Here is a 54,848-nt window from a genome sequence, read left to right on the forward strand (position 1 = left end):
CGGCCGGAGACGCACGCGCTGCTGCACGCCCTGGCCGAGTTGCACGTCCACGGCGTGCCGGTGACCTGGCAGCAGTGGTTCACCGACACCGGCGCACGCCGCGTCGACCTGCCCACGTACGCCTTCCAACACCAGCGGTACTGGCCCGAGGGCGCGCCGGCGGAGCAGGTCGCCCCGGACAGCGGCGACGCCGACTTCTGGGCCGCCGTCGAGCGCGGCGACCTGGCCGCGCTCGCCGCCGAACTCGGCGACGACACCGAGGCCCTGGGTGCCCTCAGCCCGGCCCTGCCGGTCCTCTCGCGCTTGCGGCGGGCCCGGTCCCGGGACACCACGCTGGACGGATGGTCGTACCGGGTCGTGTGGGAACCGGTGCGGCCGGCCCCGGCGGCCGGGCTGTCCGGGCGGTGGCTGGTCGTCACCGTCGACAGCGGCGCCGACGCGGGCGTCGCGAAGACGCTCACCGAGGCGGGCGCGCAGGTCGACACGCTGACCATGCCGCCCACCCTCGCCCGGGCAGACCTGGGCGAGCGGCTGCGCGGGATCAGCGCGGACGGCTGGGCCGGGGTGCTCTGCGTCCTGCCCCGGCAGGACCAGCCCCTGGCCCACACCCCGGCGATTCCCGCCGGCACGGCGGCGCTGCTCACCCTCACCCGGGCGCTCACCGACACCGGCCTGCCGGGACGGGTGTGGGCGCTCAGCCGCACCGCGATGCCGGTCACGGCGGGGGAGCGGGCCGGCGACGTCTGGGCCGCGCTGGCCTGGGGACTGGGCCGGGTCGTCGCCCTGGAACAGCCGGACCGCTGGGGCGGCCTGCTCGACCTGCCGGCCCGCGCCGACCGGAGCACCCGCGCCGGGCTCGTCGCGGTCCTGGCCGACGGCACCCTGGACCAGGTGGCCGTCCGCCGCAACGGCCTCTTCGGCCGGCGGCTGGTGCCGGCCGCGCCGCCCGCCGGTTCGGGCTGGCGGCCCGCCGGCACGGTGCTGGTCACCGGTGGTACGGGTGCGCTGGGCCGGCACGTGGCGCGGTGGTTGCTGGCCAACGGTGCCGGCGAGGTGGTGTTGGCTTCCCGGCGTGGCCCGGGTGCGCCGGGCGCGGTGGAGTTGGTGGCCGAGTTGGGTGCGGTGCGGGTGGTGGCCTGCGACGTGACCGAGCGGGAGGCGGTCGACGCCCTCGTGGCCGGGCTGCCCGAGCTGACCGCCGTCGTGCACACCGCCGGCGCGTCCGGCGGCACCGTGCCGGCGTACGAGGTGACCGACGGCGAGCTGTCGGACACCCTGGCCGGCAAGGTGCTCGGCGCCGTGCACCTCGACGCCGCCTGCCGGGACCGGGACCTCGACGCGTTCGTGGTCTTCTCCTCGGTGGCCGGCGTCTGGGGCGGCGGCGGCCAGGCCGGCTACGCGGCCGGCAACGCCCTGCTCGACGCCCTCGTCGCCGCCCGCCGGGCGGCGGGCCTGCCCGCCACCGCCCTGGCCTACGGACCGTGGGCGGAGGACGGCATGGCCGCCGGGGAGACCGCGGACGGCCTGCGCCGCCGTGGATTCATCCCGCTCGCGCCCGAGGCCGCCGTCGCGGCGCTGGGCCGCTGGGTGAACGCCCCGGAGGCGGCGCCGGTGATCGTCGACGTCGACTGGTCCCGGTTCGTCACGGCGTTCACCGTGGCGCGGCCGAGCCACCTCTTCGACCGGGTCGCCCCCGCCGTCGCCGAGGAGCCGGAGCGGCCGGAGAGCGCCGCCGCCACCGACGGGCTGCGGGCCCGGCTCGCGGCGCTGCCGGCGACCGGCCAGGAGGCGCTGCTGGTCGACCTCGTCCGCGCCGAGGCGGCGGCCGTCCTCGGCCACGCCACCACCGACCAGGTGCCGGCCGGGCGGGCGTTCCGCGAGCTGGGCTTCGACTCCCTCGCCGCCGTGCAGCTGCGGGACCGGCTGGGTCGGGTCACCGGCCTGACCCTGCCGTCGACCGTGGTCTTCGACCACCCGTCGGCGGCGGAACTGGCCCGCTTCCTGCGTACCGAAATCGTGGTCGGCGCGGACGGCGGCCCGGCCGTCGGCGGCGCGACCGTGGTCCGGCCGCCGGTGGACGAGCCGATCGCGATCGTCTCGATGGCCTGCCGGTTCCCCGGCGGGGTGTCGTCGCCGCAGGAGCTGTGGCGGCTGCTGGCCGACGGGGTGGACGCGGTCACGCCGATGCCCACCGACCGGGGTTGGGACCTCGACGCCCTGTTCGACAGCGACCCGGAGCGGGTCGGCACCAGCTACACCCGCAGCGGCGGCTTCCTGCACGACGTGGCCGGCTTCGACGCCGCGTTCTTCGGGATCAACCCGCGCGAGGCCCTGGCGATGGACCCGCAGCAGCGGCTGCTGCTGCACGCCACCTGGGAGGTGTTCGAACGCGCCGGCATCGACCCGCAGCGGGTCCGTGGCTCCGCCACCGGCGTCTTCATGGGCACCAACGGGCAGGACTACGCCACGCTGCTGCTGGGCGCCCGCTCCCAGGTGGAGGGCTACCAGGCCACCGGCAACGGGGCGTCGGTGGTCTCGGGCCGCCTGGCGTACTCGTTCGGGCTGCACGGCCCCGCGGTCACCGTCGACACGGCCTGCTCGTCGTCGCTGGTGGCGCTGCACCTGGCCGCGCAGGCGCTGCGCAGCGGCGAGTGCGACCTCGCCCTGGCCGGCGGCGTGACCGTCATGTCCACCCCGGGCGCGTTCCTGGAGTTCTCCCGGCAGCGCGGCCTCGCCGCCGACGGGCGGGTCAAGGCGTTCGCCGCGGCCGCCGACGGCACCGGCTGGGGCGAGGGCGTCGGCGTCCTGCTGCTCCAGCGGCTCTCCGACGCCCAGCGGGACGGCAACCGGATCCTCGCCGTCGTGCGGGGCAGCGCGGTCAACCAGGACGGCGCGAGCAACGGCCTCACCGCACCGAACGGGCCGGCGCAGCAGCGGGTGATCCGGCAGGCGCTGGACAACGCGGGGCTGACCCCCGACGACGTGGACGCGGTCGAGGCGCACGGCACCGGCACCACGCTCGGCGACCCGATCGAGGCGCAGGCGCTGCTCGCGACGTACGGGCGGGGTCGACCCGCCGACCGGCCGCTGTGGCTCGGGTCGGTGAAGTCGAACATCGGCCACACCCAGGCCGCGGCGGGCGCCGCCAGCCTGATGAAGATGGTGCTGGCCCTGCAGCACGAGGTGCTGCCGGCGACCCTGCACGTCGACGCGCCGACCCCGCACGTCGACTGGACGTCGGGCGCGCTGGCGCTGCTCACCGAGGCGCAGCCGTGGACCGCCGCGGACCGGCCCCGCCGGGCCGGCGTCTCCTCGTTCGGGATCAGCGGCACCAACGCCCACGTGATCCTGGAACAGGCCCTTGAGCGGCCGGAGCCGGTCGCCCCCGACGGGGTACGGCCCGAGGCGACGCTGCCGTGGCCGGTCTCCGCCGCCGACCTCGCCGGGCTGCGCGACCAGGCCGGCCGGCTGGCCGACCGGGTCGCGACGGGCGACGACCCCGCCGACCTGGTCGGCTGGGCGCTCGTCGACGGCCGGGCCCACCTCGGGCGCCGGGCGACCGTGGTCGCCGCCGACCGGGCGACCCGGCTGGCCGCGCTGCGGGCGCTGGCCGGCGGGGAGGACCACGCGGCGCTGGTCACCACCCGGCGGCGTTCGGGCGGCCTCGCCGTCCTCTTCTCCGGCCAGGGCGCCCAGCGCCCCGGCGCCGGCCGGCAGCTGTACGACACGTTTGCCGTGTTCGCGGCGGCCCTCGACGAGGTCTGCGGGGTGCTGGACCACCAGCTGCCGCAGCCGCTGAAGCCGGTGCTGTTCGCGGCCGAGGGCAGCGCCGAGGCCGCGCTGCTCGACGAGACGGTGTTCACCCAGGCCGGGCTGTTCGCGCTGGAGGTGGCCCTGTTCCGGCTGGTCGAGTCGTTCGGGGTGGTGCCCGGGCACGTCGCCGGGCACTCGATCGGCGAGATCACCGCCGCGCACGTCGCCGGGGTGCTGTCCCTCGCGGACGCCGCCACGCTGGTGGCCGCCCGGGGCCGGCTGATGCAGGCCCTGCCCGCCGGCGGCGGGATGCTCGCCGTCGCCGCCGACGAGGCGGCGGTGGTCGGGTCGCTGGCCGGGCTGACCGACCGGGTCGGCGTCGCGGCCGTCAACGGCCCCACCTCCGTGGTGGTCGCCGGTGCGGTCGACGCCCTCGACGAGCTGGAGCGGCTCTGGCGGGAACGGGGGGTGCGCACCCGCCGGCTGCGGGTCAGCCACGCGTTCCACAGCCCGCTGATGGAGCCGATGCTGGCCGGGTTCCGGGCCGTCCTCGCCCGGCTGACGTTCGCCGCACCGCTGCTGCCGATCGTGTCGAACCTGACCGGAAGGGTCGCCGACCCCGACGAGATCCGTACACCCGACTACTGGGTGCGGCACGTCCGCGAGGCCGTCCGGTACGCCGACGGCATCGCCGCGCTGCGCGACGCGGGGGTGGACACGTTCCTGGAGCTCGGCCCGCAGGCGGTGCTGACCGCGATGACCGCCGGCCTGCTGCCCACCGAGGACGACGGGACGGCCGTGGCGGCGCTGCGCGCCGGCGCCGACGAGCCGGCCGCCCTGCTGTCCGCGCTCGCCGTCCTGCACGGCACCGGGCGGGACGTCGACTGGGCGGCGGTGCTCGGCGTGCTGGCCGGCCCCCGCCCGGATCCCCGCCGGCTGCCCGAGCTGCCCACGTACGCGTTCCGGCCGCAGCGCTACTGGCCGACGCTCGACGCGGCCCCGACCCCGGCCGCCGACCCCGTGGACGACGCGTTCTGGCAGGCGGTTACCGACGGCGACCTGGACCGGCTCGGCATCGACCCGGACCAGCCGCTGCGCGACCTGCTGCCGGAACTGGAGTCGTGGCGGCGCCGCCAGCACCTCGACGGCACCCTGGCCGGCTGGCGGTACCGGGTCACCTGGGAGCGCCGGGCGCTGACCGGCGGCGACCCGGGCACCTGGCTGGTGGTGGCCCCGCCGCACCAGGTCACCGACCGGGTGCTGGCCGCGCTCACGGCCGGCGCCGCGACGGCGCACCTGTTGACCGTCGACCCGGCCACGGTCACCCGGGACGGCCTGGCGGCCGACCTCGACCGGCTCACCGCCCTGCACCAGCCGACGGCGCTGCTCTCCCTGCTGGCGCTGGACGAGGCGCCGCACCCGGAGCAGACCGCGTTGCCCACCGGCCTGGCGGCGAACCTGCTGCTCGTGCAGGCGCACACCGGCCGCTCCGGCCCGGCCGCGCCGCTGTGGCTGGCCACCACCGGCGCCGTCGCCGTCGACGACGAACCGGTCGTCCACCCGACGCAGGCCACCACGTGGGGCCTCGGGCTCGTCGCCGCGCTGGAGCACCCCCGGCACGTCGGCGGCGTCGTCGACCTGCCGGCGGGCGCGGGCGAGGCGGCGTACGCGGTGCTGGTCGGCGCCCTGACCAACGGCGACGGGGAGGACCAGCTCGCCGTCCGGGAAGCCGGCGTGCACGCCCGGCGTCTGGTCCGGGACACCGGACGGCCGGCGGCGGGCGGCGGGTACCGCCCGCACGGCACCGTCCTGCTCACCGGCGGGACCGGCGCCCTCGCCCGGCACACCACGGACTGGCTGGGCCGGCAGGGCGCGGAGGTGCTCCCGCTGGCGGAACCGGCGACGGGCAAGCTCGGCGACCTGATGGAGCAGCTCGCCGCCGAGAGCCGGCCGGTCACCGCGCTCGTGCACGTCCCGGCGGAGACCGGCTCGGCGCCGCTGGCCGAGCTGACCCTCGCCGGCCTGGCCGCCGACCTGACCGCCACCGTCGGCGACGTGCCGAGGTACGCGGACGAGCTCGCCCACCGGCCGCTCGACGCGTTCGTGCTGTGCACCTCCACCACGGGGGTGTGGGGCGCGGGCGGGCGGGCCGGCCAGTCCGCCGGCGACGCGCTGCTGCACGCGCTCGCCGCGAACCGGCGGCACGGCGGTCTGGTGGCGACCGCCGTGGCGTGGGGGCCGTGGCGCGACGATCCCGAGTCGGCCGAGCTGGCGCAGCTGCGCCGGCGGGGCCTGCCGGGCCTGCCCCCGGACCTGGCCGTCGAGGCGTTCGGGCAGGCGCTGCGTGAGGAGGCGGCGCTGGTCGTCGCCGACGTGAGCTGGGACCGGTTCGTGCCGACGTTCGCGTCGATGCGGCCGTGCCCGCTGCTGACCGGCATCCCGGAGGCGCGCGCGGCGCTACCCGCCGACGACGACCGCCAGCCGGCGGACGACGAGGCGGCGACCGCGCTGCGGGAGCGGCTGCGCCCGCTGAGCCCCGGCGAACGGGAGGGCGTCCTCGTCGAACTCGTGGGCGGCCTGGCGGCCACCGTGCTCGGCCACACCGGGGGCGGGGGACTGGAGCCCGACCGCGCGTTCCGCGAGGTCGGCTTCGACTCGATGACGGCCGTGGAGCTGCGCAACCGGCTCCGCGCCGCCACCGGCGTGCAACTGCCCGCGAGCGTGGTCTTCGACTACCCGACGCCGGCCGCGCTCGCCCGGCACCTGCGCGACCGGCTCGTCGAGGACGGGGCCGCCGCGGCCGCCCCGCTGCTCGCCGAGCTGGAACGGCTCGACGGCGTCTTCGCGGCCAGCGCGCCGGACCGGCTGACCCGGCAGAAGCTGCTGGTGCAGTTGCAGGCGTTCGTCGCCCGGTGGGGCGACGACCGCGGTCCCGTCGAGGAGAAACCGGTCACCCACGCTCTCGACGACGCGACGGACGCCGAGATCTTCGATTTCATCCACCGCGAGCTGGGCGGGCCCGGCGGCAATTTGCCGGGCCTGTAGAAATGGGGCTTCCCGACCGTTGTCGACGGTCGTGACGCCCTCGGCCGGGCGGGGTCCCGCACCCGCCCGGCCGCACCCCGTGAGGGCGGTGCGCCGGGCCGCTCAGCAGGGCGGGTCGGCCCAGCCTGCACCCGTGCCGCCTAGGGGCACCCGTAGGGGCACGCTAGGGGTTGTGACCGCCGTCCGGCGACAATTACCTTTCCTCCGGCGAGTAAGACCTGGTGTGGACTGAAACGCTTTTGTCTGGCAATTCGTGGTCGGCTGAATGGGCTTAGATCTTCGCGGCTTGTGGCGTCTGTGGACGGTATTGGGTCGCCTGTTTCTTTCCGGCCCGAAGAGGTGGCGCTAATGGCGACTGAAGATACGCTCCGGGAGTACCTGAAATGGGTGACGGCGGACCTTCACCAGACCAGGAGGAAGCTCGGCGAGCTTGAGGCGGCCAGCCGCGAGCCGATCGCCATCGTCGGCATGGCCTGCCGGTTCCCCGGCGGGGTGGGCTCCCCCGAGGAACTGTGGGAGCTGGTCGACTCCGGACGGGACGCCGTCTCCGCGTTCCCCGCCGACCGCGGCTGGGACCTGGCGCGGCTGTTCCACCCGGACCCCGACCACCCCGGCACGTCGTACGTCGCCGAGGGCGGCTTCGTCGACTCGGCCACCGACTTCGACGCCGCGTTCTTCGGCATCTCGCCGCGCGAGGCGATCGCCATGGACCCCCAGCAGCGGCTGCTGCTGGAGGCGTCCTGGGAGGCGTTCGAGCACGCCGGGATCGACCCCTCGGCGCTGCGCGGCCACCAGGTGGGCGTGTTCGCCAGCACCACCGGCCAGGACTACGTGGGGCTGCTCCAGCAGCCGCCGCCCGGCACCGAGGGCTACATCCTCACCGGCACCGCGGCGAGCGTCGTGTCCGGCCGGATCTCGTACGCGCTCGGCATCGAGGGCCCCGCCGTCACCGTGGACACGGCCTGCTCGTCGTCGCTGGTCGCGCTGCACCTGGCCTGCCAGGCGCTGCGGCAGGGGGAGTGCACCCTGGCGCTCGCCGGCGGGGCCACCGTCATGTCCACCCCGTCCGCCTTCATCGGCTTCAGCCGCCAGCGCGGCCTGGCCCTGGACGGCCGGGTCAAGTCGTTCGCCGCCGCCGCCGACGGCACCGCCTGGGGCGAGGGCGTCGGCCTGCTGCTCCTCGAGCGGCTCTCCGACGCGCGGCGCAACGGCCACCCCGTCCTCGCCGTGGTGCGCGGCAGCGCGGTCAACCAGGACGGCGCGAGCAACGGGCTGACCGCCCCCAACGGCCCGTCCCAGCAGCGGGTCGTGCTCCAGGCGCTGGCCAGCGCCCGGCTCGCGCCCGAGCAGGTCGACGTCGTGGAGGCGCACGGCACCGGCACCACCCTCGGCGACCCGATCGAGGCCCAGGCGCTGCTGTCGACGTACGGGCAGGGTCGGCCCGCCGACCGGCCGCTGTGGCTCGGCTCGGTCAAGTCGAACATCGGGCACACCCAGGCCGCCGCCGGCGTGGCCGGGGTGATCAAGATGGTGATGGCGCTGCGGCACGAGACCGTGCCGGCGACGTTGCACGTCGACGAGCCCACCCCCAACGTGGACTGGACGGCCGGCGCGGTGTCGCTGGTGACCGAGCCGCAGCCGTGGCCCGCCGGGGAGCAGCCCCGCCGGGCGGGCATCTCCTCGTTCGGCATGAGCGGCACCAACGCCCACGTGATCATCGAGGAGGCGCCCGCCGCCGAGGCGGCCCCGTCGGAGACCCCGGACGGCCCCGCCGCCGCGACCGACGCCGCCACCGTGCCGGCCGCCGCCACCGGCATCGCCCCGGTCACCGCGGCCGGCCTCGTGCCGGTGCTGGTCTCCGCCCGCGACGCCGACTCCCTGGCCGCCCAGGCGACCCGCTGGGCCGACTGGCTCGACGGCCGTCCCGAGCTGCGGCTGACCGACGTCGGCTGGTCGTCGGTGCGCACCCGGGCCAGCCTGGAACACCGCGCCGTGCTGCTCGCCGCGGACCGCGACGGCCTGCGCGACGGCCTGCGCGCGCTCGCGGCCGGCGGCGACGCCCCGGGCCTGGTCACCGGCGCGGGGTCGCGGGGCGGCAAACTCGCGTTCCTCTTCTCCGGCCAGGGCGCGCAGCGCAGCGGCATGGGCCGTGACCTGGCTGCCGCGTTCCCCGTCTTCGCCGACGCGCTGGCGGAGGTCTGCGCCGAACTGGACCGGCACCTGCCCCGCCCGCTCGCCCCGGTGCTCTTCGCACCCGAGGGCGACGAGGCCGCCGCGCTGCTCAACCAGACCCTCTACACCCAGGCCGGCCTGTTCGCCGTCGAGGTCGCGCTGTTCCGGCTCCTGCGGAGCTGGGGAATCGTCCCGGACGTCCTGCTCGGCCACTCGATCGGTGAACTGTCCGCCGCGCACGCGGCCGGCGTGCTGTCGCTGCCCGACGCCGCCACGCTCGTCGCGGCCCGGGGCCGGCTGATGCAGGCCCTGCCGGCCGGCGGCGCGATGCTCGCCGTCCAGCTCCCCGCCGACGCGGTCCGGGCCGCCCTGGCCGGCATCGAGGACCGGGTCGCCGTGGCCGCCGTCAACGGGCCCACCGCCGTCGTGGTCTCCGGCGCCGCCGACGCCGTCGAGGAACTCGAACGCCGCTGGGCGGACCAGGGCGTACGCACCCGGCCGCTGCGCGTGAGCCACGCCTTCCACAGCCCGCTGATGGAACCCATGCTCGCCGAGTTCGCCGCCGTGGTGCGCCGGCTGGAGCTGCACCCGCCGGCGCTGCCGATCGTGTCGAACCTGACCGGCGCGGTCGCCGACCCCGCCGAGATCCGCACCGCCGACTACTGGGTCCGGCACGTGCGGGAGGCGGTTCGGTTCGCCGACGGCGTCGACCAGCTGCGCGCACTGGGCGTGCGTACCTTCCTGGAGGTCGGCCCCAGCGGGGTGCTCACCGCGCTGGCCCGCGACGTCCTGGCCGCGGCCGGCGCGGACGACGACACGGCCGCGGTGGCGCTGGTGCGCCGGGACCGCCCCGAGCCCGCGTCCGTGCTCACCGCCCTCGCCGAGCTGCACGTCGGCGGGGTCGGGGTGGGCTGGGCCGAGCTGTTCGCCGGCGCCGACACCGCGCGGGTGCCGCTGCCCGGGTACGCCTTCCGCCGGCAGCGGTTCTGGCCCGAGCCGCCGCCCGCCGCCCCCGACGCCGCCGCGCCCGACGGCGGCGACGACGAGTTCTGGACCGCGCTGGAGCAGGCGGACGTCGACACGCTCCGCAGCGAGCTGGGCGACGACGACGAGCAGGTGCGGGCGCTGCTGCCGGCGCTGCCGGTGCTCACCTCCTGGCGCCGGTCCCGGCGGGAACGCTCCACGGTGGACGGCTGGTCGTACCAGGTGACCTGGCAGCCCGTGCCGGTCGAGGACCGGGACGGCCCCGCGGGCCGCTGGCTGGTGGCGCTGCCGGCCGCCGACGCCCCGGCGTGGGCCGACCGCCTGGTCGGCCTCTTCCCCGACGAGCCGCTGGTGCTGCGCGTCGGCGCGGCGGACCTCGACCGCGCGGCGCTCGCCGCCCGGCTGCGGGACCTGGTCGACGGTCGGCCGGTCGACGGCGTGCTCGCCGTGGTCGCCGGCCAGGACCGGCTGCTGCCCGAGCACCCCGGCGTGACCCTCGCCGCGGCCGGCGCCCTCGCCCTGGTCCAGGCGATGACCGATTTGGACCTGGTGGCCCCGCTGTGGTGCGTCACCAGCGGCGCGGTGGCGGCGGCCCCGGGCGACCGGGTCGCGCACCCGCTGCAGACCGAGGTCTGGGGCCTGGGCCGGGCGGCGGCGGTCGAGCAGCCGCACCGCTGGGGCGGCCTGGTCGACCTGCCGGCCACCCTCGACGACACCACCGCCCGGCGACTCGCCGGCGTGCTGGCCGGCGCGGGCGGCGAGGACCAGGTGGCCGTCCGGCCCGGCGGGATCTGGGCCCGGCGGCTCACCCCGGCCCCGCCGGCGGCGGACGAGCCTCCCGCCGGCGACTGGTGGGCCGGCACCGTCCTGGTCACCGGCGGCACCGGCGCCCTCGGTGGCCACGTCACCCGCTGGCTGCTCGACCGCGGCGTCGGGCAGGTGGTCCTGGCCAGCCGCCGGGGCACCGCCGCCCCGGCCGTGGCGGAGCTGCTCGACCGGTACGGCGCCGACGGGCGGGTCACCGTCGCCACCTGCGACGTCACCGACCGGGGTTCCGTGGCGGAGCTGGTGGACACGCTGCCCGGCCTGACCGCGGTCGTGCACGCCGCCGGCACCGACCAGCTCACCCCGCTGACCGACACCACCCTCGACGAGTTCTCCCACGTCGTCGCGGGGAAGGTGCTCGGCGCCCTGCACCTCGACGCCTGCCTCGCCGACCGCGAGCTGGGCGCGTTCGTCATGTTCTCCTCCATCTCCGGCGTGTGGGGCAGCGCCGGCCAGTGCGCCTACGGCGCCGGCAACTCCCTGCTGGACGCCCTGGCTGTCAACCGGCGCGACCGGGGCCTGCCGGCCACCGCCGTCTCCTGGACCGCCTGGGGCGGCGCGCACGGCATGGCCGCCGAGAACGTGGCCACTGAGCAGCTCAACCGGATGGGCCTGCCGCCGATCGACCCGGAGAAGGCACTCGTCGCGTTGGACCGGGCGCTGCGCCGCCCGACGCCCTGCGTGACCGTCGCCGACGTCGACTGGACCCGGTTCCACCCCGCGTTCACCGTGGCCCGGCCCAGCCCGCTGCTCGGCGACCTGCCGCAGGTGCGGGCGCTCGTCGCGCAGGAGGAGGCCGCCGCGCCCGTCGCGGGCGGGGTCGCCGCGCCGCTGCGCCACCTCGCCGCGCTGCCGGCGGCGGAGCAGGAGCGGGAGCTGCTGCGGCTGGTCAACGAGCAGACCGCGGCGGTGCTCGGTCACGCCACCCCCGACGAGCTGCGCGGGCGCCCGTTCAAGGACCTCGGCTTCGACTCGCTGACCGCCGTGGACTTCCGGGGTCGGCTGAACACAGCCACCGGCCTGCGGCTGCCCACCACGCTGGTCTTCGACTACCCCACGCCCGCCGAACTGGCCGTGCACCTGCGTGAGCTGGTGTCCGGCGCCGACCCGGTCGACACCCCCGAGACCGTCGTCGTGGACGCGGACGAGCCCGTCGCGATCGTCGGCATGGCCTGCCGCTACCCCGGCGGCGTCGACGGGCCGGAGGCGTTCTGGCGGCTGGTCGCCGACGGCGTGGACGCGATCTCACCCTTCCCCACCGACCGGGGCTGGGAGATCCCGGAGCCGGCGGAGGGGAAGCCCGCCCCGGCGGGCGGCTTCCTCTACGACGTGGCGGACTTCGACCCCGCCTTCTTCGAGATCTCGCCCCGCGAGGCGGTGGCGATGGACCCGCAGCAGCGGCTCACCCTGGAGGCGTCCTGGGAGGCGCTGGAACGCGCCGGGGTGGACCCCGCGTCGCTGCGCGGCACCCGTACCGGCGTCTTCGTGGGCGCTTCCAGCTCCGGCTACGGCACCGGGCTGACCGAGGTCCCCGAGGGGGTCGAGGGCTACCTGATGACCGGCGCCGCGCACAGCGTGATCTCCGGGCGGGTGGCGTACACGCTGGGGCTGGAGGGGCCGGCCGTCACGGTCGACACCGCCTGCTCCTCCTCGCTGGTGGCGCTGCACCTCGCCGGGGCGGCGCTGCGGCGGGGCGAGTGCGACCTGGCGCTGGCCGGCGGCGTGGCGGTGATGGCCACCCCGACGGCGTTCCAGGAGTTCTCCCGCCAGGGCGGCCTCGCCTCCGACGGGCGGTGCAAGTCCTTCGGCGCGTCGGCGGACGGCACCGGCTGGTCCGAGGGCGTCGGCATGCTGCTCGTGCAGCGGCTCTCGGACGCCCGGCGGCAGGGCCGCCGGATCCTCGCCGTGGTGCGCGGCTCCGCGGTGAACTCCGACGGCGCGTCGAACGGCCTCACCGCGCCCAACGGCCCGTCCCAGCAGCGGGTGATCCGGCAGGCGCTCGCCAGCGCCCGGCTGGCGGTCACCGACGTGGACGTCGTCGAGGCGCACGGCACCGGCACCACCCTCGGCGACCCGATCGAGGCGCAGGCCCTGCTGGCGACGTACGGGCAGGACCGGGGCGACGCGGGCCCGCTGCTGCTCGGGTCGGTGAAGTCGAACATGGGCCACGCCCAGGCCGCCGCCGGCGTCGCCGGCATCATCAAGATGGTCCTGGCGATGCGGGAGGGCATCGTCCCGGCGTCGCTGCACGCGGACACGCCGTCACCGCACATCGACTGGTCGTCCGGCGACGTGGAGCTGGTGACCCGGTCCCGGCCGTGGCCGGCGGTCGACCGGCCCCGCCGGGCGGCGGTCTCCTCGTTCGGGATCTCCGGCACCAACGCCCACGTGGTCGTCGAGCAGCCCGCCGACGCCGACCTGACCGGCGACGCCGAGCCGGCCCCCGCCCCGGCGTCCGGGCTGGTCGCCGCCGACGTGGTGGTGTGGCCGGTGTCGGCCCGCTCCGCCTCCGCCCTCGCCACGCAGGCGTCCCGGCTGGCCCGGCACCTGCGGGAACACCCCGGCCTCGCCCCGGCGGCGGTCGGCTGTTCCCTCGCCGCGACGCGGTCGGCGTTCGACCGGCGCGCCGCCGTGGTCGGCGCCACCCCGGGCGAGCTGCTGGCCGGCCTGGACGCGCTCGCCGCCGGCACGCCCGCCGGCAACGTGGTGACCGGCACCGTCGCCAACCACGGCGCGGGCCCGGTGTTCGTCTTCCCGGGGGCCACCCCGGCGGGCGCGGCGGCCGGACTGGTCGGCCGCTGCCCGGTCTTCGACGACACGCTCGCCGAGTGCCGGCAGGCCCTGGCGCCCTGGCTCGACGTCGACCCGGCCGCCCTGCTGACCGGCGCGGACCCGTCCTGGGCCGAGCGGCCGGAGCTGGCCCGGCCCGTCCTGTTCGCCGTCGGGGTGGCGCTCGCCGCCGTCTGGCGGCACGCCGGGGTGACCCCGGCCGCGGTCGTCGGGGACGGCGACGGCGAGGTCGTGGCCGCCTGCGTGGCGGGCCTGCTGTCCCTGCCCGACGCCGCCCGGACGGTGGCGCTGCGGGCCCGGGCCGCCGCCGGCGAGCTGGACCCCGACGGCGTCCGCGCCGGGTTGGCGGGGATCGTCCCGCAGCCCGGCACCGCCCGGCTGGCCTCCACCGTCACCGGGGACTGGGCCGACCCGGCCGGCCTCGGGGCCGACCACTGGGCCGGCGAGGCGGGACGGCCGGAGCAGTTCGACGCCGCCGTCCGCGCCGCCGTCGCGGCCGGACACGTGACCTTCGTGGAGGTCTCGCCGGAGCCGGCGCTGACCGACCGCGTCGCCGCCGTCCTCGACGGGACCGGCGCCACCGGCCACGTCCTGGACACCCTCGGCGGGCCGGACGACGCCGCCACCCGACTGCTGACCGGCCTCGCCGCCGCGCACACCCTCGGCCTGCCGGTGGACCACCGTCGGCTGCTGCCCGAGGCTGCGCCGGTCGACCTGCCCACGTACGCCTTCGACCGGCAGCGCTACTGGCTGGAGCGCACCGGCGCCCACCGCTCCGTGCTGCCCGCCGTGGGGCTCGACGTGGTCGACCACCCGCTGCTCAGCGCGGTGGCCGACCTGCCCGGCGACGAGGGCCTGCTGTTCACCGGCCGGATCACCCTCGCCACCCACGCCTGGCTGGCCGACCACGCCGTGCTGGGCACGGTGCTGCTGCCCGGGACGGCGCTGGTGGAGTTGGCGTCCTGGACCGGGCGGCACGCCGGCGCCGCGACCGTCGCCGAGCTGAACCTGGAGGCGCCGTTGGCGATCCCCACCGAGGGGGGAGTCGACCTGCGGGTCCGCGTCGGCGCGCCGGACGAGACCGGGCACCGGCCGGTCGCCATCCACTCGCGGCGCGACGACGACACCGACCCCGACGGTTCCCGGGCCTGGCAGCGGCACGCCTCCGGCCAGCTCAGCGGCACCGCCGACCCGGACCCCGCGTCGGCGGCGGTGTGGCCGCCCGCCGACGCCGAGCCGATCGCCCTCGACGGGCTCTACGCCCGGCTCGCCGCCCAGGGCTACCACTACGGCCCGGTCTTCCGCGCGCTGCGCGCCGCGTGGCGGTCGGGCCCGGACATCCTCGCCGAGGTCGCCCTGGACGCCGACGCGTCCACCGACACCACGGCCTTCTCCGTGCACCCGGCCCTGATGGACGCGGCGCTGCACGCCATCGGCGCCAGCGCCACCGAAGCCGCGGCCACCGCCGGCGCCGACCGCGCCCCCGAGGGCGGCCCCGACATCCGCCCGGGCCTGCCGTTCACCTGGTCGGGCGTGACCATCCGGCCCACCCGCGCTCGCGAGCTGCGGATCCGGCTGCGCGCCACCGACGCCGGATCCGTGTCGTTGACGATCACCGACACCGGCGCGACGCCGGTCGCCTCCGTCGACGGTCTGGTCCTGCGGCCCATCTCCGGCGAGCAGCTCAGCGCCGCCCGCCGGTCGGCCAGCCGGTCCCTGCACCGCCTCGACTGGGTCGCCCCCGCCACCGGCCGCGCCGACGGCACGTCCCGGCTGGTCGTCCTCGGCGACGACTGGCCCGGCGCCGACCGGCACCCGGACCTGTCCGCGCTGGTCGCCGAGGTGCGCGCGGGCGGCACCGTGCCCGACTCGGTGCTGGTGACCTGCGTCGGGCCGGCCGCCGACGAGCCGCACCCGGCCCGCCAGGCGCACCGCGTCGCCCACCGCACGCTCGCGCTGGCCCAGCAGTGGCTCGCCGAGGAGTCCCTCGCCGCCGCCCGGCTGGTGGTGGTCACCCGCGGCGCGGTCCGGGTCGACCCGGACGAGCGGATCGCCGACGTGCCGGCCGCCACCGCCTGGGGCCTGCTGCGCTCCGCCCAGTCGGAGAACCCGGACCGGATCGTGCTCCTCGACGTCGACGACGACGCTGCGGCCGCCGCGCTGCTGCCGGCCGCCCTGGCCACGGGCGAACCGCAGCTCGCCGTACGCGCAGGCCAGCTCCGGGTGCCCCGACTGACCCGGCTCGGCCCGCCCCCGGCCGAGGGGCCCGGCCCCGACCTGGCCGCCGGCACCGTCCTGGTGACCGGGGCGACCGGCCTGCTCGGGCGGCTGGTGGCGCGGCGGCTGGTGACCCGGCACGACGTACGCCACCTGCTGCTGGTCAGCCGCAGCGGGGCGGACGCCCCGGGCGTCGCCGGGCTGGTCGACGAGCTCGCCGGCCTGGGCGCCACCGTCCGGGTGGTCGCCTGCGACGTCACCGACCGCGACGCGCTGGCCCTGCTGGTCGACCAGATTCCCGCCGACCGGCCGCTGACCGGCGTGGTGCACGCGGCCGGGGTGCTCGACGACGGCGTGCTGCCGGCGCTCACCCCGGACCGTTTCGACACCGTGCTCCGTCCGAAGGTCGACGCGGCCTGGCACCTGCACGAGCTGACCGAGAAGCTGGACCTGGCCGCGTTCGTGCTCTTCTCCTCGGCGGCCGGCCTCTTCGGCGGCCCCGGGCAGGCCAACCACGCGGCGGCGAACTGCTTCCTCGACGCCCTCGCCCAGCACCGCCGCGACCGGGGACTCCCGGCGCTCTCCCTGGCGTGGGGCCCGTGGGTCAACGACACCGGCGACGGCCAGACCGGGCACGTCGACGAGGCCCGGATGAACCGGGGCGGCTTCGTCCCGCTCGGCGCCGACGAGGGCATGGACCTGTTCAGCGAGGCGCTGCGCTTCGCCGAGCCGGTGGTCGTACCGGTCAACCTGGACCTCGCGCTGATCGGCCGGCACGGGCCGGCGGCGGTGCCGCCGGTGCTGCGGTCGCTGGTCCGGCCGGCGTCGACCGGCGCGGCCCGGGCCGCCGAGCGAGACCCGGCGGAGGCGCTGCGGGAGACCCTGGCTGCCACCGCGGAGGCGGACCGTGACCAGGTCCTCTCCGACCTGGTCCGCACCCACGCCGCCGCGGTCCTCGGCTACGCGTCGATCCGGTCGATCGACGCCGAACGCGGCTTCGTCGAGCTGGGCTTCGACTCGTTGACCGCGGTCGAGTTCCGCAACCGGCTCAACGCGGCCACCGGGCTGCGGCTGCCGTCCACGCTGATCTACGACCGGCCGACCACGGCCGCGCTGGTCGAGTACCTGCGGGGCGCGCTGCTGGCGGAGCGGAGCACGTCCGCGCTGACGGTGCTGGGTGAGCTGAACAAGCTGGAGCACGCCATGCGCGCGGTGGCCTCCGGTGACACCGACCGGGCCGCCGTCGGCGCCCGGCTGCGCGAACTGCTCTCCCTGTGGACCTACACCGAGTCCGACGCGGACTCCGCCGCCGCCGACGGCGCCAGCCTCGAGTCGGCCTCCGCCGAGGAGATCTTCAGCCTGCTGGACGAAGAGCTCGGCTCGGCCTGATCCGGCATGTCGCACACCTCTATTCCTGATACGGAGTGGCCCGATGCCCACTGAGGCAGAGTTCCTCGACTACCTCCGGCGTGCGACTGCCGACCTGCGCGACGCGCGCCGGCGGGTGCGCGAGGTGGAGGCCAAGGACCGCGAGCCGATGGCCGTCATCGGCATGGCGTGCCGGTTCCCGGGCGGGGTGTCCAGCCCGGCGGAGCTGTGGGACCTCGTCGACCGGGGCGGCGACGGGGTGGGCGACTTCCCGACCGACCGGGGCTGGGACCTGGAGCGGCTGTTCCACGCCGACCCGGACAACCCGGGCACGTCGACCAGCAGCCAGGGCGGCTTTCTCTACGACGCGCCGCAGTTCGACCCGGGCTTCTTCGGCATCAGCCCCCGCGAGGCCCTGGCGATGGACCCCCACCAGCGGCTGCTCCTGGAGATTTCCTGGGAGGCGTTCGAGCACGCCGGTCTCGACCCGCAGCGGCTGCGCGGCAGCCGGACCGGCGTGTTCGCCGGGGTGATGTACCACGACTACGCGTCCCGGGTGCTGGACCTGCCCGACGGCGTGGAGGGCTACATCGGCACCGGCAACTCGGGCAGCGTGGTGTCCGGGCGGGTGGCGTACACCTTCGGGCTCGAGGGCCCGGCGGTCTCGGTGGACACCGCGTGCTCGTCGTCGCTGGTCGCCGTGCACCTCGCGACGCAGGCGCTGCGCCAGCGGGACTGCGACTTCGCGCTCGCCGGCGGCGTGACGGTGATGTCCACGCCGGGCACCTTCGCCGACTTCTCCCGCCAGCGGGGCCTGGCCTCAGACGGCCGGTGCAAGTCGTTCGCCGCCGCCGCCGACGGCACCGGTTGGTCCGAGGGCGTCGGTGTGCTGCTGTTGCAGCGGCTGTCGGACGCCCGGCGGGACGGCCGGCGGATCCTCGCCGTCGTCCGGGGCAGCGCCGTCAACCAGGACGGCGCGAGCAGCGGGCTGACCGCGCCCAACGGCCCGTCCCAGGAGCGGGTGATCCGGCAGGCCCTCGCGAACGCCCGGCTCTCGCCGGCCGACGTGGACGTGGTCGAGGCGCACGGCACCGGCACCACCCTCGGCGACCCCATCGAGGCGCAGGCGCTGCTGGCCACCTACGGCCAGGACCGGGGCGACGGCGGGCCGCTCTGGCTGGGCTCGGTCAAGTCGAACCTGGGTCACACCCAGGCCGCCGCGGGCGCCGCCGGCCTGATCAAGATGATCGAGGCGATCCGGCACCGCACCATGCCCGCCACCCTGCACGTCGATGCGCCGTCCCCGCACATCGACTGGTCCGCCGGCCAGGTCTCGCTGCTGACCGAGGCCCGACCCTGGCCGGCCGCCGACCGGCCCCGCCGGGCCGCCGTGTCGTCGTTCGGCATCAGCGGTACGAACGCCCACGTCATCCTGGAGGAGGCGCCCGTCGAGGACGCCCCGCCCGCGGACGACGCCACGCCCGTCGCCGACGCGCCGGCGGCGCTGCCGCTCGCCCCGGTGTTCCTCTCCGCCCGCGCCCCGGAGGCGCTGGCCGGGCAGGCCGAGCGGTGGGCCGCCCACCTCGGCCGCGCCGACTCCCTCCGGCCGGCGGACGTCGCGGCCGCCTCGGTCGCCCGGGCCGGGCTCGACCACCGCGCGGTGGTTCTGGCCGGCGACGCGGACGACCTGCTCGCCGGGCTGCGGGCCCTCGCCGGCGGCGAGCCGCACGGCATGGTCACCACCGGGGTGGCTGCGTCGCGCGGCCGGGTGGCGTTCCTCTTCTCCGGTCAGGGCGCGCAGCGTGCCGGGATGGGTCGTGAGCTGTCCGCCGCGTTCCCGGTGTTCGCCGCCGCGTTGGACGAGGTGTGTGGGCACCTGGATCCGTTGTTGCCGCGTCCGCTGCGTGAGGTGTTGTTCGCGGAGGCGGGCACGGCCGAGGCGGAGTTGCTGGACCAGACGGTGTTCACCCAGGCCGGGTTGTTCGCCGTCGAGGTGGCGCTGTTCCGGTTGGTCGAGTCGTTCGGGGTGGTGCCGGACCTGGTGGCCGGGCACTCCATCGGCGAGATCGCGGCGGCGCACGTCGCCGGGGTGCTCTCCGTCGAGGACGCGTGCGCCCTGGTCGCGGCGCGCGGCCGGCTCATGCAGGCCCTGCCCGCCGGCGGCGGGATGCTCGCCGTGGCGGCGGACGAGGCGGCGGTGGCCGCGTCCCTCGCCGGGCTGACCGACCGGCTGGACGTGGCCGCCGTGAACGGCCCCACCGCCGTCGTGGTCGCCGGGGACGACGAGGCGCTCGACCAGGTGCAGCGCACGTGGTCCGAGCGCGGCGTGCAGACCCGCCGGCTGCGGGTCAGCCACGCCTTCCACAGCGGTCGGATGGACCCGATGCTCGCGGAGTTCGGGGCCGTCGCCGACGGGCTGACCTTCCGGCCGCCGACGATCCCGGTGGTGTCGAACCTGACCGGCCGGGTCGCCGAGGCGGAGCAGCTCTGCGACCCCGGCTACTGGGTGCGGCACGTACGCGGCACCGTCCGCTTCGCCGACGCCGTCGACTGCCTGCGCGCCGAGGAGGTCGACACCTTCCTGGAGGTGGGACCGAACGGCGTGCTGACCGCCATGGCGCAGGGCTGCCTCGCCGAGCGGGCGGAGGACGGGCCCTCGCCCCTGCTGGTCCCGGCCTCGCGCCACGACCGGCCCGAGCCGCAGGCACTCCTCGAGGCCCTCGCCCGGCTGCATGTGCACGGCGTGAGCGTCGGCTGGGCGGACCACCTCGGCGGTGGCGAGCACGTGGACCTGCCGACGTACGCCTTCCAGCACCAGCGCTTCTGGCTGGAGCCGGCGGGCCGGTGGACCGACGTGTCCGGGGCGGGGCTCGGGGCGGCCGGGCACCCGCTGCTCGGCGCGGCGGTGTCGGTGGCCGGCGAGGACATGGTCGTGCTGACCGGCCGGCTGTCCACGGCGACGCACGCCTGGCTGGCCGACCACGCCGTCTCCGGCGTGGTGGTGGTGCCGGGCGCGGCGCTGGTGGAGCTGGCGGTGCGGGCCGGCGACGAGGTGGGCGCGTCCCGGGTACGCGAGCTGACGATCGCCGCCCCGCTGGTGCTGCCGGAGGCCGGCGCGGTCCGGGTGCAGGTGCGGGTCGGCGCGGCCGACGAGGCGGGCACCCGGTCGGTGACCGTGCACTCCCAGCCGGAGGAGGCCGTCGACCCGGAGTGGGTCCGCCACGCGGAGGGTGTGCTGGAGCCGGCGTCCGTCGACGAGCCGGGCGTGGGGGAGTGGCCGCCCGTCGGCGGTGTCGAGGTGGACCTGGCGGGTTGGTATCCGACGCTGGCGGAGCACGGTCTGGCGTACGGGCCGGTGTTCCAGGGGCTGCGCCGGGCCTGGACCAGCGGCGGTGAGGTGTTCGCCGAGGTGGCGTTGCCCGACGAGGTGGCCGGCGACGCGGCCGGCTTCGGGGTGCACCCGGCGTTGCTGGATGCGGCCCTGCACCCGATCGGGTTGCTGTTGGGCGCGGAGTCGGGTGGGCCGCGGGTGCCGTTCGCGTTCGAGGGTGTGCAGGTGCACGCGTCGGGTGCGCGGGTGCTGCGGGTGCGCCTGACGCGCGCGGGCGCGGCGGTGCGGCTGGTCGCCGGTGACGAGTCGGGTGCCGCCGTGGTGTCGGTGGACTCGCTGGCGTTGCGGGAGCTGACCGCGGTGTCGTCGGCGGGTTCGGCGGCCCGCTCGATGTTCGAGGTGGCGTGGCAGGCCGAGGAGGTCGCCGCGGCCGGGGACGTCTCCGGGTGGGCGTCGGTGGGCTCGTCGGTCTCCGTGGACCTGCCGGCGTTCCCGGACGTCGAGGCGCTCGTCGCGGCGGTCGACGCCGAGCCGTCGGGCGTGCCGCCCCGCCTGCTGCTGGTGCCGGTCGGGTCGGCCGGGGACGCGGCCCGCCCCGAGGACGCCGACCACGGTCCCGACGCGGTGCGCGAGACCGCGTCGGCCGTGCTGGCGACCGTGCGGTCGTGGCTGGCTGCCGACGTGCTGGCGGATGCGCGGCTGGTGGTGGTGACCCGGGGTGCGGTCTCGGTCGGGGTCGAGGACCGGGTGACCGATCTGGCGGGTGCGGCGGTGTGGGGTCTGCTGCGGTCGGCGCAGTCGGAACACCCCGGCCGGATCGTCCTGGCCGACGTCGACGGCGACCTGCACGCCGGGTTGCTGGGCGTCCTGGCCGGGGTGGCGGACGAGCCGGCGGCGACGGGCGGCCAGGTCGCCGTCCGCTCCGACGCGGTGTTCGTGCCGCGTCTGGTGCGGGCGGGCGTCGGCGCGGCGGTGGAGACGCCGAACCTCGGCGACGGCGCGGTGCTGGTGACCGGTGGGACGGGTGCGCTGGGCGCGTTGGTGGCGGAGCACCTGGTCGCCTCGTGGGGTGTGCGGTCGCTGGTGCTGGTGTCGCGGCGTGGCCTGGAGGCCGCGGGCGCGGCGGAGTTGTCGGAGCGGTTGACCGCGTTGGGTGCCGCCGTGTGGGTGGTGGCGTGTGACGTGACGGACCGGGACCAGGTGTTCGGCCTGGTCGGTGAGGTCACCGCCGAGGGCCGGCTGGCGGGTGTGGTGCACACGGCTGGTGTGTTGGACGACGGTGTGGTTGAGGGGTTGACCGCGGAGCGGCTGGCTGGGGTGTTGGCGCCGAAGGTGTCGGCGGGCTGGTGGCTGCACGAGGCGACGGCGTCCCTGGATCTGGATTTGTTCGTGGTGTTCTCGTCGGTGGCGGGGGTGTTGGGTTCGCCGGGTCAGTCGGCGTACGCGGCGGGTAACGCGTTCCTGGACGGGTTGGCGGTGTATCGGCGGCAGCTCGGGTTGCCGGCGGTGAGCCTGGCGTGGGGCATGTGGGACACGGCGGGTATGGCGGCGTCTCTCGACGAGGCGGACCGGGCGCGGTCGACCCGGGGCGGCGTCACCGCGATGAGCGCCGAAACCGGGCTGCGGCTGTTCGACGCCGCCGTGGGCGCCGACCGGCCTGCCCTGGTGCCGGCCGTGATCGACCTGGCCGCCCTCCGCGCCGCCGCCGGCGCCGGCCTGGTGCCGCCCATGCTGCGGGCGCTGCTCGGCACCACCACGACGCGCCGCCAGGCGGGACAGGGCGGCACCTGGGCGACCCGCATCGCCGGCCTGGCGCCCGAGGAGGCGCGCGCCCAGGTCGACGTGCTGGTACGGGGCCTGGTCGCGCAGGTGCTGGGGCACGGCGGCGCCGAGGCGGTGCCGGCGGACCGGGCGTTCCGCGAGCTGGGCTTCGACTCCCTGACGGCGGTGGACCTGCGCAATCGGGTGAACGCGGCCACCGGGCTGCGGCTGCCGTCCACGCTGGTGTTCGACTATCCGACCCCGACCGTGCTCGCCGACCACGTGTGGTCCGAGCTGGCGGGCGTACGGCCATCCGGTGCGGACGCGACCAGCGGCACCGTCGCCGGTGCCGACGAGCCGATCGCGATCGTCGGCATGGCGTGCCGCTACCCCGGCGGCGTCGACGACCCGGACCAGCTGTGGGAACTGCTGGCCACCGGCGGCGACGGCATCTCGGAGTTCCCCGCCGACCGGGGCTGGGACCTGGAGTCGCTGTTCGACCCCGACCCGGACCGCAGCGGCACCTCGTACACCCGCCACGGCGGATTCCTGTACGGGGCAGCGGAGTTCGACCCCGGGTTCTTCGGCATCTCCCCGCGTGAGGCCCTGGCGATGGATCCGCAGCAGCGGCTGCTGCTGGAGACGTCGTGGGAGGCGTTCGAGTCCGCCGGCCTGGACGCGCGGCGGCTGCGGGGCAGCCGGACCGGCGTGTTCGCCGGTGTCATGTACCACGACTACGCCTCCCGGCTGATGGACCAGCCGGGCGAGGTGGAGGGCTACATCGGCACCGGCACCTCCGGCAGCGTGCTGTCCGGGCGGGTGGCGTACACGTTCGGCCTGGAAGGCCCGGCGGTCACCGTCGACACCGCCTGCTCGTCCTCGCTGGTCGCGCTGCACCTGGCGGCGCAGGCGCTGCGGGCCGGGGAGTGCGAGTACGCGCTGGCCGGCGGCGTGACCGTGATGGCCACCCCCGGCACGTTCATCGAGTTCTCCCGGCAGCGCGGCCTGTCGCCCGACGGCCGGTGCAAGTCGTTCGCCGCCGCCGCCGACGGCACCGGCTGGAGCGAGGGCGTCGGCATGCTGCTCGTGCAGCGACTCTCCGACGCCCGGCGCGAGGGCCGGCGCATCCTCGCCGTCATCCGGGGCAGCGCGGTCAACTCCGACGGCGCGTCCAACGGCCTCACCGCGCCCAACGGCCCGTCCCAGCAGCGGGTCATCCGGCAGGCCCTCGCCAGCGCCCGGCTGTCACCCGCCGACGTCGACGCCGTCGAGGCGCACGGCACCGGCACCACCCTCGGCGACCCCATCGAGGCGCAGGCCCTGCTGGCCACCTACGGGCAGGACCGGCCCGCCGACCGGCCGCTGCTGCTCGGGTCGGTCAAGTCGAACCTCGGCCACACCCAGGCCGCCGCCGGCGTCGCCGGGATCATCAAGATGGTCCTGGCGATGCGGCACGGCCTGGTGCCGGCGACCCTGCACGTCGACGAGCCGTCCCCGCACATCGACTGGACCGCCGGGGCGGTGGCCCTCGCGACCGAGCCCACCCCGTGGCCGCAGGTGGACCGGCCCCGCCGGGCGGCGGTGTCCTCGTTCGGCATCTCCGGCACCAACGCGCACGTCGTCATCGAACAGGCCCCCGAGCCGGCCGCCGCGCCGCAGCCCACCGCCGCGACCCCGCCCGGCACCGACACCGCCGTGCCGTTCGTGTTCCCCGCGTCGGAACCCGTCGCGGTGCCGTTCGCGCTCTTCGCGGCGGACCCGGTCGCCCTGCGCGGCCAGGCGGGCCGGCTGCGGTCCCACCTGGCCGCGCACCCCGAGCTGGAGCCGGCCGACGTGGCGTACGCGCTGACCGCCAGCCGCGTGTCGTTCCCGTACCGGGCGGTGGTCCTCGGCGGCAACCGGGACGAGCTGGCCCGCGGCCTCGACGCCCTTGCCGCCGGTGACACCACCGCCGACGTGGTCACCGGCGCCGCCCTGCGCAACGCCGCCCCGATCTTCGTCTTCTCCGGACACGGCTCGCAGTGGCCCGGGATGGCCACCGACCTGCTCGACACGTCCCCCGTCTTCGCCGCCGCCATCGCCGAGTGCGAGGAGGCGCTCGCGCCCTGGGTGGACTGGACGCTCACCGACGTGCTGCGCGGCGCCCCGGACGCGCCGCCGCTGGTCGACTCGGGCGTGGTGCAGCCGGCGCTGTGGGCGGTCATGGTCTCGCTGGCCCGGCTGTGGGGCTCCCTCGGCGTACGGCCGGCGGGCGTGGTCGGCCACTCTCAGGGCGAGATCGCGGCGGCCTGCGTGGCCGGGGCGCTGTCCCTGGCCGACGGCGCGAAGGTCGTCGCGCTGCGCAGCCAGGTGCTGGCCGACATCGCCGGGCGGGGCGGGATGGCCTCCGTCGCGCTGCCCGTCGACCGGGCCCGCGACCTGCTCACCCCGTGGGCCGGCCGGCTGTCGGTCGCCGTCGTCAACGGTCCCGGCTCGGTGGTGGTCGCCGGTGACCAGGACGCCCTCGCCGAACTGCTCGCCGCCTGCCAGGCCGACGGCGTGCGCGCCCAGCGCATCGACGTCGACTACGCCTCCCACTCGCCGCACGTCGAGGCCGTCGCCGACCGGCTGACCGGCAGCCTCGCCGGGATCGTCGGCCGCCCCGCCGAGACGCCGTTCTGGTCCGCCCTGACCGGCCGGCCCCTGGACACCACCGAACTCGACGCCGGCTACTGGTACCGCAACCTGCGCGAGACGGTGGACGTGGAACGCGTCGTGCGCGGCCTGCTCGACGAGGGCCACCAGGTCTTCCTGGAGGTCGGCCCGCACCCCGTGGTCAGCTTCGGGATCCAGGAGACCATCGACGCCGCCGAGCACGAGGCCGTGGTGGTCAACACCCTGCGCCGCAACGCCGGGGGCTGGCCGCGGATGCTCACCGCCCTCGCCACGCTGCACGTCCACGGCGTCGAGGTGGACTGGACCGCCGTGCACGGCACGCGCACCGGTCCGGCCGTGCCGCTGCCCACGTACGCCTTCCACCGCCAGCGGTACTGGCCGGAGGCGCCGGCACTGTCCGGCGCCGCGGCGAGCGCCGAGGAGCCGGCCGACCGGCGATTCTGGGACGCCGTCGAGCGGTCCGACGCCGGGGCGCTCGCCGAGGCGATGCGGCTCGACGACACCGAGGCCCGCCGCCTGGACGACGCGCTGCCGGTGCTCGCCGCCTGGCGGCGGCGCCGCCGCGACGAGTCCACGGTGGACTCCTGGCGCTACCGGGTCGCCTGGAAGCCGGTCACCGTGCCGACGACCGCCGCGCTGACCGGCACCTGGCTGGTGCCGGTGCCCGCCGCGCACGCCGACACCCCGCTGACCGGCGCGGTGGTCCGGGCGCTGGCCGAGGCCGGCGCGGAACCCACCCTGCTCACCGTCACCGACCCCGACCGGGCCGCGCTGGCCGACCTGCTGCGCGCCACCGACCCGGAGTCCGTCGCCGGGGTGTGCTCGCTGCTCGCCCTCGACGGCGCGCCGCACCCGGCGCACCCCGTGGTGCCGGTCGGGCTCGCCGGCACGCTCGCCCTGGTGCAGGCGCTCGGCGACGCCGGGGTGACCGCCCCGCTGTGGTGCGTCAGCAGCGGCGCCGTCAGCACCGGCCGGGCCGACCCCGTGGACCGGCCCGACCAGGCCCTGGTCTGGGGGCTCGGGCGGGTCGCCGCCCTGGAGCACCCCGACCGCTGGGGCGGCCTGGTCGACCTGCCCGCCGACCCGGACCAGCGGGCCCGCGCCCGGCTGGCCGCCGCGCTCGCCGGCATCGGGCACGAGGACCAGATCGCCGTACGCTCCTCCGGGCTGTTCGCCCGGCGCCTGGTCCGGGCCACCGCCGACGACCGCCCGGCCGGCGACGGCTGGCGGCCCGGCGGCACCGTCCTGGTGACCGGCGGCCTGGGCTCGATCGGCGCCCACGTGGCCCGCTGGCTGGCCCGTACGGGCACCGTGCACCTCGTGCTGACCAGCCGGCAGGGCCCCACCGCGCCCGGCGCCGCCGAGCTCGAGGCCGAGCTGACCGGCCACGGCGCCACGGTCACCGTGGCGGCCTGCGACGTGGCCGACCGGGAGTCGCTGCACGCCCTCGTGGACCGGCTGGCCGAACGCGACGTCCGGATCGACGCGGTGTTCCACGCCGCCGGTGTGCCGCACGCGGGCGCGCTGGGCGACACCGACCTCGCCGAACTGGCCGGCGCCCTGCAGGCCAAGGTCGCCGGGGCGGTCAACCTCGACGAGGTCCTCGGCCCGGACCTGACCGCGTTCGTGCTCTTCTCCTCCGGAGCCGGCGTCTGGGGCGGCGGCTACCAGGGCGCGTACGCCGCCGGCAACGCCTTCCTCGACGCGCTCGCCGAGGACCGGCGCCGGCGCGGGCTGCCCGGCACCGCACTGGCCTGGGGCGCCTGGGACGGCGGCGGCATGGTGGAGACCGAGGGCGCCGCCGACCAGATGTTCCGCTCCGGCGTCCGGCCGATGCACCCGGACCTGGCGGTCTCCGTGCTGGCCGGGGCGCTGGAACGGGCCGAGCCCGCCCTCACCGTCGCCGACATCGCCTGGGACCGGTTCCTCCAGACGTTCGCGCTGGCCCGGCCCCGACCGCTGATCGGCGACATCCCCGAGGTGGCCCGCGCCCTCGCCGCCGCCCGCTCCGGCGACGACGACGAGACGCGGGAGGCGTCCCCGCTGCGCGGCCGGCTCGCCGGCCTCGCCGCGGCGGAGCGGCGCCGGCTCCTGCTGGACCTGGTGCGGGTCCACGCGGCGGCGGTGCTGCGACTGCCCTCGCCGCAGGCGTTGGCGGCGGACCGGTCGTTCCGGGAGATCGGCTTCGACTCGCTCAGTGCCGTCGAGATGCGCAACCGGCTCGCCGAGGCGGTCGGCCTGACCCTGCCGGCGACGCTGGTGTTCGACCGGCCGACGCCCACGGCCCTCGCCGACCACCTGGTCACCCGGATCACCGGCGACGAGGCCGCGGCGACCCCGGCGGTGCGGGCCGCCGCCGCGCTGGACGAGCCGATCGCCGTCGTCTCGATGAGCTGCCGGTACCCGGGCGGCGTCGCCGACCCGGAGGACCTGTGGCGACTCGTCAGCGAGGGGCGCGACGGGATCGCGGAGTTCCCGGCCGACCGGGGCTGGGACCTGGACGCCATCTACGACCCGGATCCCGACCGGCCCGGCACCTCGTACGTCCGGGAGGGCGGCTTCCTCGCCGACGCCGCCGGCTTCGACGCCGCCCTGTTCGGCATCTCCCCCCGCGAGGCGATGGTCATGGACCCGCAGCAGCGGGTGCTGCTGGAGAGCGCCTGGGAGCTGTTCGAGCGGGCCGGCACCGCACCGGCCGACATGCGGGAGACCAACACCGGCGTCTTCGTCGGCACCAACGGCCAGGACTACGCGACGCTCCTGCTGGCCGCCCGGGTCGAGACGGAGGGCTACCAGGCCACCGGCAACGTCGCCGCCGTCATCAGCGGCCGGCTGGCGTACCACTTCGGGTTGCAGGGCCCCGCCGTCAGCGTCGACACCGCCTGCTCGTCCTCCCTGGTGGCGCTGCACCTGGCGTGCCAGTCGCTGCGGCAGGGCGAGTGCGACCTCGCGGTCGCCGGCGGCGTGACCGTGATGGCCACTCCCGGCCCGTTCCTGGAGTTCGCCCGGCAGCGGGGGCTCGCCCTCGACGGCCGGTGCAAGTCCTTCGCCGGAGCCGCCGACGGCACCGGCTGGGGCGAGGGTGTCGGCCTGCTGCTGCTCCAGCGGCTCTCCGACGCCCAGCGCGAGGGCCGGCAGATCCTGGCGGTCGTGCGCGGCTCGGCGATGAACCAGGACGGCGCCAGCAACGGCCTGACCGCGCCCAACGGGCCCGCCCAGGAGCGGGTGATCCGCCAGGCGCTCGCCAACGCGCGGCTGTCCGCCGCCGACGTGGACGCGGTCGACGGGCACGGCACCGGCACCCGGCTCGGCGACCCCATCGAGGCGCAGGCGCTGCTCGCCACGTACGGGCAGGACCGGCCCGCCGACCGGCCGCTGCTGCTCGGCTCCGTCAAGTCGAACATCGGCCACACCCAGGCCGCCGCGGGCGTCTCCGGCGTGATCAAGATGGTGATGGCGCTCCAGCACGACCTGCTGCCGCCCACCCTGCACGTGGACGAGCCCTCGCCGCACGTCGACTGGTCGGCGGGCGCGGTCGCGCTGCTGACCGACCCGCGGCCGTGGCCGGACGTGGACCGGCCGCGCCGGGCCGGCGTGTCGTCGTTCGGGGTCAGCGGCACCAACGTGCACGTCATCCTCGAACAGGCGCCGACCGCGCCGCCGGCCGGCACCGGGGCGTCCCGCCCGGCCGACGGGCCACCCGCCCGGCTGCCGGTGCTGCCCTGGGTGGTCTCGGCCGACGCCGCGGACAGCCTGCCGGCCCAGGCGGCCCGGCTGGCCGACTGGCTGCCGCGGACCGCCACCCCCGCCGCCGACGTCGCCCGGGGCCTGGCCACCGGCCGGTCCCCGCTGCGGCACCGCGCCGTGCTGCTCGCCGCCGACGCGGACGCCGCCCTCGCCGGGCTGCGGGCCCTCGCCGCCGGTCAGGAGCACCCGGGCCTCACCCGGGGCGTCGCCGAGCACGGCGGCGCGCTGGCGGTGCTCTTCTCCGGCCAAGGCGCCCAGCACGCCGGGATGGGCCGCCAGCTCTACGAGGCCTTCCCCGTCTTCGCCGAGACCCTCGACGAGGCGTGCCAGCACCTCGACGCGCACCTGCCGCGGCCACTGCGCGAGGTGCTGTTCGCCGAGCCCGGCACCGCCGAGGCCGACCTGCTCGACCAGACCGTCTTCACCCAGGCGGGGCTCTTCGCCGTCGAGGTGGCGCTGTTCCGGCTGCTCGAAGACCTGGGGATCCGGCCCGACCTCGTGGCCGGCCACTCCGTGGGGGAGATCGTCGCCGCCCACGTGGCCGGGGTGCTCTCCCTGCCCGACGCGTGCACGCTCGTCGGCAACCGGGGCCGGCTGATGCAGGCCCTGCCCGCCCGCGGCGGGATGCTCGCCGTCGCCGCGCCCGAGGTCGACGTGCGACGGGCGCTGACCGACGTGGAGGGGCGGGTCGACGTCGCCGCGGTGAACGGGCCGGCGGCCGTCGTCGTCGCCGGGGCGGAGGACGCGCTGACCGGGCTGGCGGAGCACTTCACCGCCCTCGGCGTGCGGACCAAGCGGCTGCGGGTCAGCCACGCCTTCCACAGCCCGCTGATGGAGCCGATGCTCGCCGACTTCGCGGCCGTGGCGGCGACCCTGTCGTACGGCGCGCCGACGGTGCCGCTGGTGTCGAACCTGACCGGCACGGTCGTCGACGCCGACACGCTGTGCACCCCCGACTACTGGGTCCGGCACGTCCGCGAGGCGGTCCGCTTCGCCGACACCGTCACCCACCTGCACGCCAACGGGGTGACCCGGTTCCTGGAGGTCGGGCCGGACACGGTGCTGACCGCCCTGACCGCCGACGCGCTGCCGGCCGACGCCCCGGTCACCGTGACCGGCGTGCAGCGGCCAGGCCAGGACGAGGTGGCCACCCTGCTCGGCGCGGTCGCCCGACTGCACTGCCAGGGCGTGGCCGTCCGCTGGTCGCGGCTGCTGCCCGGCGCCGGACCGGTCGACCTGCCCACGTACGCGTTCGCCCACCAGCGCTTCTGGCCGACCCTCGACGCGGCGGCGGTCGACACCCCCGCCGCCCCGCAGGACGAGGTCGACGCGGCGTTCTGGCAGGCCGTGACGTCGGGCGACGGCGACGCGCTCGCCGGCCGGCTCGGCGTCGACCCCGACCGGCCGCTGCGGGACCTGCTGCCCGAACTCGCCCAGTGGCGACGCCAGCAGCAGGAGGACACCCTCGCCGGCGGCTGGCGGTACCGGATCACCTGGCGCCCCGAGACCCTCGCGGCGGGCGTCGCCGACGGCGCGTGGACCGTCGTCCACACCGGAACGGACCAGCCGGTCGTCGACCGGCTCGCCGAACTCGTCGCCGCGCGCGGCGGCACCGTACGGCTGCTCACCGTCGACCCGGCCACCACCGACCGGGCGGCGCTCGCCGCGCAGCTGGCCGGCGTCCCGCCGACCCGGATCGTGTCGCTGCTCGCGCTCGACGAGCGGCCGCACCCCGACCGGCCCGCCGTGCCCGTCGGCCTGACCGCGAACCTCGCCCTGGTGCAGGCCGTCACGGACACCCTGCCGCCGGTGCCGCTGTGGCTGCTCACCCGACAGGCCGTCAGCACCGCGGCCGACGACCCGGTCGTGCACCCCGCGCAGGCCACCACCTGGGGCCTCGGCCTGGTGACCGCGCTGGAACACCCCCGGCACTGGGGCGGCCTGCTCGACCTGCCCGCCACCCTGGACACCGCCGCCGCCGAGCACGTCCTGGCGGCGCTGACCGCCACCGGACACGAGGACCAGCTCGCGGTGCGGGACTCCGGGACGTACCTGCGGCGGCTGGCCCGCGCGCCCCGGGCCGAGGCCACGGGCGACTGGCAGCCGCCGGGCACCGTCCTGGTCACCGGCGGCACCGGCGCCGTCGGCCGGTACGCCGCCGCCTGGTTCGCCCGGCACGGCGCGCGGCGCCTGCTGCTGGTCAGCCGGCGCGGCGCGGCGGCCCCCGGCGCCGACGAGGCGGTGGCGGAACTGGCCGCCCTCGGCGCCGAGGCCCGGGTGCTGGCCTGCGACCTGGCCGACCGGGACGCGGTCGCGGACCTCGTCCGCGGGCTGCGCGCCGACGGCGAGACCGTGCACGCCCTGGTGCACGCAGCCGGCGTGGGGCGGCTCAACCCGGTCGCCGCGGTGACCGAGGCGGAACTCGCCGACGTGGTGTCCGGCAAGATCGCCGGCGCCCGGCACCTGGCCGAGTTCCTCGACCCCGAGCCGCTCGAGCTGGTCGTCCACTTCTCCTCCATCGCCGCCGTGTGGGGCGTCGGCGACCACGGGGCGTACGCCGCCGGCAACGCCTTCCTGGACGCCTGGGCGCAGTCCCGGCCGGCGGGTCGGACCCGGGTCCTCTCGGTCAACTGGGGACCGTGGGCTGGCGGCGGCATGGTGACCGACGCGCACGCGGCGGCGATGAGCCGGCGCGGCGTGTCCCTGCTCGACCGGGAACCGGCGATGGCCGCCCTGCGCGCCGGCCTCGCCGGCGACGACACCGCCCTCACCGTGGCCGACGTCGACTGGGACCGCTTCGCGCCGGTGTTCGCCTCCGCCCGGCCCCGCCCGCTGATCAGCGAGATCGCCGAGGTGGCCGCCCAGGCGGCGGCGGAGCGGGCGGACGCCGAGGACGGCGACCTGGTCGCCGCGGACCTGCGTAAGCGGCTCGGCGAGCTGACGCAGGCCGAACAGGCCCGGGTGCTGGTGGACCTGATCCGCGCCGCGGCCGGCGAGGTGATCGGGCACGACAGCCCGTACGCAGTGGAGGCCGGCCGGCCCTTCCGGGACCTCGGCTTCGACTCGCTGACCGCGGTGGAGCTGCGGGGCCGGCTCGCCCGGTCGACCGGCCTGAGCCTGCCCAGCTCGGTGGTCTTCGACTACCCGACCCCGCAGGCGCTCGCCGAGCACCTCCGGGCCGAGCTGCTCAGCGAGGCGTCGGTGGAGGCGCTGCCGACCCTGGCGGAGCTGGACCAGTTGGAGAGCGCCCTCGCGCTGCGCGACCCGGACGACATCGGCCGGGTGCGGATCACGATGCGGTTGCACAGCCTGCTCGAACGACTCGGCGCCGCCGAGGAACGCCGGGAGGAGACCGCCGAGGTGGCGGACCGGCTGCGGGTGGCCAGCAACCAGGAGCTGTTCGACCTCATCGACCAGGACCTCGGGCTCTCCTGAGCCGCCCGGGTCCTGTGGTGTCACGAGAAAGCGAGAAGTCATGGCGGACGAAGAGCGGCTGCGCGAATACCTGACGCGGGTCGTCGCCGAGCTGCACCAGACCCGCCAACGGCTCCGCGAGGTCACCGCCGAGGAGTCCGAGCCGGTGGCGATCGTGGCGATGAGCTGCCGCTACCCGGGCGGCATCAACTCGCCCGAGGAACTCTGGCAGTTCGTCTCGTCCGGCGGGGACGCCATCGGCGACTTCCCCACCGACCGGGGTTGGGACCTGGAGCGGCTCTACCACGCCGACCCGGACAACCCCGGCACCTCGTACACCACCGCGGGCGGGTTCCTGCACGACGCGGGGCAGTTCGACGCCGCGCTGTTCGGCATCTCGCCGCGCGAGGCCGTCGCCATGGACCCGCAGCAGCGGCTGTTGCTGGAGGTCACCTGGGAGCTGTTCGAGCGGGCCGGCATCGCCCCGCTGTCGCTGCGCGGCAGCCGCTCCGGCGTCTTCGTCGGCACCTCCGGCCAGGACTACGCCGCCGTGCTACACCGGGCGCCCGGCGTCGAGGGGTACGTGCTGACCGGCACCGCCGCCAGCGTCGTCTCCGGCCGGCTGGCGTACACGTTCGGGCTGGAGGGCCCCACGGTCACCGTGGACACCGCCTGCTCGTCGGCGTCGGTCGCCATCCACCTCGCCTGCCAGGCGCTGCGCCAACGGGAGTGCGGGCTCGCCCTGGCCGGCGGCGCGACGGTGCTGGCCACCCCCGGCCCGTTCGTCGAGTTCTCCCGGCAGCGCGGCCTCGCCGCCGACGGCCGGTGCAAGTCGTTCGCCGCGTCCGCCGACGGCACCGGCTGGTCCGAGGGCGTCGGCATGCTGCTGCTGGAACGGCTCAGCGACGCCCGCCGCAACGGCCACCCCGTGCTCGGGATCATCCGCAGCTCCGCCGTCAACCAGGACGGGGCGTCGAACGGCCTCACCGCCCCCAACGGCCCGTCCCAGCAGCGGGTGATCCGGCAGGCCCTGGCCGGCGCGAAGCTCACCCCCGACCTGGTCGACGTGGTGGAGGCGCACGGCACCGGCACCACCCTCGGCGACCCGATCGAGGCCCAGGCGCTGCTCGCCACCTACGGCCAGGAGCGGGGCGACGCCGCGCCGCTGCTGCTCGGCTCGATCAAGTCGAACATCGGCCACACCCAGGCCGCCGCCGGCATCGCCGGGGTGATCAAGATGGTGCAGGCGATGCGGCACGGGACCGTGCCGGCCACCCTGCACGTCGACGAGCCCACTCCGCACGTGGACTGGACCGCCGGCGCGGTCACCCTGGTCACCGAGGCCACCCCGTGGCCGGCCGTGGACCGGCCGCGCCGCGCCGCCGTGTCCTCGTTCGGGATGAGCGGCACCAACACCCACCTCATCCTCGAACAGCCCGAGCCGACCGCCGCCGAGGTCGACCGGGCGGACCTCCCCGCGCCCGCACCGGTGCTGCTCACCGGCCGCACCCGCGCCGCGCTGCGCGCCCAGGCCGAGCGCTGGTCCCGGTACGTCGCCGACGCCGACCTGCGACCGGCGGACGTCGCCTGGACCTCGGCCGTGTCCCGCTCGCCCCTGGAACACCGGGCGGTCGTCCTCGCCGACGACCGGGACGGCCTGCTCGCCGCCCTGCACGCCCTCGCCGACGACCGGCCCGCCCCCGGCCTGGTCACCGGCGCCGCCGCCGAACGCGGCGGGGTCGCGTTCCTCTTCTCCGGGCAGGGCGCCCAGCGCGCCGGCGCGGGCCGGGGCCTGTACGAGGCGTACCCGGTCTTCGCGGCGGCGCTCGACGAGGTCTGCGCCCATCTCGACCACCGGCTGCCCCGGCCGCTGAAGCCGCTGCTGTTCGCCGAGCCCGGCACCGACGAGGCCGCGCTGCTCGACCAGACCGTCTTCACCCAGGCCGGACTCTTCGCCGTCGAGGTGGCGCTGCACCGGCTGCTCGGCTCCTGGGGCCTGGCCCCCGACCTGGTCGCCGGGCACTCCGTCGGCGAGCTGACCGCTGCCCACGTGGCTGGCGTGCTCACCCTCGACGACGCCTGCGCCCTCGTCGCCGCCCGCGGCCGGCTCATGCAGGCCCTCCCCGCCGGCGGGGCGATGCTCGCCGTCGCCGCCGACGAGGCCCGGGTCGCCGAGTCGATCGCCGAGCTGACCGACCGGGTCGCCGTCGCCGCCGTCAACGGGCCCGCCGCCGTCGTCCTGTCCGGCGACGGCGCGACCATCGACGAGCTGGCGGCGCTCTGGACCGGCCGGGGGGTGAAGGTGCGGCGGCTGCGGGTCAGCCACGCCTTCCACAGCCCGCTGATGGAGCCGATGCTCGCCGAGTTCGCCGCCGTCGCCGCCGGCCTCGACCTGCGCGCCCCCACCCTGCCGGTCGTGTCCAACCTGACCGGCGAGCTGGCCGACCCGGCGCAGCTCACCGACCCCGGCTACTGGGTGCGGCACGTCCGGGAGGCGGTCCGCTTCGCCGACGGCGTACGCACCCTGCGCGCCCACGGCGTCGGCACCTTCGTCGAGGTCGGCCCCGACGCCGTCCTCACCGCCACCGCCCAGGAGACCCTCGCCGAGGCCGAGGCCGAGGGCGCCGACGCCGCCCCCGCCGTGGTCGTGCCGGTGCTGCGCCGGGACCGCCCGGACCGCCGCGCCCTGTTCGCCGCCCTCGCCCAGCTCCACGTCGCCGGCACGCCGGTGCGCTGGGCGGACCTCTTCGGGGACCGGCCCGGCCGGCTCGTCGGGTTGCCCACCTACCCGTTCGAGCGGCAGCACTACTGGGTGCCGGCCGAGGCGCCCGCCGACGCGGCCACCGCCGCCGGGACCGGCGTGCTCGACCAGCGGTTCTGGGCGGCCGTCGAACGGGCCGACCTCGACGCGCTGCGGGACACCCTCGCCGTCGAGGACGAGGCCGCCGCCGAGTCGCTGCGCACCCTGCTGCCCGTCCTCGCCGACTGGCGGCGGCAGCGGCAGGAATACTCCGTGCTCGACGGCTGGCGTTACCGGGCCGACTGGCAGGTGACCCCCGAGCCCGCCCCCGCCCGGCTGACCGGCACGTGGCTGCTGGCGCTGCCCGCCGGCGGCGCCGACGACCCCGCCGCCGAGACCGTCCGGGCCGCACTGACCGGCGCCGGCGCCGACGTGCTGCCGCTGGCCGTCGACGCGGGCGCCGACCGGTCCGGCCTCGCCGCGTCCCTCGCCGGCGCCGACCTCGCCGGGGTGGTCTCCCTGCTCGCCGTCGAACCGCCCGCCGCCGACGGCGCGGTCCTGCCCGGCCTGGCCGCCACCCTCGCGCTCGTGCAGGCGCTCGGCGACGCCGGGGTCGACGCCCCCCTGTGGCTGGTCACCCGGGGCGCGGTCGCCGCCGCCTCCTACGACCGGGTCACCGACCCCGCGCAGGCCGCGATCTGGGGGCTCGGCCGCGTGGTGGGCGTCGAGGCCCCGCACCGCTGGGGCGGCCTCGTCGACCTGCCGCCCCGCCCCGACCACCGCACCGGCGGCCGGCTCGCCGCGATCCTCACCGGATCGACCGGCGAGGACCAGCTCGCCGTACGCGGCCCCGGCGTCTTCGTCCGCCGCCTGGTCCGCGCCGCCGTCGGCGACCGCCCGCCGGCGCGCCGGTTCACGCCCACCGGCGCGGCACTGATCACCGGCGGCACCGGCGGGCTCGGCGCCCGCGCCGCCCGCTGGCTCGCCGGCGCCGGAGCCGAGCACGTCGTGCTGGTCAGCCGCCGCGGACCGGACGCCCCCGGCGCCGCCGAGCTGGAAGCCGAGCTGACCGGCCTCGGCGCCCGGGTCACCGTCGCCGCTTGCGACATCGCCGACCGGGCCGCGCTCGCCGCCCTGCTCGACCACGTCGAGGCCGACGGCCCGCCCGTGCGCACCGTCGTGCACACCGCCGGCCTCGCGCAGAGCACCCCGCTGGCCGAGGTCACCCCCGCCGAGCTGGCCGAGGTGACCGCCGGCAAGACCGCCGGCGCCACCCATCTCGCCGACCTCCTCGCCGACCGGGAGCTGGACGCCTTCGTCGTCTACTCGTCCATCGCCGCCACCTGGGGCAGCGGCGGCCAGGCCGGGTACGCGGCCGGCAACGCGTACCTGGACGCGCTCGTGCAGCAGCGGCGGGCGGACGGCCGGGCCGGCACCGCCATCGCCTGGGGACCGTGGGCCGACGGCGGCATGCACGCGGCCGACGCGGACCAGAACCTGCGCCGCCGGGGCCTGCCCGCCATGGAGCCGACCGTGGCCATGGGCGCGTTGCCGCAGGCCCTCGACCACGACGACGTCACCGTGACCGTGGCCGACGTCGACTGGTCCCGCTTCGCCCCGGCGTACGCCTCCGCCCGCCGCCGGCCACTGCTGGAGGGCGTACCGGAGGCGCGGGCCGCCCTCGACGGCGGCGCCCCGGTGGACGACGGCGACGAGGGCCCGGCGGCGACCCTGCGCCGGCGGCTCGTCGGGCTGACCCCGGCCCGGCGGGAGGAGACCGTCGCCGACCTGGTCCGCGACCTCGCCGCCGACGTGCTCGGCCACGACGGCGGGGCCGCCGCCATCCCGGCGACCACCGCGTTCCGGGACCTCGGCTTCGACTCGCTGACCGCGGTGGAGCTGCGCAACCGGCTCGTCGCCGCCACCGGGCAGGCGCTGCCCACCACTTTGGTCTTCGACCACCCCACCCCGGTCGTGCTGGCCCGCTTCCTGCTCGCCGGCCTCTTCGACGCCGCCGCCGACCCGGCCCCCGCCGCCGCGCCGACCACCGTGGACGAGGACGAGCCGGTCGCCATCGTCGCCATGTCCTGCCGCTACCCCGGTGGCGCCGACGACCCCGAGGGGCTGTGGCGGCTCGTCGCCGACGGCGTCGACGCCATCGGTGACTTCCCCACCGACCGGGGCTGGGACCTTGACCGGCTGTACGACCCCGACCCGGCCAACCCCGGCACCAGCTACACGAACAAGGGCGGATTCCTGCCCGGGGCCGCGGAGTTCGACCCGGCCTTCTTCGGGATCTCGCCGCGTGAGGCGGTGGCGATGGATCCGCAGCAGCGGTTGCTGTTGGAGGCGTCGTGGGAGGCGGTGGAGCGGGCAGGGGTTGACCCGGGGGTGTTGCGGGGTTCGCGAACAGGGGTGTTCGTGGGCACGAATGGTCAGGACTATGGGGCCCTGTTGGCGGTGGCCGCGGACGAGGTGGAGGGATTCGCGGCGACCGGGAACGCCGCGAGTGTGGTGTCGGGTCGGGTGGCGTACGCGTTGGGGTTGGAGGGGCCGGCGGTGTCGGTGGACACGGCGTGTTCGTCGTCGTTGGTGGCGTTGCACCTGGCGGTGCAGGCGCTCCGACGCGGCGAGTGCGACCTCGCCCTCGCCGGCGGCGTCACGGTCATGGCCACCCCCGGCACCTTCTTCGAGTTCTCCCGCCAGCGTGGCCTGGCCGCCGACGGCCGGTGCAAGGCGTTCGCGGCGGGTGCGGACGGCACCGGGTGGGGTGAGGGCGTCGGTGTGCTGCTGGTGGAGCGGCTGTCGGACGCGCGGCGCAACGGTCACCAGGTCCTCGCGGTGGTGCGCGGGTCGGCGGTGAACCAGGACGGCGCGTCGAACGGGCTGACCGCCCCGAACGGTCCGTCGCAGCAGCGGGTGATCCGGCAGGCCCTCGCGTCGGCGCGGCTGTCCACGACCGACGTGGACGTGGTCGAGGCGCACGGCACCGGCACCACGCTCGGTGACCCGATCGAGGCGCAGGCGCTCCTGGCCACCTACGGGCAGGGCCGGGACGGGCACGAGCCGCTGCTGCTCGGCTCAGTGAAGTCGAACATCGGGCACACCCAGGCCGCCTCGGGCGTGGCCGGCGTGATCAAGATGGTGCTGGCGATGCGCGAGGGCGTGGTCCCGGCGACGCTGCACGTGGACGAGCCGTCTCCGCACATCGACTGGACGGCCGGCTCGGTGGAGCTGGCGACCGAGGCGCGGCCGTGGCCCGCCGTGGACCGGCCGAGGCGTGCGGCGGTGTCGTCGTTCGGCATGTCCGGCACGAACGCGCACGTCATCATCGAGCTGGCCGAGGAGCTGCCCGCCGAGAGCGCGGAGCCCGAGGCCGGCCCGGACCGGGGCCCGACGCTGGTCGCCTCCGACGTCCTGGTGTGGCCGGTGTCGGCGCGGTCGAAGGCGGCTCTGGCGGGTCAGGCGGCGCGGCTGGCGGAGTACGTGCGCGAGCGCGGTGACGTGGATCCGGCGGCGGTGGCCTGGTCCCTGGCCACGACGCGGTCGCTGTTCGACCAGCGGGCCGCCGTGGTCGGTGCGGGCGTCGAGGAGTTGCTGTCGGGGCTGGATGCCCTGGTGGCCGGTTCGCCGGCCGGCAACGTCGTCGCCGGTACGGCCTCGTCCCACGGCGCGGGTCCGGTGTTCGTGTTCCCGGGTCAGGGTGCGCAGTCGGCGCGGATGGCGGCCGGTCTGGTGGGCCGGAGTCCGGTGTTCGACGCGAGGCTGGCGGAGTGCCAGCGGGCTCTCGCCCCGTACCTGGACGTCGATCTGGTGTCGGTGCTCACGGGCGAGGATGAGTCGTGGTTGGAGCGGGTGGAGGTGGTGCAGCCGGTCCTGTGGGCTGTGGGCATCGCCCTGGCCGCTGTGTGGCGGCATGCGGGGGTTTCTCCGGCTGCGGTGATCGGTCACTCGCAGGGTGAGATCGGTGCCGCCTGTGTCGCGGGGATCCTGTCGCTGGAGGACGCCGCGAAGGCGGTGGCGTTGCGGTCGCGGGCGCTGACGGTGCTGCGGGGCACGGGGACGATGGCGTCGGTGGACCTGTCCGCCGACGCGATCACCGCCCGCCTGGTGGGCTTCCCGGGCGTCGGGGTGGCCGCTGTCAACGGCCCGTCGACCGTGGTGGTGTCGGGTCCGCCGCAGCCCGTCGCGGACCTGGTGGAGGCGTGTCAGGCCGATGGTGTCCGGGCGCGGCTGATCCCCGTGGACTATGCCTCCCACTCGGCGGCGGTGCAGGAGGTGGCGGAACAACTCCGCGCCGACCTGGCCGACATCGCCCCGCAGCAGGGCCACACCCGTCTGGTGTCGACGTTGACCGGTGACTGGGTGGATCCGGTGTCGATGACGGCGGACTACTGGTACGACAACCTGCGCCAGACGGTCCAGTTCGACGCGGCCGTGCGGGTCGCGGTCGAGGCGGGTCACACGACGTTCGTGGAGATCAGCCCGCATCCGGTGCTGGCCATGCCGGTCACCGCGATCCTGGACGACGCCGGCGTCACCGGCCACACCCTGGGCAGCCTGCGCCGGGGCGACGACGACGCGACGCGGCTGCTGACCAACCTCGCCACCGCCCACGCCATCGGCCTGCCCGTCGACCTCACGACCGTCCTCGCCGCGACCGACACCGTCGCACTGCCCACGTACGCCTTCGACCGGGGGCGCTACTGGCTGGAGGCACCCGCGCACCGGGTGCCCGACATCGGCTCCGCCGGCCTCCAGGACGCCGGGCACCCGCTGCTCAGCGCAGCCGTGCCGGTGGCGGACGACCAGACGGTGGTGCTGACCGGGCGGCTGTCGGTGCGTACCCACCCGTGGCTCGCCGACCACGCCGTCGGCGGGGCGGTGATCGTTCCCGGCACCGGCGTCGTCGACATGGTGGTCCGGGCCGGCGACGAGGTCGACGCCGGCCAGGTGGGCGACCTGACGCTGATCAACCCGATGGTGCTCCCGGCGACCGGTGCCGTGCAGGTGCAGGTGCGGGTGGGCCCGCCGAGCGACACCGGCGAGCGCGCCGTGACCGTACACTCCCGCTCCGAGGACGGTGGCGACGCCGAGTGGACCCGGCACGCCGAGGGCCTGCTGCTGCCGCACCTGCCCGCCCCGACGGTCCTGCCCGGGGAGTGGCCGCCAGCCGACGCCGTCGAGGTCGACACCGACCTGGACGCCTGGTACGGCCGGATGGCCGACGGCGGCCTCGGCTACGGCCCCGCCTTCCGGGGCCTGCGCCGGGTGTGGCGCGGCGACGACGAGGTCTACGCCGAGGTGGCCCTGCCCGACGAGGCGACCGCCGACGCGTCCCGGTTCGGGCTGCACCCCGCCCTGTTCGACGCGGCCCTCCAGGCCAGCGGGGTCACCGCGCTGCTCGGCGACGCGGCGGAGACCTCCGGCGCGGGCTGGATGCCGTTCGCCTTCCGCTCGGTCGCCCTGCACGCCCACGACGCCACCCGCCTGCGGGTGCGACTGCGGCCGCTCGGCGCGGACACGGTCGCGGCCACCCTCGCCGACACCGCCGGCCAACCGGTCGCCACCGTCGAGTCGCTGACCTTCCGGCCCGTCGCCGCGGGCCGGGCCGACGAGGCCGCGGCGCTGCGCCGCACGTCGGTGTTCCACCTGGACTGGACGCCGCTGCCGGCCCCCGACGCGGCGGCGGGGGACACCCGCTGGGCGCTGCTCGGCGACGACACCCTCGGCCTCGCCGAGGCGCTGGCCGCCGCCGGGCACCCCGTCCGCGGCCACGCCGACCTGGCGACGCTGGTCGCCGCCATCGAGCGGTACGGGGACGTACCCGATGTGGTGCTGGACCTGCGGTCCGGCACGGACCCGGACCCGGACCGGGCCGGCGAGGCCGCGCACGACGCAGCCCGGGACGCGCTCGCGCTGGTGCAGGGATGGCTCGGCGAGCCCCGGCTGGAGCGGTCCCGGCTGGTCCTGCACACCCGGGGCGCGGTCGGCGCGGCCCCCGGCGAGGCCCCCCGCGACCTGGCCCGGGCGAGCCTGTGGGGGCTCGTCCGCTCGGCGCAGTCCGAGCACCCCGGCCGGTTCACGCTGGTCGACACCGACGACGCCGCCGCCTCCCTCGCGGCGGTCCCGGCGGCCGTCGCCTCCGGTGAGCCGCAACTCGCGGTCCGCGACGGCGCCCTGCTGGTGCCCCGGCTGGCCCGGGCGCGCGACGCCGGGGTGCTGCCGCTGCCCGCCGACGAGGTGCCGTGGCGGTTGGACGTCACCGAGCAGGGCACGCTGGAGAACCTGGCCCTGCTGCCCGCCCCCGAGGTGACCGGGGACCTGCCAGCGGGGCACGTCCTGGTCGGGATGCGCGCCTCCGGGCTGAACTTCCGCGACGTGGTGCTCGCCCTCGGCATGGTCCCCGACCAGCAGGTGCTGGGCAACGAGGGCGCCGGCGTGGTGCTCGGCGTCGGTCCGGGGGTCACCGACCTGGCGCCCGGCGACCGGGTGATGGGCATCTTCTCCGGCTCGTTCTCCTCGGCCGCGGTCACCGACCGCCGACTGCTCACCCGCATCCCCGACGGCTGGTCGTACGCCGACGCCGCCGCCGTGCCCGTGGTCTTCCTGACCGCCTGGTACGGCTTGGTGGAGCTGGCCCGGCTGCGCGCCGGGGAGTCCGTGCTCGTCCACGCGGCGGCCGGCGGGGTCGGCATGGCCGCCGTGCAGATCGCCCGCCACCTCGGCGCCGAGGTCTACGGCACGGCCAGCCCCGGCAAGTGGCCCGCGCTGCGTGCCACCGGCTTCGACGAGGCGCACCTCGCCTCCTCCCGCAGTCTCGACTTCGCCGACGAGTTCCGCGCCCGCACGGACGGGCGCGGCGTCGACGTGGTGCTCAACGCGCTCAGCGGCGAGTACGTCGACGCGTCGCTGGGGCTGCTGGCCCCGGGCGGCCGGTTCGTCGAGATGGGCAAGACCGACAAGCGGGACCCGGAGGGGGTCGCCGCCGACCACCCCGGCGTGAGCTACCAGGTCTTCGACCTCATCGAGGCCGGTGAGGACCGGATCGGCGCGATGCTGGCCGAGCTGATGGCGCTCTTCGCCACCGGCGCGCTGCGGCCGCTGCCCCGCCGCACCTGGGACGTCCGGCGTGCCCCCGAGGCGTTCCGCTTCCTCAGCCAGGCCCGGCACGTCGGCAAGCTCGCCCTGAGCATCCCGCAGGCGCCCCGGCTCGACGGCACGGTCCTGGTCTCCGGCGCGACCGGCACCCTGGGCGCGCTGCTCTGCCGGCACCTGGTCACCGCGCACGACGCCCGGCAGCTGCTCCTGGTCAGCCGGCGCGGCCCGGACGCCGAGGGCGCCGACGAGCTGCTCGCCGACCTCAAGGCGCTCGGCGCGGACGTGTCGATCGTCGCCGCCGACCTGGCCGACCCGGACGCCGTCGCGGACGTGCTGTCCATGGTGGACCCGCGGCATCCGCTGCGGGCGGTCGTGCACGCCGCCGGCGTCCTCGACGACGGCACCGTCGAGTCGCTCACCCCGGACCGGCTCGACGCGGTGCTGCGGCCCAAGGTCGACGCGGCCTGGAACCTGCACCGGGCCACCCTCGACCACGAGCTGACCGCGTTCGTGCTCTTCTCCGCCGCCGCCGGCGTCTTCGGCGGCCCGGGCCAGGGCAACTACGCCGCCGGCAACGCGTTCCTCGACGCCCTCGCCGAGCACCGGCGGGTCCTCGGCCTGCCGGCGGTCGCCCTCGCCTGGGGACGCTGGGCCCAGGCCAGCGGCATGACCGGGCACCTCGACTCGGCCGACATCCGCCGGCTCGACCGGGGCGGCATGGCCGCCCTGACCAACGACGAGGCCCTCGCCCTGTTCGACGCGGTCTGGCGCGCCGAGCGGGCGGTGCTGATGCCCGCCAAGATCGTCACCGGGGTGGCCGCGCCCGGGACGCCGGTCCACCCGCTGCTGGCCAACCTCGTCCGCCCCGGTGGCCGCCGGGCCGCCGCCGGCGAGGCCGCCGACGGGCAGGCGTACGCCGAGACGCTGCGCGCCCTGCCCGACGACAAGCGGGCCCGCGCCCTGCGCGAGCTGGTGCTGTCGCACGTGGCGGTCGTCCTCGGGCACGGCGACCCGGCCGGCATCGAGCCGACCCGAGCGTTCCGGGAACTCGGTTTCGACTCGCTCACCGCCGTCGAGCTGCGCAACCGGCTCGGCGCGGCGACGGGGCTGCGGCTGCCGGCGACGCTGGTCTTCGACAACCCGACGCCGACCGCGCTCGCCGAGCACCTGGCCGGGCAGTTCGCCCCGGTGGCCCCGGCGGGGGACCGGTCGGCGGCGGGCCGGGAGCTGGACCGGCTGGAGGCGGCGCTCGTCGGGCTCGACCCGACCGACGACGAGTTCCGCCGGATCACCGAGCGGCTGCACGGTCTGCTGGACCGGCTGACCGAGCGGCAGGCGGACGCGGACGGCGACGACGACGACCTGGAGTCGGCCACCGCCGAGAACATCTTCGACCTGATCGACCGCGAGCTGGAGACGTCGTGACCCCCAGCCGCAACGACATCGGCATGCCGAGTGAGGTAGGTCCACGGTGAGCAACGAGGACGAGAAGTACGTCGAGTACCTGAAGCGTACGACCTCGGAGCTGCGGCGTACCCGGCGGCGGCTGCGCGAGCTGGAGGCCCGCGACTCCGAGCCCATCGCCATCGTGGCGATGAGCTGCCGCTACCCGGGCGGGGTCGACAGCCCCGAGGCGCTGTGGCAGCTCGTCCGCGACGGCGGCGACGGGATCGGGCCGTTCCCCGCCGACCGGGGCTGGGACCTGGACCGCCTCTTCCACCCCGACCCCGACCACCCGGGCACCAGCTACGTCACCGAGGGCGGCTTCGTATACGCCGCCGCCGACTTCGACGCGGACCTGTTCGGCATCTCGCCCCGCGAGGCCGTCGCCATGGACCCGCAGCAGCGGCTGCTGCTGGAGACCTCCTGGGAGGCGTTCGAGCGGGCCGGGCTGCCGCTGCCGGCGGTGCGGGGCAGCCGTACCGGCGTGTTCGTCGGGGCGGCGTCGCACGGCTACGACGGCATGATGGCACAGGCCGAGAACGGCGAGGGGCACTTGCTCACCGGCAACGCCACCAGCGTCATCTCCGGCCGTGTCGCGTACACCCTGGGGCTGGAGGGACCGGCGGTCACCGTCGACACCGCCTGCTCGTCGTCGCTGGTCGCCATCCACCTGGCCGCGCAGGCTTTGCGCAACGGCGACTGCGAGCTGGCCCTCGCCGGCGGCGTGACGGTGATGCCCACCCCGGCGGTCTTCGTCGGCTTCAGCCGGCAGCGCGGCCTCGCCGCCGATGGCCGGTGCAAGGCGTTCGCCGCCGGCGCCGACGGCACCTCCTGGTCCGAGGGGATCGGGATGCTGCTGCTCACCCGCCTCTCCGACGCCCAGCGGCATGGCTACCCCGTGCTCGCCGTGGTGCGGGGCAGCGCCGTCAACCAGGACGGCGCCTCCAACGGCCTGAGCGCCCCCCACGGCCCGTCCCAGGTCCGCGTCATCCGCCACGCCCTGGCCAACGCCCGGCTCACCGCCGAGCAGGTGGACGTGGTGGAGGCGCACGGTACCGGCACCCGCCTCGGCGACCCGATCGAGGCGCAGGCGCTGCTGGCCACGTACGGGCAGGACCGGGGCGACGCGGCGCCGCTGCTGCTCGGCTCGGTCAAGTCGAACATCGGCCACACCCAGGCCGCGGCCGGCGTCGCCGGCGTGATCAAGATGGTCATGGCGATCCGGCACGGCGTCGTCCCGCCGACCCTGCACGTCGACGAGCCGTCCCCGCACATCGACTGGACCGCCGGGTCCGTCACCCTCGCCACCGCACCCACAGCGTGGCCCGCGGCCGACCGGCCGCGCCGGGCCGCCGTGTCGTCGTTCGGGGTGTCCGGCACCAACGCGCACACCATCATCGAGCAGGCCCCGGAGCCGGCCGAGGCCGAGGACGAGCCGGCCGTGGTGGCCGACCGTCCGGTGTCCCCGGTGCTGCTCTCCGCCCGGTCCGAGGCCGCGCTCGCCGCGCAGGCCGGCCGCTGGGCCGCCTGGCTCGCCGCCGACGACACCCTCCGCCCGCTCGACGTGGCCTTCTCGTCGGTCACGTCGCGGTCCACCCTGGACCGCCGCGCCGTGGTGTCGGCGACCGGCCGCGACGACCTGCTCGCCGGGCTGCGTGCCGTCGCCGCCGGGGAGCCGGCCGGCACCGTCGTCGCCGGCGCCGGGTCGCCGCGCGGCCAGCTCGCGGTGCTCTTCTCCGGCCAGGGCGCGCAGCGCGCCGGCATGGGCCGGGAGCTGTACGCCGAGTTCCCCGTCTTCGCCGCCGCGCTCGACGAGGCGTGCGGGCACCTGGACCGGGCCCTGCCGCGCCCCCTGCGGGAGGTGCTGTTCGCCGAGGCGGGCACGGCCGAGGCCGAGCTGCTGGACCAGACGGTGTTCACGCAGGCCGGGCTGTTCGCCGTCGAGGTGGCGCTGTTCCGCCTCGTCGAGTCGTTCGGGGTGACGCCGGACGTCGTGGGCGGCCACTCGATCGGCGAGGTCACGGCCGCGCACGTGGCCGGGGTGCTGTCCCTGGAGCACGCCTGCGCGCTGGTGGCGGCGCGGGGCCGCCTGATGCAGGCGCTGCCCGCCGGGGGCGGGATGCTGGCCGTCGCGGCTCCCGAGGCCGACGTGCTGGCCACGCTGGACGGGCTCGCCGACCGGGTCGGGATCGCCGCGGTGAACGGCCCGACGTCGGTCGTGGTCTCCGGCGCCGCCGAAGCCCTCGACGAGGTGGAGCGGCTCTGGCGGGAGCGGGGGGCGCGTACCCGCCGGCTCGCGGTCAGCCACGCGTTCCACAGTCCGCTCATGGAGCCGATGCTCGGCAGGTTCCGCGCGGTGCTCGACCGGCTCACGTTCGCCGCGCCGGTGCTGCCGGTCCTGTCGAACGTGACCGGCGCGCTCGCCGACGCCGACGAGATCCGCACGGCCGACTACTGGGTGCGGCACGTCCGCGAGGCCGTGCGGTACGCCGACGGGGTCACCGCCCTGCGCGAGGCGGGCGTGGGCACCTTCCTGGAGGTCGGCCCGCAGAGCGTGCTGACTGCGATGACCGGGGACGTCCTGCCCGACGGCGGCGCGCTCGCCGTCGCCGTGCAGCGCAAGGACCGGCCCGAGCCGCAGGGGCTGCTGGCCGCCCTCGCGGAGCTGCACGTGCACGGGGTGCCGGTGACCTGGCAGCAGTGGTTCGCCGACACCGGGGCGCGCCGCGTCGACCTGCCCACGTACGCCTTCCAGCACCAGCGCTACTGGCCGGAGGTCGGCGGCGGCGCCGGGCAGGCCGCGCCGGCCGACGCCGCCGAGGACGGCTTCTGGGCGGCGGTGGAACGCGGCGACCTGACCGAGGTGGCGTCCCACCTGGCCGTGCAGGACGACCCCGCCGCCGTCGAGGCGCTCGCCCCGGCCGTGCCGGTGCTGTCGTCGTGGCGGCGGGCGCGGCACCGCGACGCCGTCGTGGACGGCTGGTCGCACCGGATCGACTGGGAACTCGTCCGCCCCGCCGCGGCGGCGACGCTGACCGGCCGCTGGCTGGTCGTCACCGCCGGCACCGACGACGCCGGTGCGGCCGGGACGCTGGCCGGCGCCGGCGCCCACGTAGACACCCTCGCCGTCGCCCCCGGCGTCGGCCGCGCCGAGCTGGCCGAGCTGCTGTGCGGGCACGGCGACCGGGGCTGGACGGGGGTGCTCTGCGTGCTGCCCGACGCCGACCGGGCGCTGCCGGACGCCCCGGCCGTCTCCGTCGGCGCCGCGCTGCTGCTCACCCTCACCCAGGCGCTCGCCGACGCCGGCCTGCCCGGCCGGCTCTGGTGCCTCACCCGGGGCGCCGTCGCCGTCGGCGGCGAGACCGTCGCCGACCCGTGGCCCGCGCTGGCCTGGGGACTGGGCCGGGTCGTCGCCCTGGAACAGCCGGACCGCTGGGGCGGCCTGGTCGACCTGCCCGCCCACGTCGACCGGACCACCGGGGACGCGCTGCTCGCCGTCCTCGCCGACGCCGGCCACGACCAGGTGGCGATCCGCCCGCAGGGGATCTTCGGCCGGCGGCTGGTGCCGGCCGCGCCGCCCGCCGGTTCGGGCTGGCGGCCCGCCGGCACGGTGCTGGTCACCGGCGGCACCGGTGCCCTGGGCCGGCACGTGGCCCGCTGGCTGCTGGCCAACGGTGCCGGCGAGGTGGTGCTCGCCTCCCGGCGCGGCCCGGACGCGCCGGGCGCGGCGGAGCTGGTGGCCGAGTTGGGTGCGGTGCGGGTGGTGGCCTGCGACGCGACCGACCGGGAGGCGGTCGACGCCCTCGTGGCCGGGCTGCCCGAGCTGACCGCCGTCGTGCACACCGCCGGGGTCGTGGACGACGGCGTCCTCGACGGGCTCGACCTGACCCGCATGCAGACCGTCCTCGACGGCAAGGTCCGCGCCGCCCGGGTGCTGCACGAGGCGACCGCCGGCCGCGACCTCGACGCGTTCGTGCTCTTCTCCTCCCTCGCCGGGGTCGTCGGCAGCGCCGGACAGGGCAACTACGCGGCGGCCAACGCCTACCTCGACGCGTTCGCGGCCTGGCGGCGCGGCCAGGGGCTGCCCGGCACCGCCATCGCCTGGGGCGCGTGGGCCGAGGACGGCATGGCCGCCACGACCGCCGCGCTGACCGCCCGGCTCACCCGGGGCGGAATCAACCCGCTCCCCGCCGCCGAGGCGGTCACCGCGCTCGGCCGGGTCGTCAACACCGCCGAGCCCGCGGTCACCGTCGCCGACGTCGACTGGGGACGCCTCGCCGCCGCATGGGGCCGGCCCACCCCGCTGATCGCCGCCCTGCCCGGGGTGCCCGCCGTGCCCACCGGGCCCGTCCGCGCCGTGGTGGTCGGCCGGTCCCTGCCGCAGCTCACCGACCTCGTCCGCACCCAGGCCGCCGTCGTGCTCGGCTACCCGGCCGGCCAGCCGCTGCCCGACCGCACCTTCCGCGACCTCGGCTTCGACTCGCTCACCGCCGTCGAGCTGCGCAACCGGCTCACCGCCGAGACCGGCATGAGCCTGCCCGCCACGCTCGTCTTCGACCACCCCACCGTCGCGGAACTCGCCGCCCACCTGCACGGCCTCACCGCCGGCCAGGCCACCGGCGAGGTGGTCGCCGACGGCACCCACCTGCACCGCGAGCCGATCGCCATCGTCGCGATGAGCTGCCGGTTCCCCGGCGGGGTCACCTCGCCCGAGCAGCTGTGGGACCTCCTCGCCGCCGGCACCGACGCGATGAGCCTGATGCCTGCCGAACGGGGCTGGAACATCGCCGAGCTGTACCACCCCGACCCCGAGCACCTCGGCACCAGCTACGTGCGGGAGGGCGGCTTCGTCGCCGGCGCCGGCGAGTTCGACCCCGCGTTCTTCGGCATCAGCCCCCGCGAGGCCCTCGCCATGGACCCGCAGCAGCGACTGCTGCTGGAGACCACCTGGGAGGCGTTCGAGCGGGCCCGGATCGACCCGACCGCCCTGCGCGGCAGCCGCACCGGCGTGTACGTCGGCACCAACGGCCAGGACTACGGCTCGCTGCTGATGGCCGCCGGGGACGTCGACGAGAACTACCTCGCCACCGGCGTCTCCGCCAGCGTGATCTCCGGCCGGCTGGCGTACACCTTCGGGCTGCACGGCCCGGCGGTCACCGTCGACACCGCCTGCTCGTCGTCGCTGGTCGCGATGCACCTGGCCGCGCAGGCCCTCCAGGCGGGGGAGTGCGACCTCGCCCTGGCCGGCGGCGCCACCGTGATGGCCACCCCCGGGATCTTCGTCGGCTTCTCCCGGCAGCGCGGCCTCGCCGCCGACGGCCGCTGCAAGCCGTTCGCCGGGGCAGCCGACGGCACCGGCTGGGGCGAGGGCGTCGGCCTGCTGGTGCTGCAGCGGCTCTCCGACGCCCAGCGCGACGGCAACCCGATCCTCGCCGTGCTGCGGGGCAGCGCCGTCAACCAGGACGGCGCCTCCAACGGCCTCACCGCCCCCAACGGCCCCGCCCAGCAGCGGGTCATCCGGCAGGCGCTCGCCAACGCCGGGCTGAACGCCGACCAGGTGGACGCGGTGGAGGCGCACGGCACCGGTACCACCCTCGGCGACCCGATCGAGGCGCAGGCCCTGATCGCCACGTACGGGCAGGACCGCCCCGCCGACCGGCCGCTCTGGCTCGGCTCCATCAAGTCGAACATCGGCCACACCCAGGCCGCCGCCGGCGTCGCCGGCGTGATGAAGATGGTCCTTGCCATGCGGTATGGGGTGCTGCCGCCCACCCTGCACGTCGACGAGCCCACCCCGCACGTCGACTGGTCGGCCGGCAGCGTCGCACTGCTCACCTCGGCCCGCCCCTGGGAGCCGGCCGACGGCGTCCGCCGCGCCGCTGTGTCCTCGTTCGGGATCAGCGGCACCAACGTGCACACCATCCTCGAGCAGGCCCCCGCCGAGGAACCCGCGCCAGCGCCGGCGGCCACCGGGCCGACCGGGGAACTGCCCTGGGTGCTCTCCGGGCGCACCGCCGACGCCCTCACCGCCCGGGCCCGGGACCTGCGCGCCCACCTCGACACCGTCGACGACGCGACGCTCGCCGACGTCGGCTGGTCGCTGGCCGCCACCCGCGCGTCCCACGACCACCGGGCCGTCGTCTTCGCCGCCGCCCGGGACGAGCTGACCACCGCCCTCGACGCGCTCGCCGGCGGCCGGCCCACCCCGGAGACCGTCACCCGCGTCCCCGGCACCCCGGGCGAGGTCGCCTTCGTCTTCCCCGGCCAGGGGTCCCAGTGGGTCGGCATGGCCGCCGAACTCCTCGACACCGCACCCGTCTTCGCCGAGAAGTTCGCCGCCTGCGCGGAGGCGCTGCGCCCGTACGTCGACTGGTCGCCCACCGACGTGGTGCGCGGCGCGCCCGACGCCCCGTCGCTGGAGCGGGTCGACGTCGTCCAGCCCACCCTGTTCGCGGTCAGCGTCTCGCTCGCCGCGCTGTGGGAGTCGTACGGGGTGCGCCCGTCCGCCGTCGTGGGCCACTCCCAGGGCGAGATCGCCGCCGCGCACGTCGCCGGGGCGCTCACCCTGGACGACGCGGCGGCCGTGGTGGCCCTGCGCAGCCGGATCATCGCCGGCATCGCCGGGGACGGCGGCATGGTCTCGGTCGCCACCACCGCCGACGAGGCCACCGAGACGATCAGCCGCTGGGCCGGCCGGGTCGCCCTGGCCGCCGTCAACGGCCCCACCTCGGTCGTGGTCTCCGGCGACAGCGCCGCCCTGGACGAGCTGGTCGCCCACTACGAGTCCCGCGAGGTGCGGGTGCGCCGCATCCCGGTGGACTACGCCTCCCACTCCGTCCACGTCGAGCCGCTGCGCGAGCAGCTCCTGGAACTGCTCGCCGGGCTGCGCCCGCGCACCTCCGAGGTCCGGTTCCGGTCCACCGTGGACGGCGACTGGCTCGACACCGCCGCCCTCGACGCCGACTACTGGTACCGCAACCTGCGGCAGACCGTCCGCTTCGACGAGGCGGTGCGCAGCCTCGTCGCCGCCGGCTACCAGACCTTCGTCGAGGTCAGCGCCCACCCGGTGCTCACCATGGCCGTGCAGGAGAGCGTCGAGCTGGCCGCCGCCGACCCCGGCGCGGCCACCGTTACCGGCACCCTCCGCCGCAACGAGGGCGGCCTCGGCCGCTTCCTCCGTGCCCTGGCCGAGGTGTACGCCGGGGGAGCGCCGGTCGACTGGCGGCCCGCGTTCGCCGGCCTCGCCGGCCACCGCCGGGACCTGCCCACGTACCCGTTCCAGCGGCAGCTCTACTGGCCGCGGCCCGCCGAGGCCACCGCCCCCACCGCCGCCGCCGGCCCGGCCGCCGACGACGAGGTCGACGCCCGGTTCTGGGCCGCCGTCGAGGCGGAGGACCTGGCCGCTCTCACCGCCGAACTCGCCGACGCGACCGAGGCCGAGAGCGTGCCGGACGCCGCTTTCGCCGACGTGCTGCCGGTCCTCGCCGCCTGGCGCCGCCGGCACCGCGACCAGGCCACCGTGGACTCCTGGCGGTACCGGGACAGCTGGCTGCCCGTCGCCGCCGACGGTCCGGGCGAGCCCGCCGCCACCGGCACCTGGTGGCTGGTCACCGGCCCCGACGAGATCGGCGCGGCCCAGGCCGCGTTCTGCCGGGACGCGCTGGAGCGGCACGGCGGCAGCGTCGTACCGCTGGTGCTGGACGCCGACCGCACGGACCGCGCGGCACTGGCCGCCCGGCTGCGGGAGCTCGCCGACGGCGGCGCGCCCGTCGCCGGGATCCTGTCGCTGCTGGCGCTCGACGAGACGCCGGCCCCGGCGCACCCCTCGGTGCCGGTCGGCTTCGCCGGCACCGTGACCCTGACGCAGGCGCTCGGCGACGCCGGCCTGCGCGCACCGCTGTGGTGCCTCACCCGGGGCGCCGTCTCCACCGACCCCGGCGATCCGCTGCCGCACCCGCTCCAGCAGCTCGCCTGGGGCTTCGGCCGGGTCGCCGCGCTGGAACACCCGGACCGCTGGGGCGGCCTGGTCGACCTCCCCGACGAGCTGGACGACGGCGCCGGCCGCCGGCTGGTCCGCGTCGTCACCGGCACCGACGGGGAGGACCAGGTCGCGCTGCGGCGGGCCGGCGCGTTCGGCCGGCGGCTCCTGCACGCCCCGATCGGCGACACGCCCGCCACCCGCGAGTGGCGGCCCTCCGGCACCGCCCTGGTCACCGGCGGCACCGGCGCGCTCGGCGGGCACATGGCCCGCTGGCTCGCCGCCAACGGCGCTGCGCACCTGGTGCTGCTCAGCCGGCGCGGCCGGCAGGCCGAGGGCATCGCGGAGCTGGAGGCCGAACTGGTCGGCCTCGGCGCCCGGGTCACCGTCGCCGCCTGCGACGCCGCCGACCGGTCGGCGCTCGCCGCCGTCCTCGCGGACGTGCCGGCCGAGCACCCGCTGACCACGGTCGTGCACACCGCCGCCGTGCTCGGCGACTCGGTGATCAACTCGCTGAGCCTGGACCAGGTCGACTACGCGCTGAGCGCGAAGGTCACCGCCGCGCTGAACCTGCACGAGCTGACCCGCGACCGGGACCTGGACGCGTTCATCCTGTTCTCCTCGATGGCCGGCACGGTCGGCAGCTCCGGCGTCGGCAACTACGCCCCCGGCAACGCGTTCCTCAACGCCCTCGCCGAGCACCGTCGCGGCCTCGGCCTGCCCGCCACCTCCATCGGCTGGGGCGCGTGGGGCGGCGGCGGCATGGCCGAGGGCGAGTTCGGCCAGATGCTGCACCGCCACGGCGCACCCGAGATGTCCCCGCGGCTCGCCGTCGCGGCCCTGCACCAGGCCGTCGAGCACGACGAGACGTTCCTGACCATCTCGAACATCGCCTGGGACCGGTTCTACGTGGCGTTCACCGCGACCCGACCGGGCCCGCTGATCGCCGAGATCCCCGAGGCGCAGGCGCTCGCGAAGACCAAGGGCCTCACCGAGGCGAAGCAGGCCGACGAGGCCGGCCCCGCCGCCGGGTTCGCCCGGATGACCGCCGCCGAGCGCCAGCAGGCGCTGCTCGACCTGGTCCGCGATCAGGCGGCCATGGTCCTCAAGTACGCCGACGGCGAGGCCGTCGACCCGCACCACGCGTTCCGCGACCTCGGCTTCGACTCGGTGACCGCGGTGGAGCTGCGCAACCGGCTCGCCACCGCCACCGGGCTGCGGCTGCCGGTGACCCTGGTCTTCGACTACCCGTCCTCGACCGCGCTTGCCCGGCACCTGCACGAGGAGCTGGGCGGTGGGGCCGCCGCGACGGTGGAGACCGCCCCCGTGGCGCTCGGCGACGACGAGCCGGTGGCCATCGTCGCCATGTCCTGCCGCTTCCCCGGCGGGGCGAACGACCCCGAGCGGTTCTGGGAGATGCTGCACGCCGGCCGGGACGCCGTGTCCGACCTGCCCGGCGATCGGGGCTGGGACATCGACCGGCTGTACGACCCCGACCCCTATTCCACGGGCACCTCCTACGTCCGCAGCGGCGCCTTCCTGTACGAGGCGGCGGAGTTCGACGCGGGTTTCTTCGGGATCTCGCCGCGTGAGGCGCTGGCGATGGATCCGCAGCAGCGGTTGCTGTTGGAGGCGTCGTGGGAGGCGGTGGAGCGGGCAGGGGTTGACCCGGGGGTGTTGCGGGGTTCGCGAACAGGGGTGTTCGTGGGCACGAATGGTCAGGACTATGGGGCCCTGTTGATGGTGGCCAGTGCGGACGAGGTGGAGGGGTTCGCGGGCACGGGCAACGCCGCGAGTGTGGTGTCGGGTCGGGTGGCGTACGCGTTGGGGTTGGAGGGGCCGGCGGTGTCGGTGGACACGGCGTGTTCGTCGTCGTTGGTGGCGTTGCACCTGGCGGTGCAGGCGCTGCGCCGGGGCGAGTGCGACCTGGCGTTGGCGGGCGGCGTGACCGTGATGGCGACGCCGGGCCTGTTCGTGGAGTTCTCCCGGCAGCGTGGTCTGGCGGCGGACGGCCGGTGCAAGGCGTTCGCGGCGGGTGCGGACGGCACCGGGTGGGGTGAGGGCGTCGGTGTGCTGCTGGTGGAGCGGCTGTCGGACGCGCGGCGCAACGGTCACAAGGTTCTGGCGATCGTGCGCGGGTCGGCGGTGAACCAGGACGGCGCGTCGAACGGGTTGACGGCGCCGAACGGTCCGTCGCAGCAGCGGGTGATCCGGCAGGCCCTCGCGTCGGCGCGGCTGTCCACGGCCGACGTGGACGTGGTGGAGGCGCACGGCACCGGCACCACCCTTGGTGACCCGATCGAGGCGCAGGCGCTGCTGGCCACGTACGGGCGGGACCGGCCGGCCGACCGGCCGCTGCTGCTCGGCTCGGTGAAGTCGAACATCGGGCACACCCAGGCCGCGGCCGGTGTCGCCGGCGTGATCAAGATGGTGCTGGCGATGCAGGAGGGCGTGGTCCCGGCGACGCTGCACGTGGACGAGCCGTCCCCGCACATCGACTGGACGGCCGGCGCGGTGGAGTTGGCGACGGAGTCCCGGCCGTGGCCGGCGGTGGACCGGCCCCGTCGGGCGGCGGTGTCGTCGTTCGGCATCAGCGGCACCAATGCGCACGTCATCATCGAGACGGCCGAGGACCTCTCCGTCGAGGGCGCGGTGGCCGACACCGGCGTGGACCGGAGCCCCGGGCTCGTGGCCTCGGACGCCGTCGTCTGGCCGATGTCCGCGCGGTCCAAGGGGGCCCTCGCCGGGCAGGCCGCCCGGCTGGCCCGCCACGTCCGCCAGCACGGTGACGTGGACCCGGCCGTCGTGGCCTGGTCCCTGGCCACGACGCGGTCGCTGTTCGACCAGCGGGCCGCCGTGGTCGGTGCGGGTGTGTCGGATCTGCTGGCCGGGCTGGACGCCCTGGCGGCCGGTTCGCCGGCCGGCAACGTCGTTGCCGGTACGGCCTCGTCCCACGGCGCGGGTCCGGTGTTCGTGTTCCCGGGTCAGGGTGCGCAGTCGGCGTGGATGGCGGCCGGTCTGGTGGGTCGGAGCCCGGTGTTCGACGCGGAGTTGGCGGAGTGCCAGCGGGCTCTCGCCCCGTACCTGGACGTCGATCTGGTGTCGGTGTTGACGGGCGAGGATGAGTCGTGGTTGGAGCGGGTGGAGGTGGTGCAGCCGGTCCTGTGGGCCGTCGGCATCGCCCTGGCCGCCGTCTGGCGGCACGTCGGGGTGACCCCGGCGGTGGTGATCGGTCACTCGCAGGGTGAGATCGGCGCCGCCTGTGTCGCGGGGATCCTGTCGCTGGAGGACGCCGCGAAGGCGGTCGCGTTGCGGTCGCGGGCGCTGACGGTGCTGCGGGGCACGGGGACGATGGCGTCGGTGGACCTGTCCGCCGACGCGGTGGCGGAGAGGTTGGCCGCGTTCCCCGGCGTCGGAGTCGCGGCGGTGAACGGCCCGTCGACCGTGGTGGTGTCGGGTCCGCCGCAGCCCGTCGCGAACCTCGTCGAGGCCTGCCAGGCCGATGGTGTCCGGGCGCGGCTGAT

At 76.7% G+C, this 54,848-nt stretch carries 5 protein-coding genes; all 5 read left to right on the forward strand.

Annotated elements, in window-relative coordinates; translation table 11 throughout:
- Positions 1-6,798 (forward strand): SDR family NAD(P)-dependent oxidoreductase (locus ACZ6O2_RS28890; RefSeq protein WP_466025050.1); only part of this gene is annotated, 6,798 nt, incomplete at its 5' end.
- A gap of 348 nt (positions 6,799-7,146) precedes the next feature.
- Complete coding sequence (locus ACZ6O2_RS28895; RefSeq protein WP_466025051.1) at positions 7,147-17,175, forward strand: type I polyketide synthase; 10,029 nt, start codon at positions 7,147-7,149, stop codon at positions 17,173-17,175.
- A 28-nt stretch (positions 17,176-17,203) separates the two neighbouring features.
- Positions 17,204-32,083, forward strand: a complete 14,880-nt coding sequence (locus ACZ6O2_RS28900; protein ID WP_466025054.1) for a type I polyketide synthase — start codon at positions 17,204-17,206, stop codon at positions 32,081-32,083.
- Between the two features lie 40 nt (positions 32,084-32,123).
- Complete coding sequence (locus ACZ6O2_RS28905; protein ID WP_466025052.1) at positions 32,124-43,328, forward strand: type I polyketide synthase; 11,205 nt, start codon at positions 32,124-32,126, stop codon at positions 43,326-43,328.
- A 46-nt stretch (positions 43,329-43,374) separates the two neighbouring features.
- On the forward strand, positions 43,375-54,848 hold an 11,474-nt coding region (locus ACZ6O2_RS28910), incomplete at its 3' end, for a type I polyketide synthase (protein ID WP_466025053.1).

The organism is Micromonospora sp. NPDC048040, from assembly GCF_055587185.1.

Coding starts and splice junctions, on each gene's coding strand:
- ACZ6O2_RS28905 (WP_466025052.1), top strand. CDS start 32,124: ATGGCGGACGAAGAGCGGCTGCGCGAATACCTGACGCGGGTCGTCGCC.
- ACZ6O2_RS28895 (WP_466025051.1), top strand. CDS start 7,147: ATGGCGACTGAAGATACGCTCCGGGAGTACCTGAAATGGGTGACGGCG.